The sequence below is a fragment of the Fibrobacter succinogenes genome (assembly GCF_902779965.1).
Lineage (GTDB): Bacteria > Fibrobacterota > Fibrobacteria > Fibrobacterales > Fibrobacteraceae > Fibrobacter > Fibrobacter succinogenes_F.
On record NZ_CACZDK010000023.1, the window covers coordinates 1 to 57,671 of the forward strand.

Below are 57,671 nucleotides of genomic sequence, written 5' to 3' on the forward strand. Positions count from 1 at the left end.
AACTTCAACCTCGCTCTCGACGTGCTGAACGGCAAGGGCCGCCCGGGCATCAAGTATGCCTGTGCCCTGAACGCCGGTGCCGCCCTCTACATCAGCAAGAAGGCAGCCAGCATCAAGGAAGGCTTCGACAAGGCCATGAAGGCTATGGAAGACGGCTCCGTGCTGAAGAAGATCGAAGAAGTGAAGGTCGCGACGAATTCGTAATGAGATCGGTTGCGTTCGCTCCCTTTGGGGTATGAGCGCGGGCTACGCCCTTTGAGAAAAACTAAAACCGCTCCGATTATTCGGAGCGGTTTTAGTTTAAATAAAGAGGCATTTTAAGCAGAGCGAGGTTTTCCCGTCCAGCCCAATTTTTCGCGAAGAGCTCCCACGAAACCCGTATGGCGCATGCGAATAAAAGTCGTCACAAGCTTACTTTCAGACAACATTACATATTCGTCCGGTTTCATTTCGAGCGTTATGCGCCCATCAAAAACAAGGTCAATCGAGCAATTTACCGCCGATGCCAAACGCAATTTTTTATCCGTCAACGAAAGCACAAGCGGGCGCACCGAAAGGCTGCTCGGCGCCACAGGCGTAAGCACCACCGCCGGAGTCGAAGGGTGGATAATTGGACCGCCAGCCGCCAAATTGTAAGCGGTAGAACCTGTCGGTGTCGAAACGAGAATCGAATCCGCCCAGTATTCTGTCAGGCACGTATCATTATAAGCGACATTCACGTTCACCATGCGTTCGGGAGCACGCGCACGTACGTGGACTTCATTCAGCACCGTTTGCTTTGCTATGCACTTTTTTCCGTGATAAACAGCAGCTTCAATCATCATGCGTTCACGCGTCGAAAAATCACCTGCAATCAAGCTATCGAGCGTCTTGGTCAAGCCTTCCACGCGCGATTCCGCCAAGAAACCGACACGGCCCGCATTCACGCCGAGAATCGGGATGTTGTGGCCAAGCGCCATATGCGCTGCCGTAAGCACCGTGCCGTCACCGCCAACAGCAATCAGCAAATCGGTCTTCTGCAACGCAGATTCTTTCACAACACGAATTGGCTTTTTCACGAGTTCCTTCAAGGAATCGAGAGCGTAAAACTTTACCTGCGGATGTTCGAGCGCCCAAGCAGAAATCTGCTTCAAGGCACAAGCCAAATCGGCACTTTTGTCCTTAAACCCGACAATCCCAATGTTGCTGAAAGACTTATTCATTTTCACCCTCAAGTTTCGCGTTTCACCCATGCGTTAGCCAGATTTTATTCCTTTTTCTCGGCATTTTCGGCCACTAGCACGTTTTTCAATTTTTCATAAACGCCCGGGAACATCGCTTCTACTTTGTCAAAGTTTTCAACTACTTCATCGTTCTGAAGCGCAAGCGAAAGTACGCTCAAGGCAAGCCCCATCTGCGCCGATTCCCCACCGTCAAAATCGCTACCGTTCACAATCGTTTCCAAACCGCGAATGACAAGGCCATCATCGTAAACGCCGACTTCGGCACCGGTCTTGCGCAAGTTCACCGCCAACACTTCATTCTTCGGGCGCATTTCAACGCGAACTTCTTTAGGCACTCGCAAAATCGTCTCGCCTTCGGCGTAGCAAGCCGCCACAGCCAACAGCGGGTATTCTTCAAGTGCCGTTGCAATCACGTCTTCGCTAAAGCGGCGACCTTGCAATCGCTTTCCAGAAGCAAGCGGTTTGATTTCGACATCGCCAAAAACATCGCCATACTTTTCACGACGGCTCACCGTTTCCACATTGGCGCCCATGCGCTTGAGGCATGTGAGCGCACCTGCGCGGCTACTGTTCAAATCAACATTCAAAAGCTTGATGACGTTGTCCTTGGGCATATTGCCAACCGTCGCCAAGACTGCAAAAGCAGTCGCTTCGGTCGTATCGCCCGGCACATAATACTCACGCGCCGTAATCACCTTCGTTTCCGAAAGCTCCGTGAACTGAGTGCGTTCAATTTTCTTGCCTTGAGCAATCATCAAGCGGCGTTCAAATTCACTCAGCTGCTCCATGCCACGGCCTTCGTACTTTACCGCCGCGCCAAAGTAAATGAGCATTTTCGTCCACTGGTCATGCACCGTCGATTTTTCTTCGAAATTCAAATATTCATTGCGAATCAGCGCACGGAGCAAAAGCCTATTGCGCATCGCATACGAAACATTCCCGAGCGAATCTTTCTTGACATTCAGTTCATCGCGCAAAAAATTAAAGACAAACTTTGCAGGTTCATCTTTTTGCACCTTAATCTTGAAATACTTCTGGACAGTTTCCTTTGCGTTATTCACGCGGGCAATCCCTGCATCGTCCACTTCGGCAGCAAACGTATAAAGTTGTTCATCGTCCTTGCTTGCAAGCGTCCATAGCATTACATTATCAGCTTCGTTAAACTTAATCGGGAGCATCGTCGGCACAGGATACTGAAAGCCCTTGCCGTTAAGCACCAGTTGGTGTCCCTGCAATTCATAAGACAACCCAAATTCCTTAAGAGCCTCGGCGTAGCGTTCACTGCCACTCGCCCACGCGAAATCTTCTAGCACGGTACGACCATTCACAAGAAGCGCCATCACCAGTGTCAAATTCATCCGTTCTCGGTCGGGGTTCATCAAGAATTCCATCATCTATTCCTTAATTACAAATTAACGTCTTTCTTTAACTTCGTATTCCAAGTATTGCAAAGTCTTTACTGCGCGCGCGGCCTCTTCTTCGGTCTTGAACGCAAGCAAAAGCGTGCCCGCCACATTCTCGCGAACCTTCATCAGTTCAATATCGCGAATGTTAATACCTTCTTCGGCAAGCGGCTGCATCACGCTCAACAGAGCGCCCGGCTTATCCTTGAGCTGGACCGTAATTTCGTAGAACGAGTTCGTGTTATTGCGCCCCGGCGCAAACAAGCTCGCACGGCCATCGTTACCCGCCTTGAAAATATCGGCAAGCGCCTGGGAATTATCCGCCGCCACGCTATCCTCGTCATTTTCAAAATTGCCAGAAGCCGGCTTACCGTCCTTCACAACGTTAAGGCGCTTCATCGCCATGATCGTCTTGGTCAGCCCGTCACGCACTTCACAAAGAGCACGAGTCGTCTCGTCGCGATTAGTCACGGCAATATCGTGCCACATTCCCCAGCCCGAAGCGGCAATACGCGTCATATCGCGGAAAGCGCGGCCCGCAAAATGCTGGTAATTGTGCGCAAGCAAACGCTCCGGCAAGTTGCCTGCCAGCGTCGAACTCAGCATTTGCGGCATGTGACTCACCCACGCCATCGTGCGGTCGTGATGTTCCGGCGGGAACACCACCGGATTTGCGCCCACAAAATGAACCAGCTCTAACAGCGGCGCATAAACAGATTCAGGCGTTCCATTTGGCGGGCAAACAAACCAATACGCATTTTCAAAAATAGCAGGATCGTTGTACTCGCAAGTACGTTTTTCGGAACCCGCCATCGGGTGACTACCGACAAAACGGAACGGAGCCGGCAAGCGCATCCCCGCCTTGCAAATTTCAACCTTCGTCGAGCCGATATCGCTCACCAAAATTTCACGATTCTCAGAGCCATTAGTGCCAGCCCACGAAACACGCCCCAGCGCATCAATCATCTTTAGGATGTGGATAATCGGAGCGCAAAGCAAAATCAGGTCGCTATCCTTCGCCCACTTTTCAGTTTCATCATACTCGAAAAATTCATCAGCAAGTTCAAGCTCACGAGCGCGCTTAAGCGTTGCAGGCGAACTCACCGCGCGGATAATCGTCGGGAGTTTAGCCTGCTTGATTGCAGCGGCAACGGAACTTGCGAGCAGGCCAAAGCCCACCATAGTAATGCGGCGAAAAGAAAGTCGCCCACTAAAACCATCAGCCATTATTCTTCCACCTTGCGAGTTTCTTCCATGATGACACGGAAAATGTTCCTGAATGATTCTTCGGAGAGCGGGCCACCAGCCTTTCGAGCCTTTTCGGCAACCCCGTTCAGCACTGCCGTTTCACGACTTTCGTCAAACACCGGCAAGCCCTTCTGCTTCTTGATTTTTCCAATCTCAGCAGCATATGTCGCCCTCTTGTTGAGGAGTGTCATCAGTTCATCGTTCAGTTCATCAATGCGAATGCGCCATTCATTAATATCCATGTACGTGAATGTAGAAAAAATGCACTTTCATAAATTTACGGAGCCCTTTAAATTTGGCCGGATTTGCGTTTAGCACGTTTTACAGCCTATCGCCAACATTTTTTCTGCATATTTTTTTATTTTGTGCAAAATCACTATAATTTTTTCGGATGTTTATGAAACAGATTGCATTATTTTTAGCTGCTATAGCCACATCTTTAACATTTGAAGCTTGCGCCAGCTCCGATCCGCGAGGTTACCAGCCTATAGAAATCGGCAACACGGCAAATGAAACGCAAATGGTACGCGACGGTCGTGATACACAGACTTACATGAATACAAAAATGCCCACGCCCTCCAATGCAGAAAGCACCTATATGGGAGAAATGCCCGAGGCCAAGGTTCATTACGAAGAAAAAGAAGACATCAAAGTCAACGACAAATTGGACTACGAAAAAATCAAACAGAATTAGCATCGATCCTTCGACTGAAACTTAATGGTTTCCCTCCCAAACGCCATTCAAGAAATGATGGTTCCTCGCATTCGCGAGGATGACGAGTCGTAATGCGAGGATGACACTCACCGCCCACTGCACAAAACTTTTAAACAGCCCACTGTTTACAGCCTACTGCCTACTGTCTACTTCCTACTTTTCTATATTTGCTTGCACTATGAGCTTAAAATTTGATACTCCCATTACCGAAGTTCCGCTGTTCCACCAGGGCAAAGTACGTGACATGTACGACCTCGGTGACAGCTTCCTGATGGTCGCCAGCGACCGTCTTTCCGCTTTTGACGTGGTGCTTCCCACCCCGATTCCTGGTAAGGGCAAAATCCTCAACCAGCTTTCGCTGTTCTGGTTCCAGCACCTCGGTATGAAGAACCACCTCATCACCGCCGACGTAAACGAATACCCGGCAGTTTTGAAGAAGCACGCCGACTACCTCCGCGGCCGTTCCATGATCGTGAAGAAGGCTCACCGCCATTCCGTCGAATGCATCGTTCGCGGTTACATCGTCGGTTCTGGTTGGAAGGACTACCAGAAGACCGGTAAGATCTGCGGCCATGTTCTCCCCGAAGGCCTGCAGCTCTGCCAGAAGCTCGAAAAGCCGCTCTACACGCCGAGCACCAAGCCCGACGTTGGCCACGACGAAAACATCAGCTTCGAACAGACTTTCGACATCGTTGGCGAAAAGGTTGCAACGATTCTCCGCGACATGTCCCTCGACATCTACACGAAGGCCCGCGACTACGCAGCAAGCAAGGGCATCATCCTTGCCGACACCAAGTTCGAATTCGGTGAAATTGATGGCGAAACCATCCTCATCGATGAAGTGCTGACTCCGGACTCCAGCCGTTACTGGCCGGCAGACAAGTACCAGGTGGGCAAGAACCAGGAAAGTTTCGACAAGCAGTACGTTCGCGACTGGCTGGAAACTCTCGACTGGGGCAAGACCTATCCGGGTCCGGAAATTCCGGCAGACGTCGTGAAGAACACGCTCGCGAAGTACGAAGAAATCTTCGTGCGCCTCACCGGCAAGCAACCGGAACTGTAATAGACACGTCTATTTGCAAAACGCGCAGACCTTCGGGCCTGCGTTTTTTCTTTTGGAATACTACTCCAGGTAGTATTTTCGAAGCATATCAATTTCATCCTGCGATACGCCTATTTTTTGCCGGATAAAATTCAATAGCGAACCATATTTCTCGTTGATGAGCTTTACCGGAGTTTCCATATACTCGCGCTTGACGCTCACCAAGAAATGCAGCACGTCCAATTGCGCATCCGTCATTCCGGATTCGCGGCCTTTCGCAGTCATCACTTCGAGCTGTTTGCGGTACGAGTTTTCAGATTCCGTGTAATCGTCTAAAATAGCGTTATCGTCGGCGCCAAGCGCAGCGAGCATCAACACCGATCCAAAGCCGGCACGGTCCTTGCCCGAAGTGCAATGCCACAGAATTGGCGCACCCTTTTGCGCAAGAACAATCTTAAAGAACTCGCCAAACTGGCGATGCGCATAGTCGCCTTCAGCAAAGTAACTATAAAGTACATCCTTTAACTTAGTGGCCCACGGGTAGCCCGCAACTTTAAAAAGGAGCTCCATCATCCCCTCTCCTTTCGCGGGCGTAATCTGTTCCTTTTTCAGCGCACTATTGCGCAGCAATTCGTCTAAAACAGGAATCGAGACCATCGACATTCCATCGAGAAGTTTGTCTTGTTTGCGCATATATTCAAAGTCTGAGCGCAAGTCTATAACCAAACGAATACCAAACTCGTCGCGCAAACGATGCAAATCGTTTTCGGTCGCTAGCGACAAATTTCCACTGCGGAAAAGCATGTTTTCTTTGACATGGCGGCCGCCCGCGACGATTCCGCCGAGCTGTCGAGCATTATCAATGCATTCAAACTTTAGAACATTTGCCATAAAAGTCCCCTTTACAAGTCTAATATAACGAAATCCATTACAATTTCAAAACATTTATACATAAAAACCCCGAAAGTCTTAAAAACTTTCGGGGTTTACACAGTCCTTACAATAGACTAGCCGAGCTGGTCACTCCAAGGAGGAGGTTCAGAGCCGCTTCCTTGCATTAGGCAGACTTCATGACGCAATTCAACAATTTTCATCTCGGGAGATGTGTATTCTTTTTTCTGGTTTTGTTCTTTTTTCATATTCATTTGTATTCAATTGTTTAAGGTTTGGGGGTTAATGTAGTAAATTTTTTCCATAATAGGCACCACGTACCTTTCGAGCATCCTTGTTCATAGGACGTCCCTTGAGGTCGTACACGCGCTTTACGCTATTCGCACGGAATTCTCCACTGCGGGTATTGAACTGGCCAATGACAGTCGTGTGTTCTTCGCCGTTCTTGTCTTTACCCACAATGACCACATTCATCTGTTCCGGAAGTTCATCCTTTATAGAAGCCACGTTGCGGTTCGCATAGTAGCCATTAGCGCGAACCGTGCTCGGCACATTGTGAATCAAGTAAGCACGCAGCGGACGGATACTGGCCCCAGCAGCGATTTTAACAAACTGACCTACAGACACGTCACCTTCAGAAGAAGCGGCAAAGCCATAGACTCGGCCCAAATCCGGACTGTCCTCGGTCCACTTCATGAAAGAATATGTTCCACGGAATTCCCAGCCATCCTTTTCGGTAACGGCATCGCGAGTCGTTTCCAAGACTACAGAGCCAAGAATTTCAAGAGACTTGTCGCTCATCTTGATCATATACGGAGTGTAAGCTTGCAATTCTACTTCTTCCGAAGTTTTTTCCCATACAACCTGCATGGCCACGGCCTTCTTTTTATTTTCATCCAAGACAATGCCATCAAACGAAAGAACAGAATCAACACCAACTAAAAGGCTTGTCTTTATGTTGAACGGAAGCACTATGGTAGAATAGCCTTCGGTCGTAAAATCGCGTTCAAACTTCACTTCGTCAACTTCAATTCTATCCGTTATTATGAAATCATCTTCCCCGATGTAGTTTCCGTTGATTTCAGCATGGATCTTACCCTCACCGTCTTGTGTAACGACGATATTCGGCTTGACCGGACGCAACGTTTTGCCAGCGATAGCGTTACGTTTGTCAATAGTCTCACCAGTATAACCATTACACTCAAAAATGAAACCTTCAAAGAAATTGCCTTCGCCATCGGTATAGAGAACGTCATTCGCAACTTTAACAAAGAAACCACTTTTAGTCCCCAAATCATCAATATAAGTATAGCGGTTAGTCGTGACGGTAGCCCCAGCAAGTTCAACACCAGAAGACGAACATGTGGGTCGTGCAGCAATGCCACTACCTTCACCATCGGCAAAGACCTCACCAGCATTTAAATATGCAACACCTTCAGTAAAAATACCATAACGGCTTTTGTCTTTGGCATGTACAGTAAGAGAGCCTCCATTTACATTAACATCATACCAAGAACCAATAGCATAACTTTTATCGAATCCTTCGGAAACTCCAGTCGCAGTCGCATCGACATCGCCTCCGTTAATTTCGATTCCTCTAGAACCAAAAATTCCTCTGAAACCAGCAGCGGTAACAGAACCGCCATTGATGATAACTTTCGCATCGGAAGCTCTAATACCTGAAGAAACGCCTGCTGCATCGACTATACCACCGTTAACCGTGACTGAACCAGCCCAAATACCATACTCATATTCTTCAAATGAATGAGCCTTGACAGAGCCGCCATAAACGGTAAATGCATTAAATACAGATATAGCGGTGCTATTTTCCGCATAGACCTCGAACTTTCCCATATTTTCGCCAGTGCTCTGGGCATAGACGGCCAGATTCCTAAACGACATTTCGGAATTTTCATTCTTCGCAGTCAGCTTGGCGCCGTCTGCAAGAATCAGGTTGACATCCGGTCCCGTACACTGCCCGTTTTCAATTTGCTGCTTGAACGCCAAAAGATGCCCCTGGACTTCATCATACGTCACTTCGCCCTTGACCACAAACCAGCCGCCATTCTTGAACATCGGACCGTCCGGAGATTCGTCACCGGTAAGCTCGATGTAATCTGTAATAGTCTTCGTCTCGCCATTTTCGTCAATGTACTTGACAGGAGAAGGGGTAGGCACGGCCCATGCGGTTGAAGAGATTAAAAACATCACGAGTAGGATTAAACCTATTCGCACCTTTTTAAATACATTTAAATTATTCATTTTTTGCATTCCTTCTTTATCGTTAAAAACAAATAAGCCCGACGGAATACCGACAGGACAATTTTTACAACGTTTATACAAAGAAGCACACAATAGTGTGAAAAACAACTGTATGGAAGTATAAAATGTTGCGTTTTTTAACATACAAACGCAAATTTAGACAAAAGTCTATAATACTCCCATAGCCCATTTGGGTTATAAGCATTATTATTTTTTCACAATTCTAAGCAAGCCTTGCTTATTGTATTCAGGAGCATCTTTGGAGAACAGGCCCTTGAGTTCTTGACGAAGCACGTATTTTTCGTTGTCACCCCAGTCAATGATACTCCCCGACTTTGCCGGGATACCATCGCCAAAAAGGCTATCAGCCGCCATCAAGAGAGCTTCTTCCGGGTCTTCAATCGTATTCAAGATGCACAAGTCGGGCAGCGTAAACACCGCTAGGCCAAGCGTATAAAGCGAGTCGCCCGAATCAAGGATGTTAATCCACGGGTCCATCGGATAATCGGAATCGCCAAACTGTTCTTCAAAAGCCTTTGCCGTCCAGGCCGTGCCAGACTGCTGCATGTAAACCCCGATGGCTCCGGCGGCAAACATCTTCGAAATAGCGGAGTTCACCATTTCGACATCGTTTATGCTTTTTACATTCCCGAGCAAGAACAAAAGCGACTTGTGCGCAACAAAGGCCTTTTCTTCGTCTTCCGTCAAATCATTACGTTCCTTGAAAATATCCAGAACATCTGGCGAAGCCGGCTGGCGTACAACGTTAAATTGGACGCTGCAACCGGGAATCATCACCGTTTTTGTATCGGCAGCGACCTTGACGTTTTCGGTAATGGAAAAAATTTCGTCAACAGCTACAGGAATCGGGAAAGCAAGAACAAACTGGTTCATATCCAACTCTATTTAAAATTTTCGAACAACACTTTCAATCGCCATGTGGAGCAAGTTCGGGTTACTCCATTTTGGCATTTTAACGCAAGATTCAAAAGCCTTGGCAAGCGTTTCGGCAGAAAGCTCTTCCGCCTTGATTTCAACAGCATAGCCCTCTTTTGACAAATCATGCGCAAGGACAATCTGTTCAAACTGCCCCGGAGTTGGCACAAAGATACATTTTGCACCGAGTTCCGCCATATCCATCACAGTGCTGTAGCCGCCTCGACTGACCACATAATCGGCTCGTTGCACGACATCCGCAAATTCAGCCGTTGCCAAATGCGTGTGGAACTCGATATTCTGTTCGGTCCACGTTTTATACCCTGCTGAAGGCTTCCCGAGAATCATCATGTGGCGACCTGGAATTTTTAAAAGCGCTTCGCGCAGTTGTAATTCGAATTGCGTACGCGCAGGTTCCACGCCCGACACAACAGCAACAACCTTGAACCTCGAAAAATCTCTCGACTTCGGCGAGGCCTCAGCGGCATTCCATTTTTCATTGACCGTTCGAGCCATAAATTCAGACACGCTCATCAAGTCCACATCGCGTTCCAGATCGACATCCTTTGGAATCGGCGGATTTTTATCGCGCGCTACAAGCATCGCATTTTCCGAAAATCTTGAGAGCGGCCCAACGAAACGCATCGGCTTATTGCCCGGGGTTGCACCAGAATGCGAAAGCGAACCTGCATAACCCGGGAAAAATTCCAAGTCCGGCACCCAGACTTCATCGAACTTGCGCATCACATTTGAATGCCACATGACACCAAGGCGTTCAAACGCCGAAAAGATTTTCGGGAACGCAATCCGGCGCTGGTGCGTCATGTAAATGCTATACGCTCTTTTCGAATAAAATGCAAAACGGTTATCCGAAAACAGCACATCGAAACCATAACGTTCGACCATTTCTTCGGCAAAATGATGTTCGAAACGCATCACGGCATTCAAGTGCATACTGTTTTTGAGCAGCCAAAGCGCCATGTTATAGCCATGCTTTGGATACACGATATTGTAGCTCGGAGCAAGACGTTGTCTGAGTTCCGGGAACACCTCACGGTAAAAACTTGCATTTGCCTTCACGACGGCAAGTTCCACCTCGGCTCCTGCCCGCAAGAACTCGCGGATAATGGGCACACAACGCGTTGCGTGCCCAAGACCCCAATCTAGCGGAGCTACAAGGACTTTCAATTTTCAGCCTCTAGCCAAGCGTGTGCCCAATCACCATGGTCGCAATCTTTATCATTGCCCATCAGCACACGCAAATTGAGTGTTTTTGCGCCCTTGATATTGAGTCTCAAGCGTTCCTTGTCTGTCGTATAAAGCTTCTTGGAATGGTAAATTTCTCGACCATCCGCTTCGACAGCAAAGTAAGCTCCATCACCGCAGGCACTTTCATCATCAAGACCAACAACCGCATTGAACCAATCGTAGCTGCGCGAAAGCGTATATACCAAAGACGAATTGGCATGGCTACCAATGCCATAACGGAAAGGTTCACCATCAAGCATTAACTTGTGGCGGTCCACCGTAGCATCCATCTGCGGTTCGCCCCATTCCTGGGAAAAACGCTGCATTTTAAGCCTTGAGAGAAGAGCCACGTTTTCGCCTTCAATAAAGAAATCCCTGTATGTGACAAGCGTATCTTCGTCCGGCATGGAGCAGCTCAATACCACGCGGTTCATACCTGTGCGAATCTTTGCAGAATCCAGAAGCAACGTATCGGCATTGCTCGAAACAAGCATTTCGCCCTGGTCCTTATCGTTCACCTTGTAATCGCAGGCAATCGATTCCGGGAAGCGCTTGTTCACAACAATCATGCCGTTCGATTCTTCGGTCACCAAGAAGTTCTGTGCGTAATGCGAGATGCCCTTCTTCGAAAGGATCTTGTAAATAGCAAGTCCGTAACCGAAATCGCGAGCGTTCATCAACACGCGTTCATTCTTGAAACCGTTGAGAATATCATCAATCTGGTCGGTCGTCTTGAAGCCCACCACACGACTTGCACGGTTGACTTTTCCATAGCCATCCTGACCGCGCACGAGATAAATATTCCCGCCCGATTTTTGCATCCATTCAACAAACGTTTCGGTGCTCCAGCTCTTGAACGAACTTTCGCTAAACGAAGTATGTCCCGAGGCTAGCATCTGCCAAGGCCTTGCGTAAATGAACACAGAATTTTTCGGATACTTCGCCAGTTCCGTATTCAAGAAATCTTCTTCGGTGAGGAGTTTGTTCTTATAATAGAGCATGTTCGACTTGTAACTCGGAGCATGGTAAAGCATGAGCCCCACCGACAACAAGCAAGCGACAGAAGCAACAATCTTTGCAGCAGCATCGTCCTTCATCTTCGTCGTGAAGACTAGCGCATCGTAAAGGCCTAGCGCCATCAAAAGCGCAAACATCGGGAGCGCCACAAGCACATAGCGCTGGTTGATATCAATCGTAAACGTACCGGACACGTTCAGGAGGATCACGAAAATCTGCAAGCAGAACGTGATACCCAAGATGAACCCGCGAATATAACGGCGGGAATAGAACATGCGGAACAAGAGCCACACTGTAGCCAAAAGCAAAATCACGGTAAACGTCGTGTAGAACGGATTTTCCATGATACCGCCAAACGAAGAATCCGTTTTGAGGTTCATCATGACTTCGATGTTCGTCTTCAAGTTGAACCACAAATTTTCGAGCGAGTGAGCCGCATGCGTGCCGCCCTGGAAATCGTAACCGCGATACGCCGCCATCGTATTGATCGAAGGCCAGCTCACAAAAATCACAGACGCGACAAATGCGGGCAAACGATAAGGCTTTTCAAGGAAATAGCGGTAATAGTAAAGCGCAAACGGGATAAACGCAAACACCGTTTCTTGGCGAGTCTGCGCAAAGAATCCAAGCAGCGGAACCGTCAAAAGGAAATGCTTCCACGTGACCTTGTTCGTCGGCACAAAAGCATACCATGCCATCAGAACCGCAAGCAACAGAATGTAAAGAACTTCGGTCGAAGCAGAGCGCGACTGCAACAGGTAAATCGGCATGCCACCCAGGAACGCCGTTGCCGCCAGTGCAAGCTTATCGCTCTTGAACCATTTGCTCAGCGCGAGGAAAAACGCAATCAAGCTCAGAATGTAGAACGGATAGTTCACCATCAAAGCCGTATCGCGGTTCGGCTCCATGAAGTTGAACACGAGCGAATAGACAAATCCAAGAGCCTTGCCCTTGAAGTTGTTCACCTCGGTCTTGCAATCCAGAACGCCATCCGTCCAGATGCCCTCGTTACAGACACCGCCCGAATGTTGGAAATACATCTGGAGCCCCATGGACTCCCAGCTCGTCTCGTCGCTCAAGACGCGATGCGTATTACCGATGTTCCCAAAGATGAACACCGAGAACATGATGAGCAAAAGCGCAAGCCCGCAAAAACATTTTCCGCTAGGCAGGAACCCTTTCACATGCTTTGCGACAAACGGAGCATTGACAACAATACCCGCCACAAGCAAAAGGAACGTGAGGAGAATAGAGTAATACCCCCATTCGATGTCCCAATGCCGCGCATAAGACACGGATAAGTTATTGAATATAAAGAAAGCGGATACGAGTACGGCAACTGTAACCGCCAACATGACATTTTGAGGTTTATCCCATTGAAGGGTATTCTTCCATTCCGTAAAGGACTGACGCAAAGATTTCGGCTTCACACCATCCCTTCCTAACGATTCTTTTTTCATAGTGAGTTAAATATAACATTATTTTTCGCACAAGATTCAATACAGTTTTTACAAGCAACTCGATTAAAAGCACACCATTTTTACGCGAACGTCCTATATCGTTCTATATAATACACCGTCCTCAAAATGTCTCCTTTTTTTCGCATTTTTCAATCAATTTTTCAAAAGAACCTCTTTAAACGCAGAAATAATCAAATCTATTTTGTATATATTATAGGGAGAATTTTGCGCCACCTTGGAAGGAGTTAAAAATGTTTTACAAACATTGGAAGAAAATTGCACTTGCCTTAACCGGATTTTTTTGGAATAGCTGCGATAACTCGGTAACATCGGCGAACGCCAACGGAGTGAACCCATCAAGTTCCTCTATCGGTGACAATCAGTCTAGTTCTTCCGAAGTGACTCCATCCTCTAGCAACGATGCGTTAGGAAATATGGTCCCGCTATACGGAATACTTTTATCCAGCGTAGTCCAATCTTCAAGTTCAAATGCAGAATCGAGCAGCAGTTTCGTGCAACCGGTGCCCGCATACGGCGTTGTAGCAGTTCCCTGTTACGAAGACGGTAAGGGCGTCAAAATGAGTGCCGGAGTCACAGAAACAAAACTCGTTTGCGATGACGGCGTATTTTGCAATGAACGTGAAGCAATAAAGAAAGGCGAAAATGATCCATGCCGCATTAACGACGATGGCGACCTCAAGGGTGCCGTAGCCTGCCCCGATTACGGCGTTGTTTATGTCACCGAAAAAACATACGACTGCGATGGCGTCACCTATAACGAAGCCGAATTCCGCGAACGCTACGAGAAAGCTAAAATCGTAAAAATCGACAAGAAAATCGAAGACCGCTTGAATTCCGAGAAAAATGAAGACTAAAAACGTCATCCTGGAGCGCAGCGATAGGATCCAGTTAAATTAAAACAAAGCTTTGGATTCTTCGACTTCGAACCTACGCTTCTTCGCTCAGAATGACTCCAAACAAACACCTCAAAGCCGCATAACGGCGATCTCAGACATCACACCTCTATGTTCTACAAATTTCTAAAATTCATTTTCCTTTCGACACTCACTCTTATTTGGGGCGGTTGCGAAAGCAAAGACCATGCCATAGCCGGGTATGGTTGCATCTCTACCCAATGCTATAACACTACTGCGATAAACGACGCCGGCAAAGCATTCGACATCATTGAATGCGAAAACGGCGATAAATACCTAAGGCATCCGGGAATTTACGAAAGCCCTTTAGCGCCAAACGATTTGCCCCCAGGTGTTGACGTTTTCGCCCCGCAAACAGACGAAAGAGGGTGCGGAGCTTCAAACTGCACTTACAGCAAACAAGATCTTTGCGTAGACGGAATCGTTTTAGACGAACACGGAAATGAACAACCCGTCGGTGGATGCTACCCCACCATCGATTGCCCGGAAAAGAAATAATCGCTAAAACTTTGGCAGCTGAACTTAGAAATTTTAAGGAGAAAAAATGAACATTCGCAAGCACTGGAAAAAGATTCTACTCACGACAACCGCCTTTTTCTGGGCAAGCTGCAACTATGAAGAAACGGCACAGCCCCTGTATGGTGTGTACTGCCCGCCAGAAGGCTGCGGCGACCGCGAACTCAGCAGTTCCAATATCACTCAGCTCTCATCAAGTTCAGAAGCGGTAAGCAGTTCATCCAAAACCAATACATCGTCCAGCAGCAACGAAGAATCCAGTTCCAGCGAAGTGACATGCACACCCGGGGATTCGGTCGTATCGTACTACCCGCCCTCCTATTCTGCGGACATTGCCAAGATGGGCGCCGAAGAACGTGCAAAACACGCCGGAGTTGAAAAAATTGACAGCATCCAACAAACAATGCAAACAATTCCGCAATGTCTCGCCCAATTGCGCATGGAACTCGACATGTTTGTTGCACTATATGGCGCCCCGAATGTGTTCCCCAAAGACGAAGTTTGCAGTGACGGCACAACACGCCCAACACAAGAATACCTCGATTATCTAAAAATGAAAGAGGAATGGGAAAAGAACAAGCCCGCATTAGACGAAGAATGCCAAAAGATTTACGAAGACAAGCTGAAAGAAATCGAACAAAACGTTAAAAAGTGCCTTGCAACATCAAATCCCAACACAGACTTGACTATTTGCGATTTTGATGCCATGTGCCCCGAATATGGCGTAGATTCAAAATGCACTTATAAATACACTTGCAACGACGGTGTCACTTGCCACAGAACCGCAGGTGAAACCAATATGGATTGCACCAACAAGCAAGGGGAAAAAGTCACCTACTCCAAAAACGAATTCGATAAAAAATATTACACGAAAAACGGTTATTAATGTTCAACAAGCACTGGAAAAAATTCGCACTTGCAACAGCCGCTCTATTCTGGAGTGGTTGCAGCGATGATTCGTCAAGCAACAATCCATCAACGGGCAACGAACCCATAGCGTGTACACTTCAATCATATATTTACGACACCATCGAGTGCGGACATTCCACGACAACCAATAATAACTTCAATTGTGATGACGGATTTGAATGCCACCAAACTCCAGAATGCGATAGCAAGATCTACTGTTCAGATAAACAAGGCCAAAGCATCTCTTACACCACAGAAGAATTTGATATAAAATATTTTATACAGAAAAGAAATTTCTAAAAAAAACTTATAAATTTAATCATTAACCACAACACTTAAAATTTCGCCCCTACCTTTTACCTACCATCTAAAACCTATATGAAACTTTCTCTTAAGAAAAAACTCGCTCTCGAAGCTTATCGCCTTTACCGCCATAACGAAATCAAGGCTCACCCGCTCACTTACTTTTTCTGGGAATGCACGCTCCGCTGCAATTTGCACTGCCTGCACTGCGGTAGCGACTGCGTCAAGGACGCCATTCCCGATATGCCCCGCGAAGATTTTATGGGAGTGCTCGACAAGCTTGCCCCGCATATTGATCCGAAGCACTTTATCGTGGTGATTACCGGCGGCGAACCGCTCATGCGCCCCGACCTTGAAGAATGCGGCCAAGAAATCAAGAAACGCGGTTACCCCTGGGGCATGGTCACAAACGGACTTGCCATGACGCCAGAACGCTATACAAAACTTTTGAACGCAGGGCTCCGCTCGCTTACCGTGAGCCTTGACGGGCTCGAAGCGAACCACAACCATTTCCGTGGCGATCCGCATAGCTTTGAACGCGCGCTCCGTACCATCGACATGGCCGCCCACACCGAAGGCCTCACCTTCGATGTGATGACCTGCGTGAACCGCGAAAACTTGAAAGAACTCCCGAAAATCTTAGACTTGCTTTTGAAAATTGGCGTCAAACGCTGGCGCGTTGCAACGGTGTTCCCGAAGGGCCGTGCCAAAGACAATCCGCTGTTCCAGCTCACGAACCAGGAATTCCGCCAGGTGTTCGACTTCATCCGCGAAGTGAAAAAGCTGAATGTCATCAGCGTGAACTACGGCTGCGAAGGCTTCCTCGGCAGTTACGAGAAAGACGCCCGCAACTACCCGTTCTTCTGCCGCGCCGGCGTAAACGTCTCTTCCGTGCTTTGCGATGGAAGCATCTCAGCATGCCCGAGCTTACGCGGCGACTACATCCAAGGCAATATCTATAAAGACGACCTGTGGGACGTGTGGCAAAACCGCTACCAAGTCATGCGCGACCGCAGTTGGGCTAAGCTTGGCGACTGCAAGACCTGTAAATACTGGCGCTACTGCGAAGGCTCCAGCCTCCATTTACGTGATGAGAAGACAAAAGAACTTGCATACTGCCATGTGAAAAGACTAGAAGCTGCTGGAGCATAAGGAGAATCCATCCCCAGAAAAAGATGGATTTTCGATAAAATTCATCCAAGAAATCTAGATGTACAGCAAAACAACCCAACACAAACCTTAATAAAATTTTACACAAAAAATAATTACATCTAAAAGAATTGCAAATTCGCTTGTTTTTAAATATATTTTGTGTAACATATTAGGGAGAAATACATAATGATGTACAAACACTGGGAAAAAATCTTACTGGCCATGACTAGTTTCTTCTGGGGAGCTTGCAACGCCGCTTCGGACAACACAACAGCTACAAAAAAAATTGTATCCAAAGAGGTGTCAAAACTCGAAGCAAGCAAACTAAAGCCCGTTACAAAAGATACCTTGAGCATCATAAAAGATTCCACGAATCTTGCACGACCAGTTCCCATATATGGCATCAATCCTCCGCCAATTACTAAAGTTCCATGCGCACAGCAATCTGGCAACTTTATCGTAAAATGTCTTAACGATGTCATTTGCGTTGACGACAAGGTATATCCAGGTTGCACAAGCAAAAAGCCTACAGTCGTTGCAAAATACGGAACAATCGCAACAGCCCCCAAAAGATATACTTGCGATAACGGGAAAACCTACACCGAAGCCGAATTCACAAGGTTATTCACGGTTGTAGAGTTGCCTCCAAAGCAATAAAAGAAAAATTTCTTTTATAATCATTTGAGTCAAATTATAGACTGCGACATAAGCAAATGTAGCAGCCTATACTTTTTTTTAACCTTTATTATTATGAAACTCGGTCTTAAGAAAAAACTTGCACTCGAAGCATTCCGTCTTTACCGTCACAACGAAGTCAAATCGCATCCGCTGACATATTTCTTTTGGGAATGTACGCTGCGCTGTAACTTACACTGCCTGCATTGCGGTAGCGACTGCGTCAAGGATGCCATCCCCGATATGCCCCGTGAAGACTTCATGGCAGTACTCGACAAGCTTGCCCCCCATATCGATCCAAACAACTTCACCGTCGTTATTACCGGTGGCGAACCGTTGATGCGAGCGGACCTCGAAGAATGCGGACAAGAAATCAAAAAACGCGGATACGCCTGGGGCATGGTCACAAACGGGCTTGCTATGACTCCCGAACGCTACACCAAGCTTTTGAATGCAGGCCTCAAGACATTGACCATAAGCCTTGATGGACTTGAAGAAAATCATAACCATTTCCGTGGGAACCCGCATAGTTTTGATCGCGCCATCCGCGCCATCAACATGGCCGCCCACACCGAAGATCTTACGTTCGACGTGATGACATGCGTAAACCGCAAAAACTTGAGCGAACTCCCTCGCATTTTGGATTTGCTCGTGAATCTCGGAGTCAAGCGCTGGCGTGTTTCAAACGTATTCCCAAAGGGACGCGCCAAGGACAACCCGCTATTCCAACTTACAAACGAAGAATTCCGACAGGTATTTGAGTTCATCCGTGAAGCAAAAGCTATGAACGTCATCAATGTGAACTACGACTGCGAAGGCTTCCTTGGAGATTACGAGAAGGTTGTGCGCAATAGCCCGTTTTTCTGCTGGGCAGGCGTGAACATTTCATCAGTTCTTTGCGACGGGAGCATCTCGGCATGCCCGAGCCTGCGTGGCGACTACATCCAAGGGAACATCTACAAGGATGATATCTGGGACGTTTGGCAGAACCGCTACCAAGTCATGCGTGACCGCAACTGGGCTAAAACCGGTGAATGCAAAACATGCAAATACTGGCGCTACTGCGAAGGCTCCAGCCTTCATTTACGTGATGAGAAAACAAAGGAACTTGCATACTGCCATGTAGCGAGACTAGAGGCCGCGGGAGCGTGATGACAAATGCGTAAGGCGAGAGTCGCAACCATGCTTGCATGGATATGACCGAGCCTAGCATTTGGTACTTTCGCGAAGCGAAAGTACAGAAGACTAAGGAACTTGCGTATTGTCACGTCAAACGTTTGGAGGCAGCCGGGGCATAACGGTTCCTCCGAAAAGCGAAGCGTAAAAAACGCGAATTTAAGGCTTGGATGGTTCATTCCAAGCCTTTTTTCGTTAAAAATACAATTACAAAACATACGTTATAAAAAAAATTACGACAAACATATTGAAAATTTGCTCGTATTTAAATATACTTTATATACAATTTTTCAAGGAGTAATAAAAATGAAATATAAACACTGGCAAAAACTATTGCTAGCCTTGTCCAGTTTGTTCTGGAACAGCTGTAATTCATCTCCAGACGTAGCATCGCCATCTTCGGGCGACATCTCTATGGATGTAAAAAACAATTCAACGGAAATTTCCGCTTTAGCAAAAGACGCTCAAGATCCTATCGTCAACGACTCTTCCGATATCGGTAACACGATTGCTTTGTATGGTGTTCCGTCCAAGGTTCTGTGCGTACAAAAAGAAGGGAACTATCTTGTAAAATGCCGTGACGGAGTCACTTGCATCGATACAGACTTGCTTCCTGCCGTAAAATACGGAACACCAACCTACAAGAAAAAGAAATACAAATGCGATGACGGACACCAGTACACCGCATCCGAATTCAGAGCCATCTATGATTTGCTTATCATTTCCCAAGGGAAAAAAGCTGAATAAAATCTCAACCTTTGTTTTCATCTCATACAAAAAAGCCCTACTATTTGTAGGGCTTTTCCAGTTCAATAAATGTATATTAACATTTAAAGGAACTTTATATGAGCATTCGAAAAATTTCAAGAAAGCTTTTTATTTCTACAGCAGCATTCTTTTGGGCAAGCTGCGGAGGGGACAGCGAATATCCTCCAGTCGCTTCTAATCCCCCAAACGACCTTACATCGAGCACATCAAGTTTCCCAACAAGCAGTTCAGAAATTGAGGAAAGCAGCTCTAGTGACACTCCATCGAGTTCTTCTGAAGCCGTCCTAAGCAGCTCTAAAGAATCTTCATCGAGCATCGCCAATACTGAACCAATTGGGCCATACAGACTTGCTAGAGATACAAGCGTGTCCTGTAAAGTCACTTCATGGAGTCCTAAAGAATATTATGAATATGCAAAGTATAATCCAAGCATATTGATGGATGAATTAGAAAAGAATTACTTCAAAAATTTAACAGAACTCGAAGAAATAGAAGATCATCTTGAATTTAGCACTATCGGTCCAATCCCCTCTTATGGAAGTTATTTTCATACCAATGTGACAACACCCGAGTCATTTGCATGTTCAGATGGCACCCTATTCAAATACGACAGTTTTAGATATAAAGATTCATTGATTTTTTCAAACGAAGAATACATAGAAAAATATCCCCAAAGTGTAGCCTCGCCCCTTTGCAGAAAGACCGATTTTTTACGAGCAGACTTTACTAATGAACTTGATAAAGATAAACGTTTTATTGGCCATTTAAACGACATATACAAATCAGACACCAAAACGGTTATTGACAGCGTAATAGAAGCCAATAAAGAAACTCTATCCGCGACACAAACAGATTGCATTAATGCCATAAAAATATATCCAAGTGAATTATACGAAGGTCCAATAGCTACCAAACAAATTTGTGATGGAGACACAATCGTAAATCCTCGTTATCAGGAAAAACGAGAAGAAAATAAAGAATCTACCTTAGATGAAATTAAAAATTGCCTAGATAAAACAGAATAACTTAACATTATCTCTGCATCATTATATTAAGACACAATAAAAAGAACGGCACCCGAAAAGGTGCCGTCCTCAATTTCAACAACGTCTTAACGAAGAGAGCTTACTTAGCTTCGAAGTAGTAAGTCTGGAGAGTCTTACCATCCTGAGAGAGCTGGATAATCTGCTTGCCCTTCGGAAGGTTGCCAGTAATCTTGTAGAGGTTTTCAGCAACATATTCGACCTTGAGATCGGTGCCCTTGTCCTTAACCGGGAACACGCCCTTCGTTTCGCCTTCACCAAAGCCCTTGCAGTCCTTGTGAGATGCGATCGGAGCGACAACAGCCGGATAAGTCTTAGCCGTGATTGCCGTAGACACAGAAGAAGAGTTGTGGTAGAACACTTCGAGCTTGCCTTCGATGACACGCGGATCCGGGAGGTTCGTTACAGCAGCAACAGCGGCCGGAGCAGCCTTCTTAGCCTTCTTGCCCTTACCCTTCTTCTTCACGCCAATCTTTTCAGCAAGGCTTGCTTTTGCATCACCAGCCTGCTGCTGCGGCATCGTCAAGCGGTAACCAGCGATAGATTCGTTGCAGTTCGTAGAATAAACGACCCACTTGTTATCGATCTTGAGCGGGCCTTCCTTAGTACCCTGGTACAGACCCGGATCAACCTGGGCGCTGTAGATGTAAAGAATGAGAGAAGCGTTCGGATTCTGTTCCGTCGTTTCAATCTTCATACGGGTCTTCACATACTTAGAACGGCCTGCATAAACTCTATAGGCGCCAACCGGAACCTTGACGAACTTGAACTTACCCTTGCGGAGTTCCTGGTTGAATTCGTACTTTTTGGAAAGAGTGGTATAAATCGTGGAGTCCATACCGACAGTCGGCATTTCCAACGGCTTATTGGTGAAAGCATCACGAACTTCACCTTCGATGGTACCTGTCTTACCGTTATCGCAAGCCGTCATAGCAAGAGCGATGATGGCAGCGGCACAAATGCTAAGTTTCTTTTTCATTTTGCGTCCTCTAGGGTTAAAAAGAGAAAAGCCTCCCTAACAAGGGAGGCCCCAAACTTTAAGAAGATTAAGCTTCTTCTTCAGTCTTGACCGGTGCAGCCTTGCGAGTCTTACGCTTTGCAGAGGTGATGTTAGCACCGCCGCCATAGCGCTTGTTGAAGCTGTCGATACGGCCAGCCGTATCCACGCGATGCTGCTTGCCCGTCCAGAACGGATGGGTATCAGCCGTAATTTCCAAAGAAATTACGCTATATTCAACACCATCGATAGTCTTCTTTTCGGCGGAAGACTTCGTGGAGCGGGTGATGTATTCTTTACCCGTATTCGCATCGACGAATAATTGTTGAGAGCTAAAATTTAATTGTTTTTCGCGATTTTGGCAAGCGGAAGCCTCATTTTTAGTATTTTTATAGCATGAAATCTTTATTGTTGCTCTGTTCATTGCTTTTGCTCGCATGCGAAAACGACCATCCGACCATTAAAATCATCGAGATTAACAAAAAAATGGTCCTCGAAGAATGGCCGGACAGCAATTATATTGCCTCGTTGGACTCCATTTTGAAACTCGAACCCATCAAGAAAGGCAAAGATTCGGCTGATGTCAAGCTAAAAATGAACGCTTTCAAGGCGCCCACCTTCCAACTTCCGCCCTCGGTTACGGGTTCCAAGAACACCAAAAAGCCGAGCGCGAATAAGCAAGGCAAACCGGCTAAACCGGGTAAACCAAGCTCCGAAGTCGCCAAGCCAAGCAACAATGCCGAAAATTTCATCGGCAAATTCACAAATGCGCTCGCGGCACTCCAGTCCGATCCGTCGAACAAGAGCCTTTACAAGGTCGTCACCGCAAACGAAGGCGAAGACCTGTTCAAGCTTTTACGCAGAACATACGGAGCAGGTACGCAGAACCTCCCCCGCTTTTACGTGCTTTCTGCACTCCAGTCCGTGAATGCAGGCGTCATGCTGGAACACCTGAACGCAGGCGACAAAGTGCGAGTACCGCGACTTTAGTTGGCAGTAGACGGAAGGAAGTAGGAAGTAGGAAGTAGACAGTAGGCAGTGGTTAGTGGTTAGTGATTAGTGATTAGAACGTCATCCTCGAAGAGGATTACAGTTCTGTTTGCGAAATATGTATGGTTCCTCGCGTAGCGAGGATGACTGCGTCCCTGTTTACTAACCACTGTTTACTAATCACTTAGAACAGTGTTTTCACGCCGAAACCGAGAACTCCATCCAGATAATCGCACCCGTTACGGAGCGCATAATAAATGCTAAAACTCCACGATTTACGGTACTGCGTAAAGCCAATACCATAATCATGCTCGCGCGCCCACCCGTGGAAAGGCTTCATCCGCCTGTACAATCCCGGCTGGTAAAAAAGTTCTATCGACAAATCGTAACCGTCTTGCCACAGGAAAGCCACCTGCGAAAATCCATACGCACGCGTCCGCATAAAACCATACATCATCCCCTTAAACGAGTTGATTCCTCCCAGCGCAAACAAATCCTCACGCGCAAAAGAAACACCCGAAGGCAACAACGTCCCCGCCGCAGCCGAATATCGCACAATAAAATTCTTGTACAGCGGTATATAATGCGTGAACGACGATTCCAAACGCAAATAGCGATCAAGCGAATCCGGGCGGTCCATCATCCACGCCAACGACACATCCAACGAAGTTCCACTGCGTGGCAACATGCGGCGGTCAAACGACACATACGATAGCTCAAACGACGAACTTTTCTCGTCATTGCCAATGCCCACGAACGCAGCTACATCGAAACTAAAGCCTATGTTCCGCGACACGCCCACTTCTAACCGCGAATTGCGCGACAGCGAATCGTCTTCAAAAAATCCGCGAACAACAACATCCCATGAAGTTCCAAAGATAAAGCGTTCGCGATACGAGCCTTCTATCCGGCGAGAATCTTTTTGCGAATAGCCATCCAATTGCAAATCGCGGCCGGTCCCCAAGATGTTGAACAGGGCGAGATTCACTTTACCTTCCCAAACGTCCTCATCGCTCGAATACGTGAGATAACCTTCTGCCGCAGAAATCGGAATCGCCCGCATGGAATACGCCGGAATCACGCGATGACGCACCGGGTCACGGAATAAGCGAACGCCCGCCGTCTGCTCGTAATAACCCAACCGCGAAAGTCGATTTTCCGAGCGTTCCAAATCAGTCAGCGAAACCGCGCCACCAATCTCAAGGCCTGTCAATTGCCTAAAGACATCAACATCTGTTGCGCCAGAATCCAAATTTTCTGGTCCAGCCCAAACCCACGCACTACCGCGTTCAAATTTACAACGCATCACGCCCGCGCTATCGACATTCACATTTAGCTTCGCCCCGAGAAAGCCATGATCTTCATAATAGCGCAAAAGCTTTTGCTTTGCCCCCTGCCAAGAATCGCAAGGCATCCCGACAACAGCACTCATCGAAAGTTCTTCAAATTCGCTGTGTTCGCCAGCCCATTCCACGCGCTCAATGCGGCAAGTCGAAGCAAAAGACACTCCAACGCCGAGCATCAGAATCAAAGCGACAAAAACGCAAAGCGACTTTATTTTTAACACTTCAGTCTTCATTAAAAATACGCCTTTGCCTCGCTCGACAATTTTTGGAACACATTTTCTTCGGCATTACCGAAACGCAAAATATAACGGAGCGAAAGCGACAAGAAGCGGTTTACTTCAACCGAAACCCCGGTTTCGAGCCTGTAAGTAACGCCATCGCCAAAGCCAGACATCATCTGGTACGGAATGTCACCATCATGTTTATTCATTTGTATGGAAGCAAACGAAATATGACCATCCACAAAGCCATCTTTTTCATAACCAACACGCAATTCTTCTTCCCAGAGATGCGCTCCAAACGAAGATTTCATATCATCTTCACCTGAGCCTTCTCTATAACGGATGCGCGGTTCAAAGCTAAATCCAACGGGCAATTTCCAAGTATAGCGCCCCGAGATTTCCCAAATATTCCAATCCAATTTTTGAAGAGCCGTTAAAGCTACTGATTCAAACGTATTTTCTATACCAATGTAATGGTCATCGTTAATTTTCATACCTGCTGAAAGTTTATGATCAAAAATATCTTGATAATACCCGATCGAAGACATTTTCTTTTCGTAAACGGCACTCGGATTGTACTGCGCCATCACGCCCGACGGATGTTCCCATGCAAGGCTTGCTTCCCACGAGACAGTTCCTGCCGTCACCGACTTTAGCCCCGCCGGAACAACAGGCGGAAAATAAATCTTTTTACCCGTCGTATCTTCGGCTTCAGAACGATACGATGCACTTAGCGTTATATCGCGCAAAAGCCCCTGCGTAATTCCCAGCGACACCCCCGGATTCCACTCCAGCGTCGCTTCAAACGTTGCATTCGACGAAAGTACGGCCCCAATCGAATCATTGCGGCCCATGCCTTCATAGACAAAGTCACCATTATCAACGCCTTCGATAAACGAGCCCGTAAGGCTATCGTAACGCACGTCGCCTGTTCCCTTCGCCACAGCCTTGTAAATAGCGGTGTACGTCTGTTCCGAAGTCATTCCAAAGCGGTAAGCAACAGAGCCCTGCACACCCATATCGTCGTCGCCAAAGTTTGTATTCAAATCGCCGACCCACGAATCCGAAGCGCCCAAGGAATCCGTCACCGCATGCGAATACTGCAATAAATGCGATAAATTGAATTTGCGGAAATTCGCTTCAGCCGATTGCGTCCAAGTTACGGAATTCACAGAATCGCGCCAATCATCGTCGCGGGAACGCCCCGCGCCTTTTGCCCCCGTCATATTGTGTTTGCGCACGGTCAGCGTCCCAACAGATTCCTTAACATTCCACAAATCGTCATTTAACGTTGCGCCAACCGCGGTCTTTGCATACCCGCGCTCAGACTTATTCCCTAGCGAATCAACCACGGAATATCGCACATCGCCACTGCCAAAAGGTCTAATAAAGCCGCGCAAAAATTCCGACGAGAATGTTCCCTGATAACGCTTTTGCTCAATCTCTTGCGTACTCGAAACATAAGCTGCCGTAAATTCACTTGTAGCGTTCAAGCTTCGATGCACCACAGACAATTGCGACCGCGATGAATTCCACTTTTCGTCATCACCTCGGCGGTACCCCCACCTTGCCGTTCCGAACCAATCCTTGCCTAGCCGGAACCGTAGCGCGAGTTCATCATGGCGCAAATCACCTTTCAAAAGGGCGCTATCCAAATCCCAATCATTCCTGAGCGCATAAGCGTCCCAACCTCTATCGCTCCCGCTAAATTCAGAAATGGCAAAACCTTCTTGAACATAGTTGCCATAAACAGAGAGCGCCACGGGGAAAGCCTGTAAATTCTGCGAAGAGTCCGATGTCACAAACCACCTAAACGCACGGCCGCTAGGCCCGCCCACATGATTCGAAACCGTATTCGAGTCCATGCGATTAAGGCCTAGTTCCAAATCCGCATAAAAGCGGTGTTGCGCCTGCAAGCGGAGACGCGTCCCCAAACGTTCCGACATTTTCGGGCGGTGCAATTCCTGGAGCGATGAACCAGCCGCTAAATTTTCACCACGGTCATTTTTCAAAAGCTCGTAATCGGCACTGTCAAGCGTGCTTTTACGCATGCGGTCCACATCATTTTCCAAATGGAATCCGGACACATCAAAAATTAAATTTTCCATCCGCAAACTACCGCGAACGGCGTACATCGTATAAATATCATCATTTAAATAAGCATCGTATTCCACCGAAATAACATCATCGGTTCCCGGAATAATCCCATTCTTAAAATTCAAAAGACCACCGGCATAGTTCACTTCGTAATCGCGATTGCGGACAAGCTCAACACCATTCAACCAAACTTTTTCAGAATTCGGCACCACCGAAATGAATCCCGCCGATTCATCGAGATAATACCCTTCGCGCTGTCCTTGCACACCGCTAAACGAGCGAGAATAACGCGACACTTCATCCGTTCCCCAAGCACCACTAACCTCGCCATTTACAGACGAACCTCGATAACGCAAAGTCGCCATAGCCCCAAGCGAAGAACGGCTAAACGACGAAAGCCCCATGGAATTATCATCCCACGTAAAATCGCCCAAATGAAGCATTGCAAACGGAGACTCGACCCTGAAATAAATTTGGTCCACTTCTTGCAGCGTTGCCGTTGTCTGATCGCCCGCCTTGCGGTCCACATCCGACAAAAGAGCGTCAATGTAAACGCTATCCGAAAGGCGACCTTGTATCGAAAGACGCAACTCCTGGTCCACTTGCGTGCCACCATCGCCCACCGTCACTTGCATGGTCTTATAACCGTGCGTCTCGATTTCGGCATGCGAAGAATCCGACGCATCCGCTGTTGCGACAGTATTCGCCGTTTCCGGCGCATTTTCTAAAGCATTTTTTTCAAGAATCGAAGGATCCCAAACCGGGAGCGAATCCACATCCAACGCAAAGGCTAGACTGGCAAGCAGCAGGCCCAGACAAGGAATAGACCGCATACAAGACTACCGGGAAGGGGTCACAACACGGAACTGCCTACTGGCAAGCAACTTGCGGCCCGCCACTAAATCGACACTCCATTCGCCAAGCTCGACCAAATCAGAGGCAAGCATTGAACTGCAAACATCCCCCGTAAGGTTACAAGGTTCCACGAAAATCGTATCAATTCCCAAAAACCAAATATGGAAAAGCGTGTCTTCTTGATAGCGAGCAGAATTTGTAATAGACGAAAACACATAAAGTCTCGTATTCTCTTCAAAAACGCTATCAGAACCAAAAGGCTCCCCGTTCACGATATGCCTGCAAACAACGCTGTTCGCAGGCGAAAGTTCGATATCGGAATTATCCGTAAAACTGACTTCGTCATCGACAAAAATCGTGACGACACGGTGAATAAAGAAACCTAAAAAAAAGGCTATTGCGATAACAGTAGTCTTTCTTAAGTTTCTCAGTGGCGGAAACCGACCAGCCACAGACACCCCCTAGCGGACAAGACTGCTCGTATTCTGCGTAAATGCAGGAACGGCGTCCTCCAATTTTTCGACTAGCAGGCGGTTAAAGTCTTCGATACGATTCGGGAGTTTTCCACCCTTAAAGACTTGAACGAGCAAAAGTGACTGATCTACAGGGGAAATATAAACAGAATGGTTCTCGCCCGCAAACGAAACGGACAGGAACTTTTCGCCACCAAGCATAATACCAATTTGACGAGAGGAATCGAAGGCAGCGATACTCAAGACAGCAAGAGGAGTTGCGTCTAAATCGGAACCTAAAGAACCCACATCGGCAATGATATTTCCATCACGATGGCAAAGAACAACATATTCGCACTTGACACTTGCCTGGTAGGCAGTCATCAAGCGACGCACTTTGTTAGCATCATCAGAATAAATTGTATAATCGCTCATATTTTAAACCACAATCAAAAAAACTTTTACTTTTCTTTTGGCTTGTACGGACGCAAGACAATTTCATCATCATCATCCGACTGCGCCTGTTTTTCAACCGGGCGGCCAAACGTTGGCATTCTAGGAACAGCCGTTGCAACACGTGGGCGCGCAAACGGCGAGGACATAGCGCCCTTTTGGAATAACCCCGAACCAGCACCGCCGGAGTTCGCAGCATTCGCCTGCGGTTTTGCGGCAAACGAAGGCATACGGAACGGCGAAGTCGGCTGCTGCGGAGGCGTAGCGGCAGCATCATTCTGCGAAGTAGCCGCTTCGGCACGTTCGGCCGAAGCATCACTGGCAGTCGGAGCTGCAGCGGTAGTCGCATTACCAGCGGCCTTGCGCAAGAATCCCTGTTTCACATTGAACTTTTCGATAACGAGCATTGCAATAGTCTTGAGCGTCGTGACGACACCCTTACCATTGTGAGCCGTCGCCGGAAAGAACTGAATTTTCTTGTCCGGATTGAGCTGCTCGTTCATTTCATCCAATGTCAAAACATTTTCCATATCGCGCTTGTTGTACTGCAACACAAACGGGATATCATCCAAGTTCATGCCGTAGTCCTGCAAGTTCTGGCGCAAGTTCTGGAGGCTTTCCAAATTTTCAGCCTGACGTGATCGCTGGGAGTCAGCGACAAAGACGATTCCATCGACACCGCGAAGAACAAGCTTACGTGTACTGTTGTAATAAACCTGACCAGGAACAGTGTAAAGCTGGAAACGAGTCTTGAAGCCCTTGATGTCGCCCAAGTTCAATGGCAAAAAGTCAAAGAACAAGGTTCTATCACCTTCTGTTGCAAGCGAAACCATGTCGGTACGCTTGTCTTGAGGCATTTTCTGATGGATCACCTGAAGATTTGTGGTTTTACCACTCAAACCAGGTCCATAGTAAACGACCTTACAACTAATCTCTCTTGTAGCAAAATTAATAGACGACATTATAATTCCTTGAAACCCAATACTTAATCTAGTAAAAAAGTTTCGTAATCAAAAAAAAATTTTTTATTTTGGGCTTTTTTTAACTAAAATCACAAATTTTCGCCTAAAAATCAAGAAAAAAAAGTTTCAAGCTATCATTCTCTCATACTTTTTTCGCAAGTCGTAAATAACAAAACAGACCGATATACTTATGTATATCGGTTCTTTTCGTTTAAAATCTGTAAGAAGACTTTAATTAAGCAAGGCCGTTGATGACCTTAGCAACCTTGGCCTTGTAGTTGGCAGCACGGTTGGCGCAGAAACCAGCGCGGTGAGAAACGGCAGCCTTGTCGAGCATGCTGAAGAGCTTCGGCATTTCTTCGAGGGCGGCAGCTTTCGTAGCAGCAGTGCGGATAACCTTGAGGCTAGCACGGATAGCGCTACGAGTGGAACGGTTCATTGCGTTGGCCTTTTCGGCCTGGAGCAAACGCTTTTTGCAAGACTTGTGTTGAGGCACCTTAAAATCTCCGGGTGAAAACCTACTTAAAAAATGTTAGCACAAAGATAGTAAAAGTTTGAAAGTTGTCAAGGGGTGCGGCAAAGCCGCAGTTAATAGTGGTTAGTGGTTAGTGGCTGGTAAACAGTAGGCAGTAGGAAGTAGACGGTAGACAGTTGGCTGAATTGTCATCCTGAGTGTAACGAAGGATCCAGTGAAGGTATGGGGTATGAGGTATGGGCTCGGCACTGCGTGCCTTTGGGGTATGAGGTTATTGTAATTAGAAATGCCCAAAGCGAAGCGACCTCATAGGAGCTTTAGCTCCGTGCCCATAGCCCCAAAGCGAAGCGTGCTCATCGTCCAAAGTGCAAAGCACGACCTCATACCCCTAATACCTATTACCTAACACCTTTTCTAAGTTCTAAGTTCTAAGCTCTAAGTTCTATATTTACCCGCATGATTCCGTTTATTGATATACGTGCACAACGAGAAGCTTACAAATCTGAATTTTTAAAGGCAGAACAAGACGTTTTGGACAGCGGGTGCTACATCGGTGGAACTGTGGTCCAAGCCCTCGAAGCGGAACTCGGTCAATATACCGGCGCAAAGCACGTTATTACCTGCGGAAGCGGAACGGACGCCATCACCATCGCCCTTTTGGCGCTCGGGCTTGAACCGGAAGACGAAGTCATCGTTCCCGACTTTACGTTTATCGCCCCCGCCGAATGCGTCATGAGACTCGGTGGCATCCCGAAATTTGCAGACATTGACGCCGAAACGCTCCAGATGAGCGCAGAGAGCGTTGAAGCATTAATCGGAGCAAAAACGCGCGGGATCATCGCGGTGAACCTGTTCGGCCAATGCCCAAACTACAGCAAGATTAAGGAAATCGCTAAAAAGCATGGGCTTTGGCTTGTCGAGGACTCTGCACAAGCTTTCGGAGCCAAGCAAAACGGCACATCCGCCTGCACGTTCGGAGACATTTCCATCACGAGTTTTTACCCAGCAAAACCGCTCGGTTGCTACGGCGACGGCGGCGCACTCTTCACGCACAACGATGAACTTGCGCAAAAAATCTGCCTAATTGCAAACCATGGGAGTCGCACACGCTACGTCCACGAAATCTGTGGCATGAACAGCAGACTCGATGCCATCCAAGCAGCAGTTCTACGCGTTAAGCTCCGCCATCTGGACGAAGAGCTAAAAATGCGCTGCGAAAACGCCCGCAAGTACGATGATTTTTTTGCAGAATACAATAATCGCACAAATTCGAGCAGTTTAAGCAAAGGAGCTGCCGCGAAAATCGTTCCGCAAAAAATCGAACACGGCAACACGAGCACTTATGCGCAATACACCGTGCTAGCCGATAATCGCGAGGCGTTTTTGAAGCTGTTGGAGCAAGCACAAATTCCTTACTGCATCCACTACCCCGCTCCATTGCACGAACAGCCATGCTTTAAAAAGCTAGCCCAAACGCACGAGAGCAACAGCATATCACAAGATTGCGTCGCCAGCAACGCCATTGAAGCCTGCAAAAAAGTCGTGAGCCTCCCCATGTGCGCGTTTACGAATGTAGAAGAGATTATTGCGGGACTTAAGAGAGTAATGTAGGTATGAGATATGGGCACGGGCCTACGGCCCTTTCAGGTATGAGGTATGAGCTCGGTCGCCGACGGCTCCCTTTGAGATTATTGTAATTAGAAACGCTCAAAGCCTTGCAAAGCAAGGCGACCTCACAGCCCAAAGCGAAGCGACCCCAAAGGGGCTTTAGCCCCGACCTCATAGCCCAAAACCCTACAGCACAAATTTTTCAATAACTTCGGCAATGCCCGAATGGTTGTTGTCGCGTTCCGTTACGTAATTTGCAACCGCTTTTGCCGCCTCGCTCGCATTCGCCATTGCAACGCCAACACCAGCAGCCTCAATCATCGGGCAATCGTTTTCTTCATCGCCCACGGCAATCGTATTTTCAATCGGCTCGTGATAGAAGTCAGCCATGTAGCGCACGGCAGCACCTTTATTCGAAAGCATGTGCGAGAACTCCAGCATTTCGGGCTTGCTGAACACATCGAACAGCTTGCCCGCCGTGACCGTTCGCATGTCGGCACGGAAATCCACAAGACTCGAATGTTCAAACGGCGTAATCACATTCACCTTGATTGGCGGCTTGACCACCACATTGATGGGGCCATCATTGCAATTAACCCCACCATAATAATTGCGGATATCATCTACAACAACATAATCCATTTGCATCAGGCGGCAATACGTCTTGAGCTGTTCGGTCTCGTATTCCGAGACGACCAAATCACCAGCGTAAGTGTGCGCATGCATACCACGCTTGTGCGCTTCGTCCATGATATACTTGACTTGCTCGACCGAGATGCGACGCGTCAAAATAGACTCGCCCGAACCGCAATCGTAAATTAGTCCACCATTAAAACTCACCAGAAAATATCCAGGCTTCAAAAATCCATACCTTTCGGCAATCCGCTTAACACTGGTAAGCGGGCGTCCTGTTGTCATCACGAACTTGTGCCCCGCGGCAATCATCGTATGGATTGCAGTCATGTCGGCATCGCTAATATTCTTTGCATCATCAAGAAGCGTGCCATCTAAATCAGTAAAAAGAAGTTTCATGAGGCAAATTTAGTTATTAGCTGGTAGTTGTTTGACGAATATAAGCGCCATCACTGAATTAAAGTGCAATAGCAATTAACTATTGACCAGCAACGAAATCTTACTATATTCATACGTATGATAATCGATGATTTACTTACAGACGTGAAAAGCGTTGCCATATTCGGGCATGTACGTCCCGACGGAGACTGTTTAGGCTCCACCCTTGGACTTTACAATTACGTCAAGGAAAACTACCCGGCAATTCGAGTCAACCTGTTCTTGGAACGGTTCCCCGAGAACTACAAAATTCTCGCCAACTCCAACAACACCAACGAAATATATGACGAGGAATGCGGCACTTTCGATTTGGCGTTCCTTATAGACACGCCTTCTTTTGAACGCATCGGCGCCAACGGCGAACCCTGCATCAAGACAGCCCGCAAAACTTGCAACATCGACCACCACATCAGTAACCCGATGAATCTCTGTTCCGAGAACTACGTCGATGCCAAGGCCAGCTCCGCATGCGAAGTGCTGTACTACATGCTCGATCTAGAAAAGATCAGCAAAGACACAGCCGAATGCCTTTATTTAGGAATCGTACACGACACTGGCGCGTTCAAGTTCAGCAGCACCGGGCAAAGGACGATGGACGCCATCGGTAATTTACTCGAAAAAGGTATCGACTTCACGAGAATCATCAACGAAACATATTATACAAGAACATACATCCAAACTCTTGTTACAGGATACGTGATGATGACAAGCAAACTTGCGCTCGATGGGAAAGTTGTTTACAGCTACCTCACTCCTGCAGACATGGACCGCTACTCCGTAACACCGGTCGAATTGAGCAACGTCATCGATACATTACGCGAAGTAAGCGGCACAGAAGTCGCTATATTCCTGTATCCTGTAAACGGAGAAAACAAAATAAGCTTGCGTAGCAATTATATAGTCGATGTTAACGCTATCGCCAAGAATTTTGGTGGAGGCGGTCACGTGCGCGCTGCAGGCGGAAGCTCCAAAGATAGCCCAGAAGAAACCATTACAAAGCTCTTGAAACTTATTCAAGAACAACTACAAAATTAAAAGTTATTTTATCAAAAATTACAAAAGGTCAGCCTAAACAGGCTGGCTTTTTTAGATGACAAACAACGCAATTGCCAAAAGCACAAACACGCAGCCGCTGAACCAGTTGAGGTTGCGGTTTGCCTTGGGAGAAGTCAAAAGGTACTTTTTGACCGTTCCTGCCAAAAGAGCAATACTTCCGAAAACAATCATCGTCGCCACGATAAATTCGGCACCAAAGATGGCCATTTGCAGACTCGGATGGATTGGGCGATCCAAACGCACCGCAGGCGGAATAAGCGAAAGAATAAAGAGAATCACCTTCGGGTTCGTCATGTTCATGATGACCCCACGGAAGTAAAGCTTGCGAGCAGACGGAATGTTGTTGGATTCTGTCGCATCGCCCTCGATCTCCACGGTTCCGACTTTCACGCCAAAACTCTTGTACGCGAGGTACAACAAATACGCAGCACCAAGGCACTGGATCACGAAAAAAGCAGTCGGGCTTGCGGCAATCAGCGCCGAAACGCCAGCCACCAAAAGGCAAATTTGCAAAGCAATTCCAGTACAAAGCCCTAAAATAATGCAAAAACCAAGGCGCGCCCCATACGTAGCGCTTTGCGCAAGCACAAATAAATTATCAGGTCCCGGAGCGATACCGATTACAAGAGCAGCGATAAAGAATTCAAGCATATTAGTAGTTAATAGTTATTTCGCCCTTCGGGCTAGTTACTAGAATTTAGTTAATAGAGACAACAATATAAAAATTTCTAGTAACTAGTAACTTGAAACTTGGAACTGCACCGAAGGTGCAAATCACAACTTGCTCAAGAACTCGTCCACATCCATTTCGTTGAGGTCTTTTTGCAGGCTATCCAGGACATCGTCTGTAATACGAGTGTGATTTTGCTCACGTTCTTCAGCACGATTGTTCGAAACTTCCACGAGTTTCCTGAGGGTGTTCGCCACCTCGCCCACCGTACCATCCTGACGCATCACGACATCAAGGACTTTCGAAAGCCTCTGGCGTAACTTCGTAAATTCCTCGCGGTCAAGCTCCGAAACCTCCCCATGATAGCACATCAAGGGAGTCTGGCACCGAGCACATGGGAACACCATCATGTTCGAGAAGTCTCCGTCTATTTGGACCTTAAATTTCGTTCCGCAATGCGGGCATTCGATATCCATTTCACTCATATTCCAAAATCTAGAATTTTTTACAATTCCTAGCCAACACAACTACAATATTTTATTTTTACGCAGTCCATCTCGTTTTGTGAACCCGTTATACATTTTTTCTATATAAAAACCAAATAACATTTTTCGCCTAATAAGAAAGCTGAACTTTTCAGATTGCAAACCCAACATCAAAGCGAAGCGACCCCAAAGGGCGAAGCCCGAGCTCATACCACAAACCTAAAATATGCTCTGCCACTGGCTATATCAAACAACAAACATTGATCTTTTCGACGGCCGTTTGTTCCGTGCGGGTGCCGCCGCCATGCTTTCCATCATCTTGGTGCTATTCTTTATGCCCAAGTACATCCGTTTTTTGCAGAGATTGGACGCCACCAGCGACTTTGACAAAGACGGCAAGACAAAATCACCACCTATCATGGGCGGTCTCCTTCTCGTTATCGTTGTTGAAGTAGTTTCATTGCTCGTATGCCAAATGAACGGCTACACCATCTCGACACTCGTCATTCTAGCGCTGTTCAGCGCCGTGGGCGCTACCGACGACATGGCCAAAGTCCGCGCCAAGCGCCTTATCAACCAAGGAAAGCTCAAAGCCGCCGAATACATGGACAAGGCCGACGGCATTTCCAGCACCCTTCGACTGATCCTCTACTTTTTATTCAGTTTTGTCGTTGCCGTTTTCTGCTACAAGTTCATCCCCGAACTCAAGGGCGACCTCACCATTCCGTTCTGCCCGATCGATGTGTTCCAAATCCACCTCCCCAACTGGATTTTCGTGGCATTCATGACATTCGTTATCGCAGCATCTGCAAATGGAACGAACTTCACGGACGGTCTCGACAGTCTTGTTTCTGTGCCGATTCTTACCAGCATGTTCTTCGTTGGACTTGTAGCCTACGTGAGCGGAAACTTTATCTTTAGCCAGTACCTGAGCGTACCGTACCTCCCCGGCTGCGACGAACTTTTCCCGCTGGCGACCTCCATTGCAGGCGCGCTGCTCGCTTATCTGTGGTTCAACAGCCCTCCGGCCGAAATTTACATGGGTGACGCCGGCTCCGTCGGCTTTGGCGCTACTATCGGCATTATGTTCATTCTCGTGCAAGCAGGGCTTTTCCTCCCCATCGTTTGCATCATCATCATCGCCGAAGCATGCTCCGTGCTCATGCAAATTACTTGGTTCAAAATCACGAAAAAGACGACCGGCACCGGCAAGCGCATTTTCCTTTGCGCCCCGCTCCACCACCATTACCAAAAGAAATGGGATGGACGCTTCCCGAGCAAGCCGCTCATGAACTCCAAAATCGTGTGGCGCATGCACTTGGTGAGCATCTTCGCCCTCATCTTCAGCATGGTCGTGTTCTTTGGAATTAGGTAGTAGGAAGTAGACTGTGACTTAAGTGCTCGTCGAGCTTCGCTGCAGTTACTAATTATCAGTTAATAGTTACTTGAAAGTCCTGCAAAGCGGGGCTTTTTTACTTTGGGAACAATTCGATTTTTTAATCCTTCGTACTGCCTTCGTCGTATGCGGATTCAAAAAAATAATCCATCATAACAAGTCCGAGCAACATTCTATATTTCATCGCATGAATATCATCGAAACTTTGAACGCCGCAGGCCAGCAGGAATTGGCCCAACATTTGGAAACTTTGACGGGCGAAGCCCGCGCAAATTTGGAACGCGATATTTTAAGCCAGGATTGGCAAGAACTCAAGGCTTTGCATGCCGAAAAATCAGCCGCAAATTTGAGTGACAACGTTTCTGCGGACCTCACCCCGATGCCGTGGAAACTCGCTACCGACGACCTCCGTTACGATTTTTGGAAAGAGACCGGCGAGATTCTTTTAAGCAAGGGTAAAGTTGCCGCATTCCTCGTTGCAGGTGGTCAAGGTTCGCGCCTCGGTTTCGATGGTCCCAAAGGCATGTTCGACATCGGCCTTCCGAGCCACAAGAGTTTGTTCCAGTTGCAGGCGGAACGTTTGCGCAACTTGGGCGCCCGTGTGGGCCACGCCATTCCGTGGTGCATCATGACGAGCCCGCTCAATCACGAAGCGACCGTCAACTTTTTTGCAGAAAACAACTTCTTTGGTTTAAACCGCGAAGACATCCGATTCTTCCAGCAGGGAACGATTTGCGCCCTCACCGCTGACGGCAAGGCAGTCCGCGACGGCGAAGATCATTTGGCTCTCGTGCCCGATGGAAACGGCGGTTGCTTCCGCGCACTCGCCCAAAGCGGCACGCTCGCCTGGCTTGTAGAACGCGGCGTACAATACGTGTTCCTCTATAGCGTCGATAACGCTCTTTGCCGCATTTGCGACCCGGCATTCATTGGCGCCCTCGCCGAAAAAGGCACGATTCTCAGCGCCTCGAAGGTCGTGCACAAAGCAGGCCCGAACGAAAAAGTCGGCATTTTCGCCTTCCAGAACAAAAAGCCGGGCGTTGTCGAATACAGCGACCTTCCGGAAAACTTCCGTGACATGACGAACGCCGATGGCAGCCTCACGTTCGACGGTGGCAACATCGCGATTCACTTGTTCAAAATTAGCGGACTTCGCAAGTTGCAGACAAGCAAGCTCCCGTGGCACACCGCACGCAAAACCGTTTGCGGCATCGAAAAGTGCTTCAAGTTCGAACAATTCCTCTTTGACGCATTCCCGCAGTTGGGTTCCATGCTCCCGTTCGGCGTTGTGCGCGAAGAAGAATTCAGCCCGGTCAAGAATGCCGAAGGCAATGATTCTCCGAAGACCGCACGCACCATGATTGGCAAGCTCCACCGCGAATGGCTCCGCAAGGCACACGTGAAGATTGACGAGAAGAAGTTGTACGAAATCTCGCCGACAATCAGCTACGCTGGCGAAGGCCTCAAGCAGAGCGTTTTTGACCGCGAACTCGGCAGAAACATTCTGGAATTTGAAGAGGATTAGCGCCTTCGGCGCAGTAGACTGTAGGAAGTAGGCGGTAGGAAGTAGGATTTGTCATGCCCGCCACTGTGCGGGCATCTCCTTTTTATAGCGAATGCACAGAGCAAAAGTCATAACGTACAAATTCCTAATCAACATTCTGCTGCGTTTGCCGGATGCGTTTTACGCTGTTCTTTTCGCTGTTGTATTCCCGATTTACAAGGCGCTCCACAAGGAGCGTGCGTATGGGCGTGTGGAAAAGCACTTGGCCGCAGCAAAGGAATACGAGGCAAGAGAAAACAACGGCACCAACAAGATGCCGCGCGATATAAAAAGCCCGCACCCAAAAGCGCTTGCGACAATAAATGCGCGCGACACATTCCGTGGCATCTTTTGGAACGCACTAGAATCGTACCGCGGACTCGCCCGTTTCAAAAACGTTGAAAAACGAATCGAGTACGAAAACGAACACATCATCCGCAACGCCATCGCAGATTGCGCCAATCAAAACGCCCCCATTGCCGGCATTAGCATTCATCAAGGTGCCTTCGAACTTTTGCACCGCGCACTCTGCCGTTACAGCGAACACGTCCACCTCATCACCGACTCCGTCGGCGACATCGCCTTCCGCGAAGTCCTCAAGAATCTCCGCAGCGACAAGCACCTCACCGAATACCACCCCGATGAAACAGGTCGCCTCATCCGGGAACTATTCCGCACCAAAGGCATTCTCGCGATGGTCATCGATCAAGGCAAGCACACCAAAGGGAACACGGTATCGCTATTCGGCCGCCCTAGCACGCTCTACTTACGCCTTCCGCAAAAAATAAACGAAATGGGCGCAGGAATCGTCACATTCCGCACGTGGAGCGAAAAGAAACGCATCGTCATCCGTTTCGAAAGCTATTACCCACCTAAATTCGATATACAACATGGCCGCGAGACGTCCGCCAGATTATACGATCAAAGCGTAAAAAATGCCACGCCATCAGAAAGCGCGCTCGTCACCGCCATCGCGCACGAAGTCGAAACATGGATAGCCGAACACCCCGAACAGTGGAGCTGGAATTACCACGGAAATTTTATAAGATAAAAGTCTTTATCTTTATTTAAACGTAAATAGCACTTTATGCGGGCGGGGCCCCAGCTCGGAAAAATCTAAAACCCATCCTGGCGCAAGCGCCAACCATACGGCTCGACCATGACCATACAAGTATGGTCGCGGCACTCGCCTTTAAAGGTTATGGCCGACGCTTTTATTCTCTATACGATTCTTTTCTTTTTTCTAATTTAACAGATTTTCTCACTTTTACCGTTTATGAAATTCAACATATTTGAGGTTGCTTTTTTTATATTTCACTAAAAAGCAGGAATAACAATGCCTTTAAATGCAGATGAAGAATTTCAATTAGAGTGGATCAAGAACCACCCCATGCAAGACAAAGATGAACTTGCCGAAATCCAGGCGGAAGCCGAAGCCGAGGCGAGACCCCAGCGTGCCACCCGTGGCAAGAAAATGCGCCGCAACCCCGCCGCTTGGGAACTCCCGAACCCCGAAGATGAAATCGACCTTCACGGATTCACCTCCGAAGAAGCCGCTGAAGCCGTTGAGCGCCGCATCGACGATTTGCTCATCGCAGGTCTCAGCGTTTTGCGCGTCATTCATGGCGGTGGCAACCCGGAATACGGAAACGTCAAGCGCATCATCGACCGCAAAGTCCGTTCTGAATGGAAAAATAGAGTCGTATTTTACAAAGTTGAACCCGACAACGCCGGCTCTAGCATTATGAAAATCGGCAAACCGCACCCGCAACCCGCAAAAAAGAAAAAATAATCGAAAAATTTTCACTTTTTTTGCCCTGACCCCTTTAAAAGTCAATCGAAATTAACTATAATTGTGCGCGTCAACGACGAACCGTCAAGACAAAAACAAAACGGAATATAGCTCAGCCTGGTAGAGCGCTTGCTTCGGGAGCAAGAGGTCGTGAGTTCGAATCTCGCTATTCCGATAAAACAAAAGGACACCCATGAGGGTGTCTTTTTGTTTTATACTGATATTCCGAGAGATGAGAACTCACGAAGTGAGTTCGACTAAATCGCCCCGAGAGCGAAGCGAATATCGCGTGATTTAGAGATTACGCCGCATGGCGTAACCCGGAGGGCAAAAGCCGAAACGAAGTGAGGATTTTGTCTTATCTCGCTATTCCGATAAAAAAGGAACCACCCATCAGGGTGGTTTCTTTTTATATCCGAATATCACCGAGATGAAGAACTCACGAAGTGAGTTCGAGTAGCAGCGAGGCGAGCGTCGCGACAGACCGCTAGCGGGATGGCATGAACAAGCCGATGCAGCGGACGCCGTAGGCGTCACTAAATCGCCCCGAGAGCGAAGCGAATATCGCGTGATTTAGAGATTACGCCGCTAGGCGTAACCCGAAGGGTAAAATCCGAAACGCAAGTGAGGATTTTATCTTATCTCGCAAAAGTCGGAATTTTTCTGTAATCAGGCTGTTGTTGCATAGATTACGCACCTTCCACCAGCCTTTTTATAGCCACAGCGTTCAACAATCTTATCGCAAAAGTATTTTGAACTATTAAGTATTTATTAATAACTGAGTTTACTGCCATCATCAGCGTCAGCCAAACTGCAAATGGAAACAGGAGTTATCTTTCGGGACTTTGACATAAAATCACCTCAAACTTTTTTGATTTTGAAGAACCGTCCACAGAAGATGTTGCACGTCCATAGTTTTAAATATAACCTAGAGCATTCTCTTTTTCAATCGTCCTTGCCTAGTGAGAAGTTTTTGCTTCTTTCGACTCTTACTGTCCAAATCGTTTTTCAGGATTCGGGCAGTGATCCTCGTGACTGTCAGGCCAAACCCACACTTCGTCTGCAAACGGGCAAGACCCGCACAGGCCGCCAACGGGGCACAAGCCCGCGGAACGGTCAAAGAAAAGGCTCCCTTCACAATGTACATTAGTCGACTTCAGTCGAGACCGCAGCAAAGCTACATCGTCTTCAGTAAGTTCATACTCTTTTCGAAATTCAGGTGGAACACATTTCAACAACACCACTTTATTCCACTTGATTCTATCAATTCCAATCGCAGTTGCCCATTCCACCAACGCAGGCACCTCTTGCAAATTCTTTTTATGCAGCGTCACTTGCAACGAGACCGTCGCGATTCTTGATTTTGCAGTCCCAGCGCTTCTCGATTCTGCGACTCTCGATTTCGAAGTTTCCGCGCATTCCACATCAGCAGTCCCCGCGCAACCAACATTCGCGCAGCTAGCTACACCCGCGCTGTAAGCATTCCCGCGCAACTTGTCTCGCAACCGAACCAACTTTTCAACGTTCGCTTTCCAGCCATCAAACTGTTCCGACGCCAAATAGCTCACCTTAATATCGCTACAAGCACACAACAACTTCGCCAAACATTCTTCACGCCCCCACTTTCCAGAGAACGTTCCGTTCGTCGTGATATTTAGCGGTAGCCCAAGCGCACCGCACAACTCTATCAGTTCGTCAAAATGCGAATAAAGTAGCGGTTCCCCCATTGTCGAAGGAATCACTTCTCGCAACAAGCGTTTACCCGAAACATCTCGCTCCGCGGCATACTTTTCAATCGCCGTCCGCGCAACTTCAAAAGGCATTTCGCCCATGCCAAGCGCGCGGCGTTCCTTATTGCAATTACGTTCCTTATTACAATCAGAAAAACGTTCCCCGTTACTATTCGCTAAGCGCGCATTTTCACTATCCAACACACAATCCCGATTATCATCTCTAGCATTTGAAGCATCACAATGAAGTAAAGCCCGCTGGTTCAAAAAACACAGCGGACAACGCAAATTGCAGACGTCAGGATTTGTGAGTAAAGTAACGCGTCGCATTTTTTAGTAGGCGGTAAACTGTAGACGGTAGGAAGTGTCATCATCGTCCAAGCGAAGCACAGGATGACAGACCCAAAGTCTACTATTCTTTCGTCTCTCGTCTGTAGGACCGCAGGTCCGTTCTTTCGTCTATTCTCTATGTTCTCTCAGGTACTTAATCGCAGCGAGGCCTGCGATAGCGCCCTCGCCCACAGCGACAGCCACTTGGAGCGTACCACCCGTGCAGTCACCCGCAGCAAAAAGCCCAGGAACGGTCGTCTGGAAATCCTTATCAAGCACGAGCTTTCCAGCATCGAACGCAGCGCCAGCTTTCAAAGCCAAATCCGTTGCATTCGCGCTACCCATGGCCACAAACAGTCCATCAAAATTTTCTTCAAGGCCGTCATCAAAACGCACGCCTTCAAACTTGCCCGCGCCCTTAAGCCCCACAACTTTGCGGTTCTCGATTTTCACATTTTCTGGGAACTTTGCCGTGAGTTCAGCGCCATTCGTCAATAACGTAACACTATTGACTACAGACAAAAGTTCAGTCGCTTCGTGCAAAGCGTATTCGCCCGAACCAAGCACAGCCACATCCTTTTTACGATAAAAGAACGCATCGCAAACAGCGCAATAGCTCACGCCGTGGCCTTCCATTTCTGCCATTCCCGGAATCGGAGTTTTTTTACGGGCAGCGCCAGTCGCCATCACGCAGACTTTTCCACGATACGATCCATTCAAGCCTGTAGCCGCAAATCCAAAGCCATCAAACATGAGGTCCGTCACCTCATCATCTACAATTTGGGCACCAAGCGCAAGCGCCTGCTTTTTGCCCACTTCGGCAAGTTCTTCACCCGTAAGAGGTTTCTCTAGACCAAAATAATTTTCGATTTTATGAGCTTTGGCAAGTGCTCCCACGCCTTTTCCAACTAGCTGAACTTCAAGCCCAGCACGAAGACCATAAAGAGCAGCCGAGATTCCAGCCGGTCCATAACCCAAAATCAATATATCTGCCATGTGACCCTCCACAATTAAGATACGAATTTATTTATTTTAAAATATATAACTGATTTAGAAATTTTTGGAACTGAGAATGATGTTGCAACGCTACCCTACGCGTGATTTATTTGTTGAAGCCGGATATGGTCCCAATTTCGCGGACCAGCTTATTCAGAATGCCTATAGCAAGCTATTTGAGGGCGACCCGATAGACGAGCGAATCTATTTTGAAGCATCCGACGACATGGCATACATCATCGACATTGGGCACGACGACATCCGTTCAGAAGGCATGAGCTATGGCATGTTCATTGCCGCACTGACAGACCACGAAGTCACGTTCGACAAACTTTGGAACTTTTCCAAAAGATTCGTCCGCAACAATGAAGGTCCACACAAAGGATATTTTTCATGGCAAGTCAACACCACGGACTTTTCCATGATGGATCCTGGTGCAGCACCGGATAGCGAAGAATATTTCGCCACAGCACTCCTTATTGCAGCAAAGCGATTCAACCGCGAAGACCTCCGTCGCGAGGCTATCGAGCTCATCAACGACATTAAATACAAACCGGTAAACGAACTCGTCGGACCGATTATAGACCCCGAACGGAAAATCATCAAATTCTCCCCCGTTCTCGGAAACGACTTTACCGACCCGAGCTACCACACCATGGCGTTCTACCGCATATTTGCCGAAGCCACGGGCGATGAATCCTGGTTTGAAGTCGCAAACGCAAGTATTGAATTTTTGCAAAAAGCCGCCCATCCCACAACAGGACTTTGCCCTGATTACTCTGAATACGACGGCACCCCCAAAGCCATGCCCTGGTTCCCCGAAAGCAACAACTTTAGCGGTGATGCCTGGCGCGTAGCGCTCAATTTAAGCCTCGACTATTCAATCTTCCGCGGGCACGAGAGCGAAAAAGAAATCTGCGAACGTATTTTGCATTTTTTCCAGAACAGCACACCTTACCTTTCCGATTACTCCGTCGATGGCGGTCCGTACCCGCACCAAGGCAGAAACGCGACACCGGGGTTAATTGCGATGAACGCTGCTGCTGCACAAGTACTACCGATTGACGATCCACGCATTACGCCGTTCGTAAGACGACTGGCGGCGCTCTCTGTACCTTACCGTTTTTGGCGCTATTACGATGGGATGTTATACATGATTGGGCTACTCGCTACGGCGGGAAAAATCACACTATAAGGAGTACGCATGAAACTACCATTTATTCTATTCATCGCGGCTGGTTCATTAGCCTTGACCGCATGTGACGATGTTCGTGTTGAAAAATACCCGAACGGGAACGTCCGCTTCGAAGCCACCTATGTCAACGACAAGAAGGAAGGCCTCGAAAAAGAATTCTATGATGACGGAACTCTCAAGCGCGAATCGAACTACGTGAACGACCGCCGCGAAGGTGTCACCAAGGAATACTACAAGGACGGCACACTCCAGACAGAACTTCCGTACGCCAACGGTTACATCGAAGGGACCGTTATCCGCTACCACAAGAATGGCAAGGTGGCCACCAAGGCTGAATACAAGCAAAATAAGCAAATTGCATTCGGCGAGACATTCAATGAAGACGGAACGCCAGCAACAAGCGGTAGCTACAAGGATCCGCGCGATGGAAACTCCTATGAATGGATTGTCATTGGAGACCAGCTCTGGACCGCAGAAAACATGAACTTCGCCACTCCGTCCGGTGCAATTTGTGCGCAATGCAATCACTGGGGCCGCCTCTATGATTTCCAGAACGCGCAAAAAGCATGCCTCGAAGGTTTCCACATGCCAAGCAAGGCCGAATGGCAAAAGCTCTTGAAAGTTGCAGGCAAAAAGCCAGGCGTTGTACTCAAGGCTGGTTACGGCTGGGATCCCATCAAGCCGGAATCTCCAATCTTTGGCAATGGCAAGGATGAACTCGGATTCGGCGCCAAAGCTGGCGGCGCCCATTTTGCCAAGAGCGATGTCGCCATCAAGGATCGCAAGTTTGACGAAGCGGGCAAGAAAGCTTACTTCTGGACAAGCGAAGGCGAAGTCCTCGTATTCTTCCACGACAAGGATTTCGCCAAGTTCGAAAAGTTCGACCCGAACTTCGGCGCTAGTCTCCGCTGCTTGAAAGACTAATTAATCAAAACGTCATCCTGACGCTGAAAGCGGAAGACAACCTCAAAAGGCGAGTATGCCCCAAGGCGAACGCCGCAGTTGTGCTTGCACAAATATGGCTGAGCCGTTTAGCAAGACGCGAAGCGTCAATGTTGCAGCCATGCTTGCATGGATATAACCGAGCCTAAGAGGTTGGGGCTTGCCCCATCCAGTCAAATTTTATACAGCAAAACTCCCCGGCATAACCGAGGAGTTTTTTCTTTTCAATTTTTCCGTCTAATCTAGCGTGGCATGCGCAGCAATCGTATAAATAGCAGTCACGTCCTTTGCCTTGAGCGGAACAAAGCCCCAACCGTCGCCCGGGTTCAGTTTTTCGACCAACTTCGGGATGTCTTCTTCCTTGGCGCCTAGCTCTGCAAAGTTAATCGGCATGCCGATGGAATGCAAGAATCGACGGAATGCCTTAATGCCTTCGAGCGCAGTCGCTTTCGGATTTTCAAAGTTCATTTGGCAACCAAAAACGCGTGTTGCCATCTGCGCAAAACGCATCACGTTATGGTCAACCACGTACTCCATCCACGCAGGCATAATAACTGCTAGCCCCGCGCCATGGGCGCAGTCATAAAGTCCCGAGAGCTCATGTTCAATCGCGTGGCTATTCCAGTCCTGACTGCGCCCACAGCCCACAAGGCCATTGTGGGCTACCGTACCCGCCCACATGATGTTCGCACGAGCCTCGTAATTGGCGGGTTCGGCCATGGCGCGCGGGCCTTCCTTAAGCATCGTAATGAGCAAAGCTTCGCAAAGGCGGTCGGTCGTTTCGACTTCGAGCGTATTCGTGAAGTAGCGTTCAAAAACATGAGCCATAATGTCCGTAATACCGCAAGCCGTCTGGTAAGCAGGCAACGTGCACTGTAACGCCGGATTCTGCACCGCAAATCTCGGACGAATCACATCAGCGCCAATATCGCGCTTAAGCATTCCGTCTTCTTTTGTCACAACAGAATCACCACTCCCTTCAGAACCCGCTGCAGAAATCGTCTGCACCACGCCAATCGGGAGCGCCTTTGTGACCGGCAACTTTTTCGCATAGAAATCCCAAAAATCGCCATCGTAAAGAGCACCTACAGCAATTCCCTTAGAACTATCAATGACGGAGCCTCCACCCACAGCAAGGATGAAATCAACACCGTTCGCACGCACCATCTCGATGCCCTTGTAAATCAAGGTATCACGCGGATTCGGCTTCACGCCGCCAAGTTCCACAAATGAAACGCCCGCAGCATTGAGCGACGCCTTCACGCGGTCAATCAGCCCAGAACGCACTGCAGAACCGCTACCGTAATGGATTAGCACCTTGGTGCCGCCATACTTTTTTACGAGTTCTCCGCATTCATTTTCGCGGTCTTTACCAAATACAAATTCCGTGGGGCTATAGAAATTAAAGTTATCCATATTCCATCCTTTTTTATCAAGCCGAAGATGCCCGCCATTGCGGGCATGACAACGTACTGCATAAAATTATGTTTTTATAAAATACAAGAAAATCCCACCCAACGGCAGGATTTTCAGCATTTTTTTTGTTCACTGGAGAAAACGGCTACTAAAATTTTAACGAAACGCCTACGTGCGGAACAATATTGATGCCAGAAATCCAGTAGTAGACTGTAAAATGGTCTTTATAATAGCGTTCATCTGTTTCCTTTTCATAAAAAGAACGGTAATACATACCTCGTCCCAACATATTTGTCGTCAAGTCAACACCGGCCGTTACGCCAAGACGTTCCGTAATACGGAAATCGACAAAAGCATCCGCTCCCAAAAACAAATCAAAAACAGGAATACTCCTTACGAGATATTCTTCGAGTTCTATATCATAAGCATCAAAATTCTTGTCATTGTAATAGAGATATTTCATATCAACGCCGACAACACCATGAAACGCAAACGTCATTTTATTTAAAACAAAAGAATATCCCCATCCACATTTTGCATTAAAATCAAATCCATTAAAAACATTGCCCTCGTATTCCTTAACATAACCCGCAGTCACTCCCACCAGCGAAGAAAAACCTTTTGAACTGATAAGATAACGAGTCCAATTTAACTGGAGCCCCCAAAAGTTCCAATCGTTTTCAACGGTTTCTCCTCCATGCATCCAATTTTGAACATTCCAAGTTTCATGTTCAATCGGAATCACAAAATTAAACGTATGAATAACGGAATTCTTTTTTCCATTATCTTGTGCAAACGATGTTAAAGCCAAGAGAAACATTGCGACTAGCACAATTTTTATCGACTTAAACATTCCAACCTCTAATAAAAAATTTTACGATAAAATATAATTTAATATTAAATGTTACTGGATTCTTCGAAATCAAAGATTTCTCAGAATGACGTGCAAGGGAATCAAGCGAGAAGCCACTTGTGGATTCTCATTTGATTTCCGCAGCAGTCAAGCCTCAAAGAGGAATGACGAATAAAAAACGCCTCGGCAAAGCCAAAGCGTTCTTGAAATAATGGAGATTCCGGCTCAGAGGCCGGAATGACAAAAAGGCTCAGAGCGAAGCGACCTCAAAGGGGCTTGCCCCGAGCTCACACCTAACAACCTTAGGTCGTATATTCTGCGTTGATCTTCACGTAGCCATAGCTCAAGTCGCAAGTGTATGCGCTTGCAGAAGCCTGGCCGATATTCAACACGAGCGTTACTTTGTATTCACGCTGACGGACCACGGCATGCAGTGCAGCCGTCTGCTTTTCATCCAGCTGTACCGGACGGCCACCTTCAAGAACTTTGACTTCACCGAAGTAGAGGTCCGTGTGTTCGGCAACCATGTTGCAGCCGCTAGAACCAGCGCTGCTGAGGATTCGGCCCCAGTTCGGATCTTCACCGAACATAGCGCACTTGGCGAGGTTAGACGTACCGATGAAGCGGGCCATGCGGAGAGCTTCTTCGTGGCTTTCAGCCTTTTCAATGCGGAGTTCGATAAGCTTTGTTGCACCTTCACCATCGCGCACGATATCCTTGGCGAGGCTCTGCATCACGAGCGTCAAAGCAGCGCGGAATTCGCCCTGTTCGCTGAGGGAGAGGTCCTCGTACTTGATGCCGCTCATGCCGTTAGCAAGCATGATGCAAGTGTCGTTCGTGCTGGTGTCGCCATCGACCGTAATAGCGTTGAAGGAGTCTGCAATGTTGGCGCGGAATTCAGCAAAGAAGTCAATCGGCAAAGCAAGGTCAGTTGTGATGAAGGCAAGCATCGTTGCCATGTTCGGGTGGATCATGCCAGAACCCTTGCAAGCACCACCGATCGTCACCACACCCTTTTCAGTCTTGATTTCCACAGCGTGGCTCTTGAGAGCAAGGTCCGTTGTGAGGATTGCTTTTCCAAATTCTTCGGAAGCATCCGCATGGAGCTTTTCCACAAGCTTCGGGATACCAGCTTCAATCTTGTCCATCGGCATGAGGTGACCAATAACACCCGTGCTGCAAACAAGCACGCTCTTCGGCGTGAGCTTGAGAGCTTCTTCGGTAAGCACAGCCATGCGTTCAGCATCGGCATAGCCCTTTTCGCCCGTGCAAGCGTTGGCGTTACCGCTGTTCACGATCACGGCCGAAGCAAAGTGGGCATGTTCGAGGGCAGCTTTGTCATAAAGGACCGGAGCGGCCTTCACCTTATTGGTGGTAAAAACGGCGAAGCAGCGGGCAGCCTTTTCGCTCTTGAGAAGAGCCATATCGGCATTGCCGCTGGCCTTGATTCCAGCGCAAATTCCAGATGCGGTAAAGCCCTTGGGGGAGCAAACGCCGCCTTTTTCCAACACAGTGTACATAGTATCTCCTAAAAAGAAGCTTTCTTTGCGATTCTGGGCTCGCAAAGCCCGTTAAAATTTTTACCTTGTAGAGCATGGAAAAGATCATGTTTACACAAGAGGCTTACGACAAGCTCGTTAAGGACCTTGAAAATTTAAAAAATGTTGAACGTCCCCGCGTACTTCAAGAATTAGTTGATGCCCGTGCACAAGGCGATTTGAGTGAAAACGCAGAATATCATGCCGCTAAGGAGCGCCTCGCCGCTATCGATAACATCGAAATGCCGAAGCTCCAGGACCAGCTCGCCCGCGCCCAGGTGATTGCTTTTGATACGAATTCCGACACTATCAAGTTCGGTGCGACCGTTACCGCCAAGAACTTGAAGACCAAGCGCGATATCGTCTATCAGCTCGTTTCCCCGGAAGAAGCCGATGCCCTCAACGGCAAAATCAGCTTCAAGAGCCCGATTGGCGCAGCACTCATGGGCAAAAAGCGCGGCGATGTCGTTGAAGTTGTGACCCCGAAGGGCAAGAACCAGTTCGAAATCATCGATTTCAAGTAACCCATGTTCGTAACGCTCATCGGCAAAGACCAGTTCAGCAAGGACAAGCGAATCGAAAAGTTCCTGTCCGAAACTCTTGGCGACCGGATTTCTGATCCGATGGCCAAGCAGGTGCTATACGCCACAGACACAAACATCGCCTCCATCTCCGATGTCATCATCGAAGCATGCGATTCCGTGTCGATGTTCTCGCCAGAACAAGTCATCGTCGTACGCAAAGCCGAAGCCATGAAAACCGACGATTGCAAGGCAATCGCCAAATGGATTCCTCATGCAGCAAGCGGCAAAGTGCTCTTTGACTTCGAAACGCTCCTCGCCAGTAGCGAACTCTACAAGGCGCTATCGAAAGTCTGCAAAGTCGAAAAGTACGACGTGCCGAAGCAATACGAAATGGCCGACTGGATTTCTGCCGTTGTCCCGACGCATTTTAACAAGGCGATTGAGCCTGCTGCATCGCAGTACCTCGCCGAAGCGCTCGGCAACGACACCAAGCTCGTGTGCGAAGAAGTCGATAAGATTCTCCTTTACGCACCGGACTGTAAAAAAATCACCCTCGACCTCGTGAAAACGATGGTCGTCTCCCAGCGCGACATCCCTACCTACGAAATCGAAGGGTTCTTCGGGATGCAAGACGCGAAAGCCTACGTCCAGAAGCTCAACGAACTTTTGAACAGCGGCGTGGATGCCATTCGCATTTCCAACACGCTCTACAGCTACGCGCTCTCGCTCTTGAACTATGCATCGCTTACAGCCAAGGGCGTTTCTCCCGAAGAGGCTGCCAAGAAAATCGGCAAGAACTACTACATGTTCGTCAAGAAAGGTCAAGCTGCCGAGTGCTGCCGTCGTTGGCGCAAGCCGCTCCTGATCCGCGTACTCCGCCGCCTCGCCGACCTCAATTACGAAATGAAAAGCGGCAAGTGCCCCACCCGCATGAGCCAAGAACTCGCACTCGCCGCGCTTGTGGTGCGATAGCCAAGCATTTTTTCAGATTTACATCACTGGATACTTCACGGTTTTTCGCCGTTCAGTGCAACACCTTGATTTTAAATGACAAAACCCCGAGTTCACCTCGGGGCTTTTCTTGTTAAAAGAAGTGCCCGACCAAGTCGGGCATAACAAGTACGCCTCAAGAGGCATACCGATCCTAATTACTGATTCCAGCTATCGTCGTGAGATTCTTCAGGAAGCGGAGCTTCCGGAGTTTCACCTGTTGCAACCGGAGCTTCTTCAGCCTGTTCGACCGGCTTGAGTTCCGGAGCAGCTACGCTAGAAGTCGTTTCGGACTTTTCAGAAATTTCAACATTGCCAATGTAATTGCGAATGATTCTCGGAGTCACAAAGATGACGAGATCCTTCTTCGTGATGGCCTTGCGGCTATACTTGAAGAGGTTTCCGAGAAGCGGAATGTCCTTGAGGAACGGGATGCCGCTTTCGCTTTCCGTATTTTCGTTACGGGTAAGGCCACCGATTACGACCGTTTCACCATCAGCCACAACCACCTTGGTCTTTGCTTCCTGGGTCGAAATCACGACTTCGCCCTTTTCGTCATAGCCATAGGAGTTGTTTTCCGGATGGAGGTCGAGCAAGATGCGGTTGTCGCCAGAAACGTGCGGCGTCACCGTGAGCTTGATACCCGTTTCCACCATCTTGGTCGAAGATTCGCCGTTATCGTCAATCACGCGGATAGAAACCTTGTCACCCATGAACACCTGAGCTTCGGTGTTATCGAGCGTAGAAACCTGCGGGCTGGCGAGCACTTCCGTAGAAGCATCACCCATCAAGTTCGAAATTGCAATTTGGAGATTGTTATCCAAGAGGCTTGCCGTAATAGCGGTACTGGCGTTACCCACAGCCGGAGAAGTTCCCTTTCCGTTCGGGAAAGACTGAATGGCACCGCTGATTCGGCTAGATCCAGCCGTTGCGCCACCAGAAGCCACTGCCGTACCCGGCGTAAGTGCAGCAGAACCCATCGTAGCAGTCCAGTCCACACCGAGTTCGCGAGCAAGTTCGCTGTTCACGACCACGAGCTTTGCGGTAATCATGATCTGGAGCGTTTCGACGTCAAGTTCGGTCAAAGCGTTGCCCATCTGCTCGATTTTGCTTTCCGTATCGTAAACGATGATGGAGTTCGTGCGTTCCACGACAGAAATCTTGCCGCGGTTGGACTTCATGTTTTCAAGCACCTTGACAAGTTCATCAGCCTTGGCGTGATGCACCTGGAAGTTCTTACGAACGAGCGGAGCAGTCATTTCGGCCTGATTTTCTTCGTCAGCAAGCTTTTTCTGCTTAGCCTGGTAGGTACTCTGGCGCTGGATTGAAATGTACTTGTCCTGAATAACCCACGTGAGGTCATTCATGTTACAAATAATGTCCAAGGTTTCTTGCCATGTTTTCTTGGTCACGCGCAAGCTGATTTTACCTTTGACATCGGGGGCTATCAAAATGTCCACGCCAGCAATCACCGACACAGAGCGGAAAATAGCTTCGTAGTCCATGTTGACGAAGTTGAAGTCATATAATTTCTTATTCGGAGCAACCGAGCCCTCAGCGGGAGCCGCCCAAGCGGTAGCAAAACTTGCCACCATGATAAGAATCGTCAGAATTTTAGTCAGCTTTTTCACTTTTGACCCCCAAATTTATCGGGAAGACCCATAGAGTAGCGACGGCTCACCCCGAATTCCTGAATCAAGAAGAGCACATCAGTTTGTGTAATTTTAAGAACCTTTCCGTTCATGATCTTATCGCCTTCCTTAAGCGTATAAGACACACCCGGATTCTTGGTTTCGACGAGAATAGCCACCGGCTCCTCGGCTTCCCAAATAATACCCACCAATTCAACCTGGTCGATATTGATACCTTCTTCAACCAAGCCCTTGATTTCAACAAACGGATCACGACGACCGAAGGAACTGTAAGTCACACGATCTTCGTAAAGAACATCAAGAGCACTTCCAACAGGTTTCATCCCCTGCGTAAGCGTTTCACCGCGTTCCTGGTCCACCTTTTTGAGGCGTTCCATCTGCACGGCAGAAAGCTCATCTGTAAAGCTTACGGCACGACGGTTCACATAACCAATCCTGTTGCCAATTTGCACCTTGCGATAGAGACCTGTCAAATCCATATTCACGAGGCGGTCACCAAAGACAACACGCTGCATGACTTGAGACTTTTCGCTCGGAGCTGCAAAGAATTCCGTTTCGTCAGCAACGACAATCAATTCGCGCAATACCGGGCGCAAATGGAATGTCTGGGTGCTAGCCACAACCTTCTTGCTATCCTTTTCGTAAGACTTCACAAATTCCGAGAATTCCGGAACAGCATCCGGAGACTTCATCCAGTCACGAACATAGATACCGTTCGGACGAGCGCTCCAGAACACAAAGCCATCGCGACGGACCGCATTTTCAGCAGTCTGCAAAATCAAGGCGCCTTCCTGCACCAAAATAGCGGGCTTTGCCCCAGCCGAAAGCTGGATGTTGAGACCATCCATATCCCAGTAAACAGACTTGACGAGAGATCCTGCACCAACCTTGAACACAGGAGAACGTTCCGGTCCTTTAATAGCAACTTTTATAATAAAGGTGCTATTCGGCATAGAAATCTTATCGATGCTCAACCTAGTATTAGCAACCAAGCGGAACTGTTCCATGCCAGAACCGATAATCACCGTCATTTCCTTAAGACCTTCGAGCAGGGCAGAAACTCCAGTCGGAGCCGCGGCCTGGGCGATATTGTCGCGAGTAGCCTTTTCAGCGGCTTTGCGTTCGAGCAGGGCTTGCTTTTCGGCAGCCTTGCGTTCAGCAGCCAAGCGCTTTTCTTCTTCGCGAGCAGCCTTACGGTCAAGAGCGGCTTGCTTTTCAGCGGCCTTGCGATCTAGAAGAGCCTGTTTTTCGGCGGCCTTGCGTTCGGCAGCCATGCGCTTTTCCTCGTCACGAGCGGCCTTTTCTGCAGCTTTCTTGTTGTTTGCATAAAGCTTCGAAAGCGTCCAGGACTTGCCTTCCTTTGATGCAAACTTCAATAAGAAGCTCGACTTGTCCAAGCCAATCGCATTCTTGTCCGTATTGACGGATGCCCCCACCGGCATACGAATCATCAAGAAATTCATACCACGATAGGGTTCCTTAGTAACACTCATGGCACGAATAAACGGTGACGAAACGTCAATGTTGTAGCTACCCACACCAAGGGCAAAATCCGTTTCGGAAAAACCGACCGTCAACATTTTCGAAGCGTTTTCATACTTCTGGAAGAATGTCGGCAAATTCTTGTCAGAGGCAAACTGGAATTCCAGCTGACAAGTCTTCGCGCAATTAAAGCGGACATCCTTAATAAGCGCAGCCTGCAGAGCTACGGCACTCGATAATAGCATAAGAAGGAACTTGCATTTCATTATTTGCCAACCTTCTTGGATGTATAAGTGGTCAAGTTGAAGTTCACCGACATGGTAATCGGAGTCCAACCGTGAGATTCAGCCTTCTGCACTTCGGCAGCAATGCCAGAGTAGCGGGAAAGCTTCAAGTTCGAAATTGCAGTCGGATAGTTGAAGTTTGCAATTTCAGCAAACAAATATCCGAGCATGTGGTAACCGGAATTGACCGCAATGGAATAGCGGTTTTCAACATAGTGTTCTCTTTCAGAACGACCTTCCGGATTAAACTTCTGGATCTGCACACCAGAGCTACGCAACACAGAATAAAGGTCCTGCAAACGCAGCGGAACTTTTTCTTCTTCTGGGAACATTTCCTTCAATTTCTGGAAATCCTTTTCGGCCTGAGCCAATTGCATTTCGAGTTCAGCCACACGATGCTTTTTGGACTCAATCTTAGCAAGTTCGCTCTTAGCGGACTTCAACTGGCCATCAAGATTTTCATATTCAATTTGGAACGGATCCCACACATACGCATACACTGAATATCCCATAAGCAGGATGGCAACAATCATCGCAATGCAGTATACGTTCTTTTTGTCTTTAAAATCAATATTAAGGTTGCCCATATCAACCCTCCTCTCCAAGATCGCGTTTGAGTTCGACCTTGAGTGTAAAGCTGTAGGCCTCGTCGCCGTCTACCTTGGTTGTCGAGATGGAAACAAGCGAGACTTTCTCTACGCTGATCTGCTTTTCTAGCTTGACCATATATTCCGCAACTTCGGAAAAGTCAAACGTCGTGCCCCTCATTTCGAGGTTAAATTCGCCCACCTGCGACAAGCTCAAAAGCCACATGTTCGGGGGCAACACAGAAGAAATGTTCTCGAACAGCACTACCCAGCGTTTTTTGCTGATCTGGATAGACTTGAGCGCATTGATCTTTGTATTGATAATGGACTGGTGCTTTTCGAGTTCGCTAATCTTCTTGAGCAACGGGCGTTCACGTTCAACCGAGGCTCGCACGGACTGGAGTTCAGATTCAGTACTTGCAATTTCCTGCAATGTGTAAGCATAAACGAACACAGATGCAAAAATAGCAAGAATAAAAAAGATTGTAGGCCACACGATACGACGGTCGGTAAGCCACGTCAAGTCCTTTTGCTTTTTGCGATTGTCGCCCGGCAAAAGGTTGATCGTAATTGCAAGAGCCTTATTGGCACTTTTAATTTTTTTCTTAGCCATTAGAACTTCCTCATTGCAAGTCCCAAAGCCGGGGCGTAAATGTTAGACAAGGCAACCGACATACCTTCCTTATCGACCACGCTAGAATCACATTCTACAGAACGGAAGGGGTTAACGGTTCCCGTTTCGATTCCGGTCTTTTCGGCAATGTATTCCAAGAGACCCGGAACAGTAGCACCGCCGCCGCCAATCAAGATTCTTTCGAGCGGGCGAGAATCTTCGGCAGAAGAATGGTAACGGATACCAAATGTAATTTGCGACATCAATTCGTCAAATGCAACATTCATTGCATCTTCTAGAACAGAGATTGCTACGTTATCAACAACCTTCAAGTCATTTTTCTCGAAAATTTCATGGCATTTCTCGGCAGAAATGTCAAGGTTCGAAGATAGTTTGTTGACAATAACATTCAACGCACCACCATTCATGGATCGAACAGAATGGAAAGTACCGTCTTGGATAAAGCCCACACTCATCTTGTTATCGCCGATATTGAAGATAGCCGTCGTCTTCTTGCGGTCTTCTTCAGAAGCGGTCATAACAAATGAATTCATCAAGCCAAAAATATCGACATCCAAGGCCGAAAGTTTAACGCCCTTGCGTGTAAAGAATTGAACCCAAGAATCAAGCATGGCGCTCTTTGCAGCAACCACGTTCACCTTGACTTCTTCCCCTTCACGAGAAACAACTTCGTAGTCCAGAACGTTGTCCTGGTCGTCGAAAGGCGGACGGGACTGCGCAGTCTGGACGATAACAGCGTCTTCGTTACTGTTTTTCGGAACCTTGATCGAGAGGCGGTCCACAAGCACGCCACCTTCACCGGCACCGCAGTTCACCGAAGCCACAACATCCACATTTTCATCAATCGAATGGCGAAGCATCAACTTGGAGAACGCTTCGCCCAACTTGTCGAAGCCGTCCTTCTCTTTCTTCCCTCCGTTATCCGCCGCCAAATCGTCGGACTCACGTCTTTGAATTATACCATTGATGATGGAGCCTGCCGGAACAGGTTCCAAGTCCACTTCGCGCACGATTCTTTTACCGTTAGCATCATGGTAGACCTTAACGTACTTGATGCTGTAGTGGCCAACATCTATGCCAACAGTTTCGCGCTCTCCACGAATTCTAGCAATCAACCCTAAAGCCAAAATAAACTCCGATAGGAAACAATACTATGTAAATTTTACTTTCATAAACAGCGAATGTCAAGAGAAAAATGAACTCTAAATCATATAAATCTAAGTTAGAACGTCATTTGGAGCCTTTTTCTTCATTTTTGATTTGCGATTTACCTCAAAAATGTACTGTAAGACTCGTTCCTGAGTCCAAGCATACGATCCAGTAAACACTGCCGAAATAGAGTTATATAGTGGAAAATCGGGATTTCGGTGACCAAGATTGTTCAAAACCCTAACATCCACATTCTGTTCACCAAAAGTCGGAAGTTCAAACGTGATCGAAAACCGCTGGTCCGGCTTACAGTCCTCGGCAAGTCCGAGCAAAATACCGCCAGCCGACAAGTCATAGAGCACGCCCGAATGTTTTTCACCATTGGAGAACGTAGCCACAACCGGAAAATCGACAACTTCACGAAGCCACTTACGCAGCTGTTCCTTGTCGAGCTTGTCACTGTGGTTTAAGACCAAGATATCTGAAGAGACGGCCTGCACTGGTAGCCTGATCGAATAAACGGCGTCATTCGCGCGAGTCCAGCGGATAAGGACATGCGTTCCCAACAGCGATTTTGCAAGCCCTGGATTGCAGTCCATCTTTATACTCCAAATTTTTTCCGAACGAGCATAAATTTTTGCGCGTTTAAAGACCTGCCCGCCTTCGACTTCCAAATCCACACGATCGTCCACATTGAACTGCCTTGTCGAGCAAACCATCGTCAGTGGATTGGAACCCGTAAAATCCATTTTGCGCCTTAATCCTGCAATCGCATCAAGCGTTTCATCGCGGACAGAGAACACATTACGGATGCGGTAAAACTCCGAGACCGCGGCTTCAAAAAGTCCAGAAGAATTCAGCACGGCGTCCTTGTTCTCGAACTTGGACGAACGCACCAGCTTTTCCAAAGTACGCACTTCTTTGGGCGTAAACTGGAACGCCTTGATCTTCTCGTCGAACGAATCTGTACCAAACATCACTTCATTTTCGCGACGATTGTACATGAGCTGAATTTCAATCAGCACAAGCGCTACAAACGGAAGAACCGGAAGTATATAGAATTGGAAAATTTTCCAAACTTCATGAAGAACGCTACCCATCGATCCTCACTTATTACAATTCCGTCCAGACACCATTGATGAAGGTGGCGAGTATGGACGACGGGAGTTCCTTGCCCACAAGCGGAGAATTGCAAACGTGACCGGCAAAATCACTTTCGACGACCATGTGCGGTCTATCCGGCGCAAACACGACAACGTTGTTTGCAGCAGGTTCAGAACAGGCCAAACGAGCTGGTGCAGTCGAAAGAAGTTCGATAGCGCGAGCCTCGCCCACCTTAGCCACAAGTTTATTCCAAATTGCAGGGAGTGCAACTTCCAAGGAAAGAGCGCCCGGCACAGAATCTTCGAAGTTCACGACGGTATCTTGACGGAGCACCGGCGTATGGTTCATGCTAATGGCATTAACGGTTCCATCAACAACGCCCTGCCACAAAGCATCGCGGTCAGCAGCCGAACGGATCGGCGGCAAGATGTGGTAAGCAGAATCCAGCGTTTCAAGGCAAGAATCATCCAACAGCAAGTGGTAAAGCCCAACGTCGCATGTAACATCAATGCCGTTCTTGCGGGCATTGCGAACAAGTTCCAATGTTTCGCCGCAGGTCACTTGTTTGAAGTGTACCGGCACCTGCAAGAATCGCGCAGCCTCAAGCACCGTGTATGCAGCAATCGTTTCTGCAATACGAGGAATGCCCTTCATGCCAAGCATGTCGGAATAAGCGCCTTCGTGAACACAACCGCTGTGGCGGAGCGTCTTGTCCATCGGCTGGAAGAAAAAACGCTTGCCCGTCATCTTGCCGTATTCCATCGCCAAGCGGAGGAACCTTGAATGCGGAATCACGCCATTGCCATCGCCAAAACCAGCGACACCAGCTTCGGCAAGTTCAACCATTTCAGCCAAACTATCTGTACCAAAGCCC

54 protein-coding genes, 1 tRNA gene and 2 pseudogenes (1 of these 57 running past the window's edge) are annotated in these 57,671 nt (G+C 47.9%); 24 read left to right on the forward strand and 33 right to left on the reverse strand.

Going from position 1 to position 57,671, the window contains the following annotated elements; translation table 11 throughout:
- Positions 1–204: pseudogene (locus tag HUF13_RS11215) on the forward strand (bifunctional anthranilate synthase component II/anthranilate phosphoribosyltransferase); the annotation flags it as partial.
- A gap of 113 nt (positions 205–317) precedes the next feature.
- Here the strand turns inward: HUF13_RS11215 and HUF13_RS11220 are convergent.
- The 4 genes from HUF13_RS11220 to HUF13_RS11235 are packed head-to-tail and all read right to left on the reverse strand — an operon-like array spanning position 318 to position 4,116.
- Positions 318–1,202, reverse strand: a complete 885-nt coding sequence (locus HUF13_RS11220) for an NAD(+)/NADH kinase (protein ID WP_173475215.1) — start codon at positions 1,200–1,202, stop codon at positions 318–320.
- 44 nt (positions 1,203–1,246) lie between these two features.
- Positions 1,247–2,617: a 3-phosphoshikimate 1-carboxyvinyltransferase gene (locus HUF13_RS11225; RefSeq protein ID WP_304039106.1), complete on the reverse strand. Its 1,371-nt coding sequence runs from the start codon at positions 2,615–2,617 to the stop codon at positions 1,247–1,249.
- An 18-nt stretch (positions 2,618–2,635) separates the two neighbouring features.
- Positions 2,636–3,853 carry a prephenate dehydrogenase/arogenate dehydrogenase family protein gene (locus tag HUF13_RS11230; RefSeq protein ID WP_173475216.1) on the reverse strand — a complete coding sequence of 406 codons (1,218 nt, stop codon included), beginning with the start codon at positions 3,851–3,853 and terminating at the stop codon, positions 2,636–2,638.
- A complete protein-coding gene (locus HUF13_RS11235; RefSeq protein WP_173475217.1) occupies positions 3,853–4,116 on the reverse strand; it encodes a chorismate mutase in 264 nt (87 codons plus the stop codon). The genes HUF13_RS11230 and HUF13_RS11235 overlap by 1 nt, the downstream gene beginning before the upstream one ends.
- Positions 4,117–4,271: 155 nt before the next feature.
- Between HUF13_RS11235 and HUF13_RS11240 the strand changes: the two genes are divergently transcribed.
- Together HUF13_RS11240 and HUF13_RS11245 are read left to right on the forward strand one after the other, a co-directional pair.
- The gene (locus HUF13_RS11240) at positions 4,272–4,568 is read left to right on the forward strand and encodes a hypothetical protein (protein ID WP_173475218.1); all 297 of its coding nucleotides are present in this window, start codon (positions 4,272–4,274) and stop codon (positions 4,566–4,568) included.
- Positions 4,569–4,767: 199 nt separating this feature from the next.
- Positions 4,768–5,652: a phosphoribosylaminoimidazolesuccinocarboxamide synthase gene (locus tag HUF13_RS11245; protein ID WP_173475219.1), complete on the forward strand. Its 885-nt coding sequence runs from the start codon at positions 4,768–4,770 to the stop codon at positions 5,650–5,652.
- A gap of 60 nt (positions 5,653–5,712) precedes the next feature.
- Here HUF13_RS11245 and HUF13_RS11250 read toward each other — a convergent pair whose 3' ends face one another.
- From HUF13_RS11250 to HUF13_RS11275, 6 genes are all read right to left on the reverse strand, one after another.
- Entirely contained in the window at positions 5,713–6,522 is an 810-nt protein-coding gene (locus HUF13_RS11250) for a tyrosine-protein phosphatase (protein ID WP_173475220.1), read from the reverse strand.
- 116 nt (positions 6,523–6,638) lie between these two features.
- Positions 6,639–6,776, reverse strand: a complete 138-nt coding sequence (locus HUF13_RS11255; protein WP_173475214.1) for a hypothetical protein — start codon at positions 6,774–6,776, stop codon at positions 6,639–6,641.
- Positions 6,777–6,804: 28 nt separating this feature from the next.
- Positions 6,805–8,700 carry a hypothetical protein gene (locus HUF13_RS11260; protein WP_173475221.1) on the reverse strand — a complete coding sequence of 632 codons (1,896 nt, stop codon included), beginning with the start codon at positions 8,698–8,700 and terminating at the stop codon, positions 6,805–6,807.
- Positions 8,701–8,991: 291 nt separating this feature from the next.
- On the reverse strand, positions 8,992–9,678 hold the full coding sequence (locus HUF13_RS11265) for a hypothetical protein (protein ID WP_173475222.1): 687 nt from the start codon (positions 9,676–9,678) through the stop codon (positions 8,992–8,994).
- 12 nt (positions 9,679–9,690) lie between these two features.
- Positions 9,691–10,908, reverse strand: coding sequence for a glycosyltransferase (locus HUF13_RS11270; protein ID WP_173475223.1), 1,218 nt, complete (start codon positions 10,906–10,908; stop codon positions 9,691–9,693).
- Entirely contained in the window at positions 10,905–13,415 is a 2,511-nt protein-coding gene (locus tag HUF13_RS11275; protein WP_304039107.1) for an NPCBM/NEW2 domain-containing protein, read from the reverse strand. The genes HUF13_RS11270 and HUF13_RS11275 overlap by 4 nt, the downstream gene beginning before the upstream one ends.
- A 281-nt stretch (positions 13,416–13,696) precedes the next feature.
- On the opposite strand from HUF13_RS11275, the gene HUF13_RS11280 reads away from it, so the two are divergent.
- From HUF13_RS11280 to HUF13_RS11320, 9 genes are all read left to right on the forward strand, one after another.
- The gene (locus tag HUF13_RS11280) at positions 13,697–14,320 is read left to right on the forward strand and encodes a hypothetical protein (RefSeq protein ID WP_173475225.1); all 624 of its coding nucleotides are present in this window, start codon (positions 13,697–13,699) and stop codon (positions 14,318–14,320) included.
- A 150-nt stretch (positions 14,321–14,470) separates the two neighbouring features.
- A complete protein-coding gene (locus HUF13_RS11285) occupies positions 14,471–14,878 on the forward strand; it encodes a hypothetical protein (protein WP_173475226.1) in 408 nt (135 codons plus the stop codon).
- A gap of 46 nt (positions 14,879–14,924) precedes the next feature.
- Positions 14,925–15,782, forward strand: coding sequence for a hypothetical protein (locus HUF13_RS11290; protein ID WP_173475227.1), 858 nt, complete (start codon positions 14,925–14,927; stop codon positions 15,780–15,782).
- The gene (locus HUF13_RS11295) at positions 15,782–16,105 is read left to right on the forward strand and encodes a hypothetical protein (RefSeq protein WP_173475228.1); all 324 of its coding nucleotides are present in this window, start codon (positions 15,782–15,784) and stop codon (positions 16,103–16,105) included. Before HUF13_RS11290 ends, HUF13_RS11295 begins: the two co-directional genes overlap by 1 nt.
- 78 nt (positions 16,106–16,183) lie before the next feature.
- Positions 16,184–17,260: a TIGR04133 family radical SAM/SPASM protein gene (locus HUF13_RS11300; RefSeq protein WP_173475229.1), complete on the forward strand. Its 1,077-nt coding sequence runs from the start codon at positions 16,184–16,186 to the stop codon at positions 17,258–17,260.
- Positions 17,261–17,446: 186 nt separating this feature from the next.
- Entirely contained in the window at positions 17,447–17,917 is a 471-nt protein-coding gene (locus HUF13_RS11305) for a hypothetical protein (RefSeq protein ID WP_173475230.1), read from the forward strand.
- A 93-nt stretch (positions 17,918–18,010) separates the two neighbouring features.
- Entirely contained in the window at positions 18,011–19,087 is a 1,077-nt protein-coding gene (locus HUF13_RS11310) for a TIGR04133 family radical SAM/SPASM protein (RefSeq protein ID WP_173475231.1), read from the forward strand.
- Between the two features lie 330 nt (positions 19,088–19,417).
- Positions 19,418–19,858 (forward strand): hypothetical protein, encoded by a 441-nt coding sequence (locus HUF13_RS11315; RefSeq protein ID WP_173475232.1) that lies wholly within the window; start codon positions 19,418–19,420, stop codon positions 19,856–19,858.
- Between the two features lie 98 nt (positions 19,859–19,956).
- Positions 19,957–20,904: a hypothetical protein gene (locus tag HUF13_RS11320; protein WP_173475233.1), complete on the forward strand. Its 948-nt coding sequence runs from the start codon at positions 19,957–19,959 to the stop codon at positions 20,902–20,904.
- 100 nt (positions 20,905–21,004) lie between these two features.
- Here the strand turns inward: HUF13_RS11320 and HUF13_RS11325 are convergent, their stop codons facing one another.
- Positions 21,005–21,901 (reverse strand): hypothetical protein, encoded by an 897-nt coding sequence (locus HUF13_RS11325; RefSeq protein WP_173475234.1) that lies wholly within the window; start codon positions 21,899–21,901, stop codon positions 21,005–21,007.
- A 67-nt stretch (positions 21,902–21,968) separates the two neighbouring features.
- On the reverse strand, positions 21,969–22,358 hold the full coding sequence (gene rpmE / locus HUF13_RS11330; RefSeq protein WP_369697080.1) for a 50S ribosomal protein L31: 390 nt from the start codon (positions 22,356–22,358) through the stop codon (positions 21,969–21,971).
- Here rpmE and HUF13_RS11335 point away from each other — a divergent pair.
- A complete protein-coding gene (locus HUF13_RS11335) occupies positions 22,316–22,909 on the forward strand; it encodes a hypothetical protein (RefSeq protein WP_173475235.1) in 594 nt (197 codons plus the stop codon). The two genes, rpmE and HUF13_RS11335, sit on opposite strands and share 43 nt — an antisense overlap.
- Positions 22,910–23,093: 184 nt before the next feature.
- On the opposite strand, the gene HUF13_RS11340 is transcribed toward HUF13_RS11335, so the two are convergent.
- The 6 genes and pseudogenes from HUF13_RS11340 to rpsT form a co-directional block, all read right to left on the reverse strand.
- Complete coding sequence (locus HUF13_RS11340; RefSeq protein ID WP_173475236.1) at positions 23,094–24,488, reverse strand: BamA/TamA family outer membrane protein; 1,395 nt, start codon at positions 24,486–24,488, stop codon at positions 23,094–23,096.
- On the reverse strand, positions 24,488–27,406 hold the full coding sequence (locus tag HUF13_RS11345; protein WP_173475237.1) for a hypothetical protein: 2,919 nt from the start codon (positions 27,404–27,406) through the stop codon (positions 24,488–24,490). The genes HUF13_RS11340 and HUF13_RS11345 overlap by 1 nt, the downstream gene beginning before the upstream one ends.
- 6 nt (positions 27,407–27,412) lie before the next feature.
- The gene (locus tag HUF13_RS11350) at positions 27,413–27,880 is read right to left on the reverse strand and encodes a hypothetical protein (RefSeq protein WP_173475238.1); all 468 of its coding nucleotides are present in this window, start codon (positions 27,878–27,880) and stop codon (positions 27,413–27,415) included.
- Positions 27,881–27,889: 9 nt separating this feature from the next.
- Positions 27,890–28,315, reverse strand: coding sequence for a roadblock/LC7 domain-containing protein (locus HUF13_RS11355; protein WP_173475239.1), 426 nt, complete (start codon positions 28,313–28,315; stop codon positions 27,890–27,892).
- Between the two features lie 389 nt (positions 28,316–28,704).
- Positions 28,705–29,295 (reverse strand): annotated as a pseudogene (locus HUF13_RS17595) (ATP/GTP-binding protein); the annotation flags it as partial.
- Positions 29,296–29,530: 235 nt separating this feature from the next.
- Entirely contained in the window at positions 29,531–29,791 is a 261-nt protein-coding gene (rpsT, locus tag HUF13_RS11365) for a 30S ribosomal protein S20 (protein ID WP_012820070.1), read from the reverse strand.
- Between the two features lie 435 nt (positions 29,792–30,226).
- On the opposite strand from rpsT, the gene HUF13_RS11370 reads away from it, so the two are divergent.
- The gene (locus HUF13_RS11370; protein WP_173475241.1) at positions 30,227–31,381 is read left to right on the forward strand and encodes a DegT/DnrJ/EryC1/StrS aminotransferase family protein; all 1,155 of its coding nucleotides are present in this window, start codon (positions 30,227–30,229) and stop codon (positions 31,379–31,381) included.
- Between the two features lie 183 nt (positions 31,382–31,564).
- Here HUF13_RS11370 and HUF13_RS11375 read toward each other — a convergent pair whose 3' ends face one another.
- Positions 31,565–32,410, reverse strand: a complete 846-nt coding sequence (locus tag HUF13_RS11375; RefSeq protein ID WP_173475242.1) for a Cof-type HAD-IIB family hydrolase — start codon at positions 32,408–32,410, stop codon at positions 31,565–31,567.
- Between the two features lie 117 nt (positions 32,411–32,527).
- Here HUF13_RS11375 and HUF13_RS11380 point away from each other — a divergent pair, with 117 nt between their 5' ends.
- Positions 32,528–33,484: a bifunctional oligoribonuclease/PAP phosphatase NrnA gene (locus HUF13_RS11380; protein WP_173475243.1), complete on the forward strand. Its 957-nt coding sequence runs from the start codon at positions 32,528–32,530 to the stop codon at positions 33,482–33,484.
- Between the two features lie 51 nt (positions 33,485–33,535).
- Here HUF13_RS11380 and HUF13_RS11385 read toward each other — a convergent pair whose 3' ends face one another.
- Together HUF13_RS11385 and HUF13_RS11390 are read right to left on the reverse strand one after the other, a co-directional pair.
- A complete protein-coding gene (locus HUF13_RS11385; RefSeq protein WP_173475244.1) occupies positions 33,536–34,156 on the reverse strand; it encodes a LysE family translocator in 621 nt (206 codons plus the stop codon).
- 123 nt (positions 34,157–34,279) lie between these two features.
- Entirely contained in the window at positions 34,280–34,660 is a 381-nt protein-coding gene (locus HUF13_RS11390) for a hypothetical protein (RefSeq protein ID WP_173475245.1), read from the reverse strand.
- Between the two features lie 280 nt (positions 34,661–34,940).
- On the opposite strand from HUF13_RS11390, the gene HUF13_RS11395 reads away from it, so the two are divergent.
- From HUF13_RS11395 to HUF13_RS11415, 5 genes are all read left to right on the forward strand, one after another.
- The gene (locus HUF13_RS11395; protein ID WP_304039110.1) at positions 34,941–36,035 is read left to right on the forward strand and encodes a phospho-N-acetylmuramoyl-pentapeptide-transferase; all 1,095 of its coding nucleotides are present in this window, start codon (positions 34,941–34,943) and stop codon (positions 36,033–36,035) included.
- Between the two features lie 208 nt (positions 36,036–36,243).
- Complete coding sequence (locus HUF13_RS11400; protein WP_173475247.1) at positions 36,244–37,581, forward strand: UTP--glucose-1-phosphate uridylyltransferase; 1,338 nt, start codon at positions 36,244–36,246, stop codon at positions 37,579–37,581.
- A 91-nt stretch (positions 37,582–37,672) separates the two neighbouring features.
- Positions 37,673–38,650, forward strand: coding sequence for a lauroyl acyltransferase (locus tag HUF13_RS11405; RefSeq protein ID WP_173475248.1), 978 nt, complete (start codon positions 37,673–37,675; stop codon positions 38,648–38,650).
- Positions 38,651–38,935: 285 nt separating this feature from the next.
- Positions 38,936–39,391 carry a Smr/MutS family protein gene (locus HUF13_RS11410; RefSeq protein WP_173389920.1) on the forward strand — a complete coding sequence of 152 codons (456 nt, stop codon included), beginning with the start codon at positions 38,936–38,938 and terminating at the stop codon, positions 39,389–39,391.
- 101 nt (positions 39,392–39,492) lie between these two features.
- Positions 39,493–39,566: transfer RNA gene (locus HUF13_RS11415), tRNA-Pro, on the forward strand.
- An 814-nt stretch (positions 39,567–40,380) separates the two neighbouring features.
- Here the strand turns inward: HUF13_RS11415 and HUF13_RS11420 are convergent.
- Positions 40,381–41,322, reverse strand: coding sequence for a hypothetical protein (locus HUF13_RS11420; RefSeq protein ID WP_173475249.1), 942 nt, complete (start codon positions 41,320–41,322; stop codon positions 40,381–40,383).
- A gap of 258 nt (positions 41,323–41,580) precedes the next feature.
- Positions 41,581–42,447 (reverse strand): NAD(P)/FAD-dependent oxidoreductase, encoded by an 867-nt coding sequence (locus HUF13_RS11425; protein WP_173475250.1) that lies wholly within the window; start codon positions 42,445–42,447, stop codon positions 41,581–41,583.
- A 76-nt stretch (positions 42,448–42,523) separates the two neighbouring features.
- On the opposite strand from HUF13_RS11425, the gene HUF13_RS11430 reads away from it, so the two are divergent.
- Together HUF13_RS11430 and HUF13_RS11435 are read left to right on the forward strand one after the other, a co-directional pair.
- On the forward strand, positions 42,524–43,642 hold the full coding sequence (locus tag HUF13_RS11430) for a glycosyl hydrolase family 8 (protein ID WP_304039112.1): 1,119 nt from the start codon (positions 42,524–42,526) through the stop codon (positions 43,640–43,642).
- A 9-nt stretch (positions 43,643–43,651) separates the two neighbouring features.
- Positions 43,652–44,566 carry an FISUMP domain-containing protein gene (locus HUF13_RS11435; protein ID WP_173475251.1) on the forward strand — a complete coding sequence of 305 codons (915 nt, stop codon included), beginning with the start codon at positions 43,652–43,654 and terminating at the stop codon, positions 44,564–44,566.
- Positions 44,567–44,821: 255 nt separating this feature from the next.
- Here the strand turns inward: HUF13_RS11435 and HUF13_RS11440 are convergent, their stop codons facing one another.
- The 3 genes from HUF13_RS11440 to argJ form a co-directional block, all read right to left on the reverse strand.
- Complete coding sequence (locus HUF13_RS11440; RefSeq protein ID WP_173475252.1) at positions 44,822–46,000, reverse strand: iron-containing alcohol dehydrogenase; 1,179 nt, start codon at positions 45,998–46,000, stop codon at positions 44,822–44,824.
- A gap of 148 nt (positions 46,001–46,148) precedes the next feature.
- Positions 46,149–46,853, reverse strand: a complete 705-nt coding sequence (locus HUF13_RS11445) for a hypothetical protein (RefSeq protein ID WP_173475253.1) — start codon at positions 46,851–46,853, stop codon at positions 46,149–46,151.
- Positions 46,854–47,155: 302 nt separating this feature from the next.
- Positions 47,156–48,373, reverse strand: coding sequence for a bifunctional glutamate N-acetyltransferase/amino-acid acetyltransferase ArgJ (argJ, locus tag HUF13_RS11450; protein WP_173475254.1), 1,218 nt, complete (start codon positions 48,371–48,373; stop codon positions 47,156–47,158).
- A 74-nt stretch (positions 48,374–48,447) separates the two neighbouring features.
- Between argJ and greA the strand changes: the two genes are divergently transcribed.
- Positions 48,448–48,915, forward strand: a complete 468-nt coding sequence (gene greA / locus HUF13_RS11455) for a transcription elongation factor GreA (protein WP_074208119.1) — start codon at positions 48,448–48,450, stop codon at positions 48,913–48,915.
- A 3-nt stretch (positions 48,916–48,918) separates the two neighbouring features.
- Complete coding sequence (gene holA, locus HUF13_RS11460) at positions 48,919–49,887, forward strand: DNA polymerase III subunit delta (RefSeq protein WP_173475255.1); 969 nt, start codon at positions 48,919–48,921, stop codon at positions 49,885–49,887.
- A gap of 176 nt (positions 49,888–50,063) precedes the next feature.
- On the opposite strand, the gene pilQ is transcribed toward holA, so the two are convergent.
- From pilQ to HUF13_RS11495, 7 genes are all read right to left on the reverse strand, one after another.
- Positions 50,064–51,536, reverse strand: a complete 1,473-nt coding sequence (pilQ, locus tag HUF13_RS11465; protein ID WP_173475256.1) for a type IV pilus secretin PilQ — start codon at positions 51,534–51,536, stop codon at positions 50,064–50,066.
- A complete protein-coding gene (locus HUF13_RS11470; protein WP_173475257.1) occupies positions 51,533–53,305 on the reverse strand; it encodes a hypothetical protein in 1,773 nt (590 codons plus the stop codon). Before HUF13_RS11470 ends, pilQ begins: the two co-directional genes overlap by 4 nt.
- Positions 53,305–53,910 (reverse strand): type 4a pilus biogenesis protein PilO, encoded by a 606-nt coding sequence (locus HUF13_RS11475; RefSeq protein ID WP_173475258.1) that lies wholly within the window; start codon positions 53,908–53,910, stop codon positions 53,305–53,307. Before HUF13_RS11475 ends, HUF13_RS11470 begins: the two co-directional genes overlap by 1 nt.
- Before the next feature lies 1 nt (position 53,911).
- The gene (locus HUF13_RS11480) at positions 53,912–54,523 is read right to left on the reverse strand and encodes a PilN domain-containing protein (protein ID WP_173475259.1); all 612 of its coding nucleotides are present in this window, start codon (positions 54,521–54,523) and stop codon (positions 53,912–53,914) included.
- Positions 54,523–55,671, reverse strand: a complete 1,149-nt coding sequence (gene pilM / locus HUF13_RS11485; protein WP_173475260.1) for a pilus assembly protein PilM — start codon at positions 55,669–55,671, stop codon at positions 54,523–54,525. The genes HUF13_RS11480 and pilM overlap by 1 nt, the downstream gene beginning before the upstream one ends.
- 90 nt (positions 55,672–55,761) lie before the next feature.
- A complete protein-coding gene (locus tag HUF13_RS11490; protein WP_173475261.1) occupies positions 55,762–56,793 on the reverse strand; it encodes a PilZ domain-containing protein in 1,032 nt (343 codons plus the stop codon).
- 13 nt (positions 56,794–56,806) lie between these two features.
- Positions 56,807–57,671 carry the 3' portion of a dihydroorotase gene (locus HUF13_RS11495; protein WP_173475262.1) on the reverse strand. It continues 395 nt past the right edge of the window, so only the last 865 of its 1,260 coding nucleotides appear in the window; its start codon lies off the right edge, out of view — the gene reads right to left on this strand; it ends in the stop codon at positions 56,807–56,809.

Excerpts from the sequence above, each read along its gene's own strand:
- HUF13_RS11490 (WP_173475261.1), bottom strand. The coding sequence starts at position 56,793 with ATGGGTAGCGTTCTTCATGAAGTTTGGAAAATTTTCCAATTCTATATA.
- HUF13_RS11290 (WP_173475227.1), top strand. The coding sequence starts at position 14,925 with ATGAACATTCGCAAGCACTGGAAAAAGATTCTACTCACGACAACCGCC.
- HUF13_RS11435 (WP_173475251.1), top strand. The coding sequence starts at position 43,652 with ATGAAACTACCATTTATTCTATTCATCGCGGCTGGTTCATTAGCCTTG.
- HUF13_RS11300 (WP_173475229.1), top strand. The coding sequence starts at position 16,184 with ATGAAACTTTCTCTTAAGAAAAAACTCGCTCTCGAAGCTTATCGCCTT.
- holA (WP_173475255.1), top strand. The coding sequence starts at position 48,919 with ATGTTCGTAACGCTCATCGGCAAAGACCAGTTCAGCAAGGACAAGCGA.
- HUF13_RS11345 (WP_173475237.1), bottom strand. The coding sequence starts at position 27,406 with ATGCGGTCTATTCCTTGTCTGGGCCTGCTGCTTGCCAGTCTAGCCTTT.
- HUF13_RS11225 (WP_304039106.1), bottom strand. The coding sequence starts at position 2,617 with ATGATGGAATTCTTGATGAACCCCGACCGAGAACGGATGAATTTGACA.
- HUF13_RS11230 (WP_173475216.1), bottom strand. The coding sequence starts at position 3,853 with ATGGCTGATGGTTTTAGTGGGCGACTTTCTTTTCGCCGCATTACTATG.
- HUF13_RS11445 (WP_173475253.1), bottom strand. The coding sequence starts at position 46,853 with ATGTTTAAGTCGATAAAAATTGTGCTAGTCGCAATGTTTCTCTTGGCT.
- argJ (WP_173475254.1), bottom strand. The coding sequence starts at position 48,373 with ATGTACACTGTGTTGGAAAAAGGCGGCGTTTGCTCCCCCAAGGGCTTT.
- HUF13_RS11280 (WP_173475225.1), top strand. The coding sequence starts at position 13,697 with ATGTTTTACAAACATTGGAAGAAAATTGCACTTGCCTTAACCGGATTT.
- HUF13_RS11440 (WP_173475252.1), bottom strand. The coding sequence starts at position 46,000 with ATGGATAACTTTAATTTCTATAGCCCCACGGAATTTGTATTTGGTAAA.
- HUF13_RS11425 (WP_173475250.1), bottom strand. The coding sequence starts at position 42,447 with ATGGCAGATATATTGATTTTGGGTTATGGACCGGCTGGAATCTCGGCT.
- rpmE (WP_369697080.1), bottom strand. The coding sequence starts at position 22,358 with ATGCGAGCAAAAGCAATGAACAGAGCAACAATAAAGATTTCATGCTAT.
- HUF13_RS11410 (WP_173389920.1), top strand. The coding sequence starts at position 38,936 with ATGCCTTTAAATGCAGATGAAGAATTTCAATTAGAGTGGATCAAGAAC.
- HUF13_RS11335 (WP_173475235.1), top strand. The coding sequence starts at position 22,316 with ATGAAATCTTTATTGTTGCTCTGTTCATTGCTTTTGCTCGCATGCGAA.
- HUF13_RS11305 (WP_173475230.1), top strand. The coding sequence starts at position 17,447 with ATGATGTACAAACACTGGGAAAAAATCTTACTGGCCATGACTAGTTTC.
- HUF13_RS11325 (WP_173475234.1), bottom strand. The coding sequence starts at position 21,901 with ATGAAAAAGAAACTTAGCATTTGTGCCGCTGCCATCATCGCTCTTGCT.
- HUF13_RS11385 (WP_173475244.1), bottom strand. The coding sequence starts at position 34,156 with ATGCTTGAATTCTTTATCGCTGCTCTTGTAATCGGTATCGCTCCGGGA.
- HUF13_RS11255 (WP_173475214.1), bottom strand. The coding sequence starts at position 6,776 with ATGAATATGAAAAAAGAACAAAACCAGAAAAAAGAATACACATCTCCC.
- HUF13_RS11405 (WP_173475248.1), top strand. The coding sequence starts at position 37,673 with ATGCACAGAGCAAAAGTCATAACGTACAAATTCCTAATCAACATTCTG.
- HUF13_RS11250 (WP_173475220.1), bottom strand. The coding sequence starts at position 6,522 with ATGGCAAATGTTCTAAAGTTTGAATGCATTGATAATGCTCGACAGCTC.
- HUF13_RS11245 (WP_173475219.1), top strand. The coding sequence starts at position 4,768 with ATGAGCTTAAAATTTGATACTCCCATTACCGAAGTTCCGCTGTTCCAC.
- HUF13_RS11220 (WP_173475215.1), bottom strand. The coding sequence starts at position 1,202 with ATGAATAAGTCTTTCAGCAACATTGGGATTGTCGGGTTTAAGGACAAA.
- HUF13_RS11470 (WP_173475257.1), bottom strand. The coding sequence starts at position 53,305 with ATGAAATGCAAGTTCCTTCTTATGCTATTATCGAGTGCCGTAGCTCTG.
- HUF13_RS11400 (WP_173475247.1), top strand. The coding sequence starts at position 36,244 with ATGAATATCATCGAAACTTTGAACGCCGCAGGCCAGCAGGAATTGGCC.
- greA (WP_074208119.1), top strand. The coding sequence starts at position 48,448 with ATGGAAAAGATCATGTTTACACAAGAGGCTTACGACAAGCTCGTTAAG.
- HUF13_RS11475 (WP_173475258.1), bottom strand. The coding sequence starts at position 53,910 with ATGGGCAACCTTAATATTGATTTTAAAGACAAAAAGAACGTATACTGC.
- HUF13_RS11430 (WP_304039112.1), top strand. The coding sequence starts at position 42,524 with ATGATGTTGCAACGCTACCCTACGCGTGATTTATTTGTTGAAGCCGGA.
- HUF13_RS11240 (WP_173475218.1), top strand. The coding sequence starts at position 4,272 with ATGAAACAGATTGCATTATTTTTAGCTGCTATAGCCACATCTTTAACA.
- HUF13_RS11315 (WP_173475232.1), top strand. The coding sequence starts at position 19,418 with ATGAAATATAAACACTGGCAAAAACTATTGCTAGCCTTGTCCAGTTTG.
- HUF13_RS11320 (WP_173475233.1), top strand. The coding sequence starts at position 19,957 with ATGAGCATTCGAAAAATTTCAAGAAAGCTTTTTATTTCTACAGCAGCA.
- HUF13_RS11370 (WP_173475241.1), top strand. The coding sequence starts at position 30,227 with ATGATTCCGTTTATTGATATACGTGCACAACGAGAAGCTTACAAATCT.
- HUF13_RS11355 (WP_173475239.1), bottom strand. The coding sequence starts at position 28,315 with ATGAGCGATTATACAATTTATTCTGATGATGCTAACAAAGTGCGTCGC.
- HUF13_RS11390 (WP_173475245.1), bottom strand. The coding sequence starts at position 34,660 with ATGAGTGAAATGGATATCGAATGCCCGCATTGCGGAACGAAATTTAAG.
- HUF13_RS11375 (WP_173475242.1), bottom strand. The coding sequence starts at position 32,410 with ATGAAACTTCTTTTTACTGATTTAGATGGCACGCTTCTTGATGATGCA.
- HUF13_RS11340 (WP_173475236.1), bottom strand. The coding sequence starts at position 24,488 with ATGAAGACTGAAGTGTTAAAAATAAAGTCGCTTTGCGTTTTTGTCGCT.
- HUF13_RS11380 (WP_173475243.1), top strand. The coding sequence starts at position 32,528 with ATGATAATCGATGATTTACTTACAGACGTGAAAAGCGTTGCCATATTC.
- HUF13_RS11265 (WP_173475222.1), bottom strand. The coding sequence starts at position 9,678 with ATGAACCAGTTTGTTCTTGCTTTCCCGATTCCTGTAGCTGTTGACGAA.
- HUF13_RS11295 (WP_173475228.1), top strand. The coding sequence starts at position 15,782 with ATGTTCAACAAGCACTGGAAAAAATTCGCACTTGCAACAGCCGCTCTA.
- HUF13_RS11480 (WP_173475259.1), bottom strand. The coding sequence starts at position 54,523 with ATGGCTAAGAAAAAAATTAAAAGTGCCAATAAGGCTCTTGCAATTACG.
- HUF13_RS11310 (WP_173475231.1), top strand. The coding sequence starts at position 18,011 with ATGAAACTCGGTCTTAAGAAAAAACTTGCACTCGAAGCATTCCGTCTT.
- HUF13_RS11285 (WP_173475226.1), top strand. The coding sequence starts at position 14,471 with ATGTTCTACAAATTTCTAAAATTCATTTTCCTTTCGACACTCACTCTT.
- HUF13_RS11235 (WP_173475217.1), bottom strand. The coding sequence starts at position 4,116 with ATGGATATTAATGAATGGCGCATTCGCATTGATGAACTGAACGATGAA.